This window comes from Nocardia sp. NPDC058519 (assembly GCF_042719755.1).
Lineage (GTDB): Bacteria > Actinomycetota > Actinomycetes > Mycobacteriales > Mycobacteriaceae > Nocardia.
The window spans coordinates 166942-224612 of the sequence record NZ_JBHXNK010000007.1 but is presented as its reverse complement, the minus strand read 5'-3'; the positions used below and the strand labels follow the sequence as shown (position 1 = coordinate 224612).

Genomic DNA, 57671 nt, shown 5'->3' with positions numbered 1-57671 from the left:
TCCAGGTGAAGATCCGCGGCGTCCGGATCGAACTCAGTGAGATCGATTCCGTGTTGACCAGCCACGATGCCGTCGACTTCGCCGTCACCGTCGGCACGCCGACACCGTCGGGCGCGACGATTCTCGTGTCCTATGTGCTGCCGAGCGCGGGCGCCGACATCGATCCCACGTCACTGCAGGCATTCGCCGCGGAAATTCTCCCGCCCACCATGGTGCCTTCGGCGATCACACTCCTCGATGCGATACCCATGAGCCCGACCGGAAAAGTCGACCGGAAGGCTCTCCCGCAGCCCGACCTCACCGCTCCTGCCGGTTCGGGCCGGGCTGCGTCCACGCCGCGCGAGCACACCATCGCCCGGTTGTACGCCGAGCTGCTCGGCGTCGCTACGGTCGGCACGGATGAGAGCTTCTTCGCGCTCGGCGGCGACAGCATCAGCTCGGTGCAACTGGTGGCGCGCGCACGGGCCTTCGGGCTCGAGTTCAGCGCTCAGGATGTCTTCGAACACAAGACCGTGGCCGGGCTGGCTGCTGCCGCCACCGATCTCGGGTCCGCGTTGCCGGCGCTGCCCGGCGACATGGGACTCACCCGCACGCCGATCGCCTACGAGATGCTCGATCGCGCAGGTGGGATCACTCGCGACGCCCAAGCGCTGCTCCTGACGGTCCCGCACGGAGTCGACCGATCGGTCCTCACGGCAGCCCTGCAGGCTGTCCTCGATCGCCACGACATGCTCCGCGCGATACCACGCACGTCAGGGTCGGATTCCGGCCTCGCCGGCGATTGGTTCATCGACATCCGGCCGACAGACGCGGTCCCGGCGGACGACCTGGTCCGGCACGTCACCACACCCCATGAGCCCATGGCCGTGGCCGACCGCGAACTCGACTACGCCCTCGATCGGCTGGACCCGGCCGCCGGGCATCTGGTCCAGACCGTGTGGATCGACCCGACCGACGACGAGCAGACCGGCCTGCTGTGGCTGGTCGTGCACCGGCTCGCGATCGACGCGGCGTCCTGGCCGATCGTCGTGGCCGACCTGGCTGCCGCATGCTCGGCGATCATGATCGGCGAAGCACCGGAACTCGAGGCTCCCGTGACGTCGTTGCCAGCCTGGGTGCGGGCACTGTCGGCCGAAGCGCAGGGCCCTCGCCGACGCGGCGAAGTAGCGATGTGGCAGCAAGTGACAGCCACCCCCGATCCAGCCCTCGCCGCTCGGGCCGAGGAACCGCGGAGCGACCCGGCCGAAACCAGTGACCTGCAGGTCATGGTCCCGGTACCGGTGACGACAGCGCTGCTGGGGACGGTGATCGAACGGTTCCACGCCGATGTCGAGCACGCGCTGCTCGCCGCGCTGGCCATGGCGGTCACCCGCTGGCGTCATGAGCGTGGCGGCGCAGGCGATTCCCTTCGAGTCATGGTGAACGGCAGCGGCCGCAACGCAGTGACGGGTGCCGAACTCGACCGCACGGTGGGCGGTTTCGATGCCGCGTATCCAGCGGGTCTCGATCTCACCGGGATCGATCTCGACGACGCCTTCGCCGGTGGTCCCAGCGCCGGCGGCGTACTCAAGACGGTCAAGGAACAGCTGCGGCAACTCGGCGACGGCGTCGGCTATTCGATGCTGCGCTACCTCGCCGGAGAGCTCACCGAGATCGCCGCACCGCAGCTGAGTTTCACCTATCTGGGCAGTACCGAGGACTGGCAGCACGACGGCTGGCAGCCTGTGACCTTCACACGGGCCCGCGACCCACAGGCACGCTCGCGCCAGGAAATCGCTGTCGACACCAGCGTGCAGCACACTGCGGCGGGGACTCAGTTGGCCGCGAACTGGTCATATCCCACCGCTCTGTTCAGCGAGCAGGAGATCCGCGCACTGGCGGAGCTGTGGCTGTCGGCGCTGCGTGGCTTGGTCGCGGTCACCGGCTCACCGGATGTCGGCGGGCATACGCCGTCGGATTTCGCGCTGGTGTCGACCACACAAACCGAGATCGACCGATGGGAACAGCAGTACCCCACCCTGTCCGATATCTGGCCACTATCGCCGATGCAATCCGGAATCCTTTTCCACGAGGCCTACGCCGCCGACACCGCCGACGAATACATCGACCAATCCGTGCTGACGATCGCCGGACCGCTGGATCGGGACCGGCTGCGCGCCGCCGCGCAAACCCTGCTCGACCGCCACGACAGCCTGCGGGTCGCCTTCCAGCACACCGAGTCCGGGCCGCGGCAGCTCGTCGTCGACGATGTCGAGATCTGCTGGCACGAGCTGGATCTCAGCGAACGGAATGCGCGCGACGACATCGTCGAACGACTACTCGCCGAGGACCGCGCGAGGCGGTTCGACACGGCGGACCCACCGCTGCTGCGGTTTCAGCTGATCCGGACCGATACCGACCGTCACCGACTCGTGGTGACCGGCCACCACATTCTGCTCGATGGCTGGTCGACCCCGCTGTTGGTGCGAGAACTCATCGACCTGTACATGGACGGTGCGCGAACAGCACAGCCCGCGCCCGCCCACACCTACCGTGACTACCTGGCGTGGCTGGCCGAAGGTGATGCGGCCTCGGCCATCGCCGCGTGGCAAGAGACGCTGGCCGACCTCGATTCCGCCACGAGGGTGACGACCACCGAGCACTGGAAATCGGAAACCGCTGCGAGCGTGGTCCGTTCGCAGCTCGGTGCCCGAGCCACGGCGGCGCTCACCACCACGATCCGCAGGCACGGGGTCACGCTGAACACTGCCGTGCAGGCGTGCTGGGCAATGGTCCTGGCCACGCTCACCGGCCGCACAGACGTGGTATTCGGCTGCGTCGTGTCCGGGCGGCCGCCGCAGGTAGCCGACGTGGAGCACATGCTCGGGCTGTTCATCAACACACTGCCGGTACGCATCCGGCTCGACCCGGCCGAAGAATTGTCGCAGTTGCTCACGCGCATCCAACTCGAGCAGAGTCGATTGCTCGACTATCACCATATCGGGCTCCCCGACATTCACCACGCGGTCGACATGTCCGAGTTGTTCGATACCTTGATCGTGGTCGAATCCTATCCGGTCGATCACTCGGTGCTGAGCCACGCGCTCGATGCCGCAGGGCTGAAGGTCCTCGCGGTGGACAGCTCCGACGCGGCACCGTACCCGGTCAACCTGATGGTCGTTCCGGGCGAATCCCTCACGCTCGAGCTGCTGTTCCGTGACGCGGCGATCGACCACGACCAGGCCGGCGAGCTACTGGCGCAGGTCGTGCGTTACCTCGAACAGATCGCCTCCGCCCCCCATTCGCGGGTGGCCACCGTGCAGCCTTGTGACTCCGCTGTTCTCCAGGAGTTGACCACTGTGGCAGGCCGGGAGTCGATCTCGGCTCGAACACTGGCCGAGATCCTGGCCGACGCCGCGGCGCGCGACCCGGACGCGACAGCGTTGCGATACGAGGGAATCTCGGTGACCTACCGCGAGCTGGATGAGCAGTCCAACCGCCTGGCACGGGTACTGATCGACGCGGGTGCCCGACCGGAATCCTGTGTTGCCCTGGCTCTGCACCGCTCGGTCGAATCGATCACCGCGGTGTGGGCGGTGGCGAAGACCGGCGCCGCCTTCCTGCCGATCGACCCGAAGCACCCGGCCGAGCGGATCGAATTCATGCTCACCGACTCCGGCGCCGCGATCGGCGTGACCACCACCGGCATTCGTGACCATCTGCCCGCTGGGCCGCGGTGGCTCGAGATCGACGCGACGGCGACGACGGAGAGCATCGCCGCCGCTTCCGACCGGTTGCTCACCGACGCGGACCGGTTGTCCGAGCTCTGCGTCGACCACCCCGCGTATCTGATCTACACCTCCGGCTCCACCGGAGTCCCCAAGGGCGTCGCCGTCACCCATCGCGGTCTGGCGAATCTGGTCCAGGCCCAACAAGAACGGCTCGGTCTCACGTCCTCGGCACGGGTGCTGCATTGCGCCTCGCCCAGTTTCGACGCCGCGGTGTTCGAGCTGTTGATGGCGTTCGGATCCGCCGCCCGCCTGGTGGTGGCGCCGCCCACCGTGTTCGGCGGCGACGAACTCGCCGACCTGATCGCCGACGACGAGGTCTCGCACATGGTGATCACCCCCACCGCCTTGGCGACCATGGACCCGATCGGCCTGGACAGTGTCCGGGTCCTCGCAGTGGCCGGCGAAGAAGCCGGAGCGGAACTCGTCACCCGATGGTCGGTCGGCCGGGAGCTGATGAACCTGTACGGACCGACCGAGTCCACGATCTGGGCGACCGGCACCGACCCGATCGCCGCCGGCGACTCGGTAGCGATCGGAACAGCGGTGCGCGGCACCACAATTCAGGTTCTCGACAGCTGGCTCCGGCCCGTCCCGCTCGGCGTGACAGGTGAGCTGTACCTGGCCGGTCCCAGCCTCGCCCGCGGATACCACCGACGACCGGTCCTGACCGGCACGCGATTCGTCGCGAATCCGTTCGACAACGGTGCACGGATGTATCGGACCGGTGACCTTGTCCGATGGACGACGGTCGGCGAGCTCGAGTACGTCGGGCGCGCCGATTTCCAGGTCAAGATCCGGGGCTTCCGCGTCGAGTTGGGGGAGATCGATGCCGCACTGATCGCGATCCCCGGGATCGAATTCGCGGTGACGATCGGCTGCGAAGGACCCACCGGCGCAACGGTGTTGGTCTCCTATGTGCAGGCCGCATCGGGTGCGGAGCACAACGCCGATGACCTGATAGCGGCCCTGCGCAGCTCGCTGCCCAGCTATATGGTGCCGGCCGCCGTCGAATTCCTGACATCTGTTCCGCGGACACCGGTGGGCAAACTCGATCGCCGTGCGCTGCCCGTGCCGTCGTTCGACCGGGCGCGGACCCACACACGCGAGCCTGCCACCGAGATAGAGCGGCAGCTGTGTGGGTTCTTCGCCCAGACACTCGGTGTCGAGACGGTGGGCGCGGACGACTCGTTCTTCGGGCTCGGCGGCGACAGCATCATGTCGATCCAGCTGGTTTCGCGCGCGAAAGCCGAGGGGCTGTACCTCTCCCCCCGTGATGTATTCGAGAATCCTACTGCTGCCGCGCTCGCCGAGATCGTCTCCGCTCGCGGCGGCGCCCAGGGCCGCGACCTCGTCGACGAGCTTCCCGGTGGCGGGATCGGCACCGTCGAACTGCCCCCCATCGCACGGTGGCTGATCGAATCCTCGAACGGAGATTTCGACCGGTTCGGTCAGACGATGATGCTCACCCTGCCGGCTGGAATCGACCACCAGACGATCGCGGCGACGCTGCAGGCCGTCTTCGACCATCACGACGCGCTCCGTGCGCGCCTGGTCCACGATTCGACCGGCTGGTCCTTCCACGTGGCTCCGCCCGGGTCGGTCGCCGCATCGGCGCTGGTCCATCGCGTAGTCGTGGACGCCGATACGGACTTCGATGTCGTTGCCGCACAAGAAATGTCGGCAGCGGCGGATCGGCTCTTCCCGGAAGCCGGGCTGATGATGCAGGCTGTCTGGTTCGACCCGACCGCCGACGCGGGCTGCGAGCCGCGCCTGTTGCTGGTCGTGCACCATCTCGTCGTGGACGGTGTCTCCTGGCGCACGCTGGTACCGGATCTCGTTGCGGCATGGGGACAGATCAGTGCCGGAGAACGGCCGACGCTGCCACCGGTCGGCACCTCTTGGCGGCGCTGGACACATGGTTTGGTCGAGGTCGCCGCGACGCGTTCGGGGGAGCTCGACCTGTGGCGCCGCATCCTCGAGGGCCCGGATCCGCTGCTCGGCACCCGCGCGCTGGATCCCGCCGTCGACGTGGCCGGCACGGTCGAGCAGGTGCAGGTGCAGGTGTCGGCGCAGGTCACCGAATCGCTTCTGTCCACCATCCCGGCGACCTATCGCGCCGGCGTCCACGATCCGATGCTGGCCGCGCTGGCGCTCGCGGTGCAGCGCTGGCGCGGCAATCGCACCGATTCGGTACTGATCGGGCTGGAGGGCCACGGCCGTGAGGAGGACGTGGTCGGCGCGGACCTCTCGCGGACCGTCGGCTGGTTCACCAATGTGTTCCCGGTGCGGTTCGACCTGTCCGGTATCGACATCGACGACGCGTTCGCGGCCGGTCCAGCAGCTGGTATCACGATAAAACGAGTCAAGGAACAGTTGCGCGCGATACCCGACCACGGTATCGGATTCGGGCTCCTGCGATACCTCGATCCCGCCACCGCACCGAGCCTGCGCGAGTTCCCGGCCCCGCAGATCAGCTTCAACTATCTGGGCCGCGTCGACGCGGCGGTCCCCCGGGGACCATGGCTTCCGATCGCCGGACCTGACGCGCTGGGCGCCACCCACAACGACGACATGCCCGCCGGTGCCGTGCTCGCCGTCGACGCACGCACCGAGGACAGCCCGGCCGGGCCGCGGCTGACCGCGACCCTGTCGTATCCGACCGGACTGCTCACCAGGGCGGCGGTGCGGGAATTGGCCGAGTACTGGACGCGGGCGATGACCGCCCTCACCACGCACGCGGAGGGGCCCGCCGCCGGTGGACTGACACCGTCGGATCTGGACCTGGTTCGGGCCAGCCAGAAAGACATCGACGCATGGGAGCACCAGTTCCCGACCCTCACCGATGTGTGGTCGCTGACGCCACTGCAAACAGGGCTGCTGTTCCATTCCCGCCTAGCCGCGCACGGCATCGACTTCTACACCGTGCAGATGTCTCTCGACCTGCGCGGACAGGTGCAACCGGATCGAATCCGGCGCGCGGGACAGGCACTGATCGATCGGCATCCGAACCTGCGCACCGCAGTCGTCGAACGTGATGACGATCCCGTCCAGATCGTGCTCGAACACGCGACCCTGCCCTTCGCCGAGGACTTCCTCGACCGATCGGATGGGGCGAGCACGCAGCGCATGGCCGAACTGGCCAGGGCCGACCGCACCACACCGTTCGACATGGGTACGCCGCCCTTGGTCCGCTTTCGATTGATCACCGTCGCCCACGACCACTGCCGCCTGGTGATCACCGCCCACCATTTCGTCCTCGACGGATGGTCGATGCCGCTGCTGATCCGGGAGTTACTGACGCTCTACGCCATCGATGGGGACGGCTCGGCATTGCCCCCGGCGCCGCCCTATCGTGAATTCCTGTCCTGGCTCGCCCGCCGCGACCACGCGGCGGCCCAGCAGGCATGGTCGAAAGCCCTTGCCGGGCTGGAAGAATCGACCCTGATCGCACCGGCTGCCGACGCACACGCACAGTCGCTCACCACACCCCCGACCGTCACCGTGTCGGTCGAGTTGCCTGCGTCTGCCACCGCGGCGATCAACGACCTGTCGCGGGAGCGCGGAATCACGGTGAACACGATCGTGCAATCGGCCTGGGCGATCCTGCTGTCGATATCGACCGGCCGCCGCGATGTCGTCTTCGGGACCACCGTGTCGGGGCGACCCGGCGAGGTGACCGGCGTCGAATCGATGATCGGACTGTTCATCAACACCGTGCCGGTCCGGGTGCAACTCGATCCCGCCGAAACATTGTCCGGGCTGCTCACGCGCGTGCAGGCGCAGCATGCCGCGGTGCTGGATCACCAACATCTCGGTCTTGCCGATATTCAGCAGGCGGCCGACCTCGGCACACTCTTCGACACCATGACGGTCTTCGAGTCCTACCCGATCGAGCAGCGGGAGTTGCTGCACACCACCGACATCGCCGGGATGCGGGTGAGCGACCTGCACGCCACCGACGACACGCATTACCCGTTGATCCTGCTCGCGATCCCCGGAGAACGGCTCCGGCTCGAGGTGAAGGGCCTGACCGCGACCTTCGATCGCCCTGCGCTCGAACGGATCTCCCAACGGCTGGTCCGGGTTCTGGAAGCCTTCGCCGCAACTCCCGACCTACCGAATGCGCGGCTCGATGTGCTGTCCGAGCCGGAGCTGGCCGAGATGACCGCCACGCAGCCGAACCGAGTCGAACCGAGAACATTGGCGTCGCTGCTGGCATCCGCCGCGCAGGTCGATCCCGACCGGATAGCACTGTCCGCGAGCGGGATCGAACTTTCCTACCGCGATCTCGACGAGCGGTCCAATCAGCTGGCCCGGCTGCTGATCCACCACCAGATCGGTCCGGAAGACGTTGTCGCGGTGGGTATCCGGCGTTCACTGCAATCGGTGCTGGCCGTATGGGCCATCGCCAAGGCAGGCGCGGCCTTCGTGCCGACCGATCCGACCTATCCCGCGGATCGGATCGCCCACATGGTGGCCGACTCGGGGGCCGTGGTCGGCCTGACCGTCGGGTCGACGCACGAGACGCTGCCGGATTCGGTGCAGTGGTTGATCCTCGACGACCCGGCATCGGCCGATCGATCGGAGTCGATGTCGGCGGCACCGATCACCGACGAAGAGCGAGTGCGCCCCCTGCGCGTCGACCACCCGGCTTACATGGTCTACACCTCCGGCTCCACCGGACTCCCCAAGGGCGTCGCCGTCACCCACCGTGGTCTGGCGAATCTCGTCCAGGCCCAACAAGAACGGCTCGGCCTCACGTCCTCGGCACGGGTGCTGCATTGCGCCTCACCCAGCTTCGACGCCGCGGTCTTCGAACTCCTGATGGCCTTCGGATCCGGCGCCCAGCTGGTGGTATCGCCACCCACCGTGTTCGGCGGCGACGAACTCGCCGACCTGATCACCGACCATCAGGTCTCGCACATGGTCATCACCCCCACCGCCTTGGCGACCATGGACCCCGTCGGCCTCGAGTGCGTGCAAGTCCTCGCAGTGGCAGGCGAAGCGGTCGGAGCGGAGCTCATCACCCGGTGGTCTGCCGGCCGGAAGATGATGAACCTGTACGGACCGACCGAGTCCACGATCTGGGCGACCGGCACCGACCCGATCAACGCGGGCGACCCGGTATCGATCGGAACAGCGGTGCGCGGCACCACAATTCAGGTTCTCGACAGCTGGCTCCGGCCCGTCCCCATCGGCGTCACCGGTGAGCTGTACCTGGCCGGCCCCAGCCTCGCCCGCGGATACCACCGACGACCGGTCCTGACCGGCACGCGATTCGTCGCGAATCCGTTCGACAACGGTGCGCGGATGTACCGGACCGGCGACCTCGTCCGCTGGACGACGGCCGGCGAACTCGAGTACATCGGACGCGCGGACCTCCAGGTGAAGGTCCGTGGGGTCCGGATCGAACTCGGCGAGGTCGACGCCGCCCTCACCGCGCATACCGGGGTCGAATTCGCGGTGACCATCGGCCACGATGCCCAGCCCGGTACCACCGCGCTGGCCGCCTACGTCGTCCTCGCCGATGGTCACGCCCCCGATATGGGAGAGCTGCGCAAGTTCCTGTCCACCCGGCTGCCCGTCCATATGCTGCCCGCTTCGATCACGGTGCTCGACGCGATTCCACGGACACTCACCGGAAAGCTGGACCGCAAGGCACTGCCCGAACCGATCCTTGTGCCGACACCGTTCCGGGCGCCGATGACACCGATCGAGAGAAGTGTCGCCGACGCGTTCGCCCAGGTCCTGGATACCCCCAAGGTCGGGTTGGACGATGATTTCTACCAACTGGGCGGCAATTCCCTGCTCGCCACCCGCGTCGTGGATCAGCTTCGACGCGAACTCGACACCGACGTGGCGGTGCTGTGGATGTTCACCGAACGCACGGTCGAACAGCTGGCACGGCGGATCGAGACCGCGGCGGCCGTGCCCGGCTCGGTTACGGTCGATTCCGACACGCCACTGGCCGTACAGCTGCCGATCCGCACCGACGGTGACCTGCCACCGCTGTTCTGCGTTCACCCGGCCTCGGGGCTGGCCTGGTCCTATGCCGGTCTTTCCCAGCTCCTGGCGCCCGGCAGACCGATCTACGGCCTGCAGTCCCCCGAGCTGACCGGCGAAGGGGAACCACCCGAGTCGATCGACGCGTACGCCGACCGCTATGTGCGCGAGATCCGTACCCGCCAACCACACGGACCGTACAACGTGCTCGGATGGTCGTTCGGCGGCTTCATCGCCCATGCCGTGGCAGCACGGCTGCAACAGCTGGGTGAACCCGTTGCCCTCCTCGCGGTGCTCGACGCCGATCTCGCGGTGCGTGATGCCGATCCGGACGCGCCACTCACACCCGGCGAGTTCGTCCACGAGTTCGGCGCGACCCTAGGCTTCGAGTCGATCCCGGCACAGATGTCAGCCGCCGAGGCCGCCGCGCTGATCAACAATTCGATCGGTGGACAGCTCGTCGAAGCGATCCACATCGAGCGGCTGACCGACTCCTACAACCGCTCGGCTCGGTTGGTCGCCGGTTATCTACCGCCGGTCTTCGACGGAAACCTGCTGTACTTCACCGCCCTTCGGGATGCCGTCGACCCCGACCGGGGGGTCGAGAACTGGCGGCCCTTCGTCACCGGCTTCCTGCGCAATGTCGTGGTCGATACCGACCACGACGCGATGACCACCCCGCAAGTGCTTCCCGAGATCGCCACGGTGGTCGACAGCTATCTCGCGATCGTGCCCGGGAAATCGTGACTACGACGAATCCCGAACTGTCCACGCTCGGGCAATGGTGGGTACTGACGCGTCGATTGATCGCACCCTCGTGGCGCAACGGCGAGATCGTGTTGTCGATCCTCACGCCGGTGGTGTTCACCATCGGGTTCTATGTCCCGCTGAACTTGGTGATGACGGTCTTCGGGCACGGACTCAGTAGCTACGCGCAATTTCTCATGCCGATGATCGTGTTGCAAGCGATCGCGTTCACGTCGATCGCCGCGGCGTTCCGGGCGGCCTCCGACGCGACGGGGGGGATCAATCGCAGGTTCGCCACCATGCCGATCGGCGTCGCGACGCCACTGGCGGCACGAATGTCTGCCAATATGCTCCGCTGTGGCATCGCGTTGATCTCCGCGATCGCGTGCGGTTATGTGATCGGGTTCCGTTTCGACCGCGGTCCTGTTTCGGCGATCGGTTTCTGTCTGTTCGCGATGCTCGTCGGTGCGGCGCTCTCGCTCGGAGCCGATGTGCTCGGGACGATCTCGAAGAGTCCGGAGGCAACCACGCAGGCGCTCACGCTCCCGCAATTGATTCTCGGCATGCTCTCGGTCGGGTTCGCACCGGCAGAGCAGTTCCCGCAGTGGATTCAGCCGTTCGTGCGAAATCAGCCGATCTCGCAGTTCGCGTCCGCGCTGCGCGTTCTTGCCGGCGATACCACCGCCGGTGTCGCCGCGGTGACGTGGTCGGTGATGGGTCCACCGCTGGCCTGGGCTCTCGGATTGATCGTGGTGTTCGTGCCGCTGGCGATGTTTCTGATAGCGAGAAGGCCGTGATGGCGTCAACGAGTATCGAGTCCGAACCCGCACTGACATCGGCACCGCGATTTCCGCCACCGTCTCCCTCGCGATGGCGGCCGGAGAACTCGATCCGCGCCCTGATGGTGCAGACGCTCGTCCAAACCCGGCAGTTGTTGTTGCGCTGGTCCCGCGATCCGATCATGGTGCTACAGGCGCTGGTCTTCCCCGCTTTGCTACTCGTGATTCTGAATACCGTTCTGGGCCGGCAGATCTCGGCCTTCGCGGGAAACAGTGCCCTCTACGGTTCGGTGCCGATGGTGACACTCGTCGCGGCGATGTCAGGGGCCACCGCCGGTGCTATCTCACTCGGCCGCGATCGTGACCACGGGTGGCTGGCTCGACTCTGGGTCCTGCCGGTGCATCGCGCATCGGGGTTGTCGGCGCGGATCGCCGCGGAAGTCGTGCGGATCACGGTCACCACGCTCGTGATCGCGTGCACAGGTCTCGCGCTCGGGTTCCGTTTCCAGCAAGGTATTCCCGCCGCGGTGGCTTGGCTGCTCGTGCCGGTGTTGTTCGGCACCGCGTTCGCCACCTTCGTTACCGCTATCGCGGTACACACGGCCGAAGCCACCCTGGTGGAGGGTGTGACCCTGATCAGTTCGCTGCTGATGTTCTTCTGCACGGGGTTCGTACCGCTGGCCGCGTATCCACAGTGGGCTCAACCACTGGTCGAGCACCAGCCGATGACCTATGCGATCGAGACGATGCGCGGTTTGGCCCTCGGTGGTGAGGTGCGGGGGCCGCTGACCGGAATCGTCGCGTGGTCGGCGGGTGCGATCGCTGTGTTCGCCATCCCCGCCATCCGTGGCTATCGACGCGCGTCCCGGCGCTGATCAGTGATCACCCCGGAAGGCGACGCGGTCGCCGCAACCTCTCGATCGAGTGTGTTGCGACGACCGCTCGCCCCGAGAGCGCTGGCTCAGTCTTCGTAGGCATCCAGCGGCGGGCACGAGCACACCAGATTCCGGTCACCGAACGCACCGTCGATGCGCCGCACCGACGGCCACACCTTCGGGCGGGCATGGCCGATTCCGCGCGGATACACCGCGGTCTCACGGCTGTAGGGGTGGTCCCACTCGGCGACCAGGCTGGCGGCGGTGTGTGGTGCGCCGCGCAGCGGGTTGTCGGTCACCGGCCATACCCCGGCGGCGACCTGGTCGATCTCGCCACGGATGGCGATCATGGCGGCGATGAACTCGTCGATCTCCTCGAGGTTCTCGCTCTCGGTGGGTTCCACCATCAAGGTGCCCGCGACCGGGAAACTCATCGTCGGAGCGTGGAAACCGTAGTCGGCCAGTCGCTTTGCCACGTCGTCGACGGTGACGCCGGTCTGCTTGGTGATCTCGCGCAGATCCAGGATGCACTCGTGGGCGACCATCCCGTTCTCGCCGGTGTAGAGCACCGGGAAGTAGGCGTCGAGGCGGCGCGCGATGTAGTTGGCCGACGCGATCGCGGTCAGGGTCGCCGCGCGCAGGCCCTCGGCGCCCATCATCCGGATGTAGGCCCAGGTGATCGGCAGGATCGAGGCGGAGCCGTAGTTCGCCGCCGACACCGCGTGCGAACCGGCTTCGAGCGGGTCACCGGGCAGGTACTGCGCCAGGTGCGAGCCCACCGCGACCGGGCCGACGCCGGGACCGCCGCCGCCGTGCGGGATGCAGAAGGTCTTGTGCAGGTTCAGGTGGCTCACATCGCCGCCGAACCGGCCCGGACGGGCAAGGCCGACAAGGGCATTGAGGTTCGCGCCGTCGACGTACACCTGGCCGCCGGCGTCGTGCACGAGCGCGCACAGCTCGGCGACCTCGTGCTCGTAGACGCCGTGGGTGGACGGGTAGGTGATCATGATGCAGGCCAGCCGGTCGGCGTGGTCGGCGATCTTGGCGCGCAGGTCGTCGAGGTCGACGTCACCGTTCGCGCGGCACTTCACCATCTCGACGCGCATGCCGACCATGGCCGCCGAGGCCGCGTTGGTGCCGTGCGCGCTGGAGGGGATCAGGCAGGTGTCGCGGTGGTCGTCGCCGCGATCGAGGTGGTAGCGGCGGATCGCGAGCAGGCCCGCGTACTCGCCCTGGCTACCGGCGTTGGGCTGCAGGCTCACCGCGTCGTAGCCGGTGATCTCGGCCAGCCACTGCTCGAGGTCGGCGATCAGCTTGCGGACACCCGGGGTGTCGTCGGTGGGCGCGAAGGGGTGCAACCGCGCGAAGCCGGGCCAGGTGATCGGCTCCATCTCCGCGGTCGCGTTGAGCTTCATCGTGCACGAACCGAGCGGAATCATGCTGCGGTCCAAGGCGATGTCCTTGTCCGAGAGCGCGCGCAGGTAGCGCAGCATGGCGGTCTCGGTGTGGTGGCGGGTGAACGCCGGGTGGGTCAGATAGTCCGAGGTACGCGTCTCGATCGCGGCGAGCTCGGTGCCCGTGCCCGCGTCGGGAGTCAGTGCGGTGCCGAAGGATTCGACGACGGCGGCGACGTGCGTGTCGGTGGTGGCCTCGTCGCAGGCGATCGCGACGTGGTCCGCGTCGACCAGGCGCAGGTTGATGCCCTTCGACTTCGCCTTGGCGACAACGGCTTCCGCACCGCCGGGCACGTGGGCGAGCACCGTGTCGAAGAAGGCACCGTGCACGAGGGCCCCGCCGAGACCGGTCGCGACGGCGGCGGCGTGCTCGTGCACCCGGCGCGCGATGGCACGCAGCCCGTCGGCACCGTGGTAGCTCGCGTACATCGCGGCGACGATGGCCAGCAGCACCTGGGCGGTACAGATGTTGGAGGTGGCCTTCTCGCGGCGGATGTGCTGCTCACGGGTCTGCAGCGCCAGCCGGTAGGCGGGCGCTCCGTCGGCGTCGACGGAGACACCGACCAGACGGCCGGGCAGCTGACGGGCGAACGCGGTGCGCACGGCGAGGTACCCGGCGTGCGGGCCGCCGAAGCCCATCGGCACACCGAAGCGCTGGGTGGTACCGAAGCAGACATCCGCGCCCTGCTCACCGGGCGGGGTGCTCAGCGTCATCGCGAGCAGATCGGCGCCTGCCGCGACCAGCGCGCCGCGCTCGTGGGCGGCGGCGAACAGCGAGGTCCAGTCGACGATGCGGCCCGACGCGCCCGGGGTCTGCACGATCACGCCGAAGAACTCGCCCTCTGGCAGCGCACCGGTGGACAGGTCGGCCTCGACGATCTCGATGCCGAGCGGCTCGGCCCTGGTGCCGATGATGGTCTTGGTCTGCGGGAACAGGTCGGCGTCGATCAGCAGGCGGTGCGACTTCGACTTGCCCGCGCGGCGCAGCAGCGTCATCGCCTCGGCCGCGGCGGTGGCCTCGTCGAGCATGGAGGCGTTCGCGACGTCCATACCGGTCAGATCCGACACCATGGTCTGGAAGTTGAGCAGCGCCTCGAGCCTGCCCTGGCTGATCTCGGGCTGGTACGGGGTGTAGGCGGTGTACCAGGCGGGGTTCTCGAGCAGATTGCGCACCAGCACCGGCGGGGTGAGGGTGTCGTAGTAGCCCAGGCCGATCATCGAGGTGGCGACGGTGTTCGCGTGCGCCAGCGCGGCCAGCTCTTCGAGCACCTCGTGCTCGGAGGCGGGCGCGGGCAATGCGCCGAGGCCGGACTCGTCGAGGATCGTGGCGGGCAGCGCCGTGGTCGCGAGTGCGTCGATGGACTCGACGCCGATGGTCGCGAGGATCCGGGCGAGTTCGTCGGAATCGGGTCCGATGTGGCGGTCGGCGAACGAACGGGTCACGGGCAGCTCCAGGTCGGGCGGGTCGACCTCGTGGTCGACGGGTACCAGCCCTCCCCCTCTGTCTGTGCGCCTGAGAGATTCGGAAACCCGGCCCCGAAAATCGGTGACCGTGCCCCTTTCCCCGTGGGCGGGCAGCCGGATGCCACCGCTTTCCAGAGGCGTCGAATCACCGTGCGGTCCCTGTTGCCTGAGAGATTGACGGGGAGGTGCTGCTCCTTCGGCGCCCCGGTTCTCGCGAACCGAGGACTCTCCCGCACGGCGGCGACGCCCGTCCAGTCTAATGGCAGACAAACCCCCGCAGCACCACCGCGACCCCGCTCAGGGTGTAGCGCTCGTCACCCACACTCGCTACAGGCTGGTGGGGTCGCCGAACACGGCTCCGCTGTCGTCGACCGCGGGTGTTCTGGTTTGCACATAGGTGTATTGGCGGATGGTGACCGGGCCCGCGCAGTTGTCGACTTTGATGTGGAAGTCGCGGGTCACGATCCGCACGGTCTCGCCCGGGATGAGCGGCTTGCCCTCCCCGATATCGATGTTGGTGATGTCGCCGGGTTCCAGTTCCAACTCCAGGAACAGACCAGGGTCCAACAGGATGGAAGGCAGGATGCCGTTGAACTCCTGCACCTGTGCCGATTCGAGCTCCTGTGACTGCCCGGACTCCTGCGTCTGGGACTGCACCGTCTCGCCGGAACTCGACCGCTGGACGGTCTCCGACTGCGCCTGCTCCGTCGCCTGCCGCTGCGCCTGCTCCGTCGCGTAGTTCTGCTGCGGCCCCTCGAGCCCGAATTCCATGGTGGGATCGATACCAGGGAGCACGGCACCGATCCTGGCCGCACAGCCGACGGAGTAACCGGTCTTGAGCACGCCCTCGGCCTGCCCGTCGAGCCGTCCGTACGCGACAGTGGAGACCAACGCCTCACGGCTGGTGGGGACGTTGTTCAACGGCGCGATTCGATAGATGACTTCATCGTGTGTGCCGACGGTGAAACTGCCCATATCCGACTCGAAAGTCTTCTCGTGCGGTGGCAGATTGACGGTATCGGCGTGTGCGGTCGGCTGCGACAGAATGGCCAGCGCTGAGGCGATGTAACTCACTCTCCAGATGATTCGCAACATGATCCGGACACTAGTGAATCCGACAGCCGTTTCCCCTGCGTCGCGCGGGCGCGTGTCCCGACCGATGCGGCTTCTTATTCCCTCGTTCATCCGGCACCACACCGGTTCGGCAACGTGATGAGGTCAGCGAGGGTCAGCGCTCGTGACTACCCGGTCTTGCGGTTCTCCCGAACTTTGCGGCGGAAGGACAGCTCGTCCTCGGGACGGTCGGTGATCGCGGTGGCCCGCTCGGCGGGGAAATCCGCGATCGCGCCGGTCAGTTCCCGCATCGCGCCACCCACCGCGATGCCGAAGACGCCCTGGCCGCCCTGCAGTAAATCGACGACTTCCTCGGGCGAGGTGCACTCGTACACCGAGGTTCCGTCGGAGAACAGGGTGATCCCGGCGAGATCGCCGACGCCACGGCTACGCAGGTGATCGACGGCGATCCGGATGTTCTGTAAAGAGATGCCCGCGTCCAGCAGCCGCTTCACGATCTTGAGGACAAGGATGTCCTTGAACGAGTACAGCCGCTGACTGCCCGACCCCGCCGCACCGCGAATCGATGGCACGACCAGCCCGGTACGGGCCCAATAATCGAGCTGACGGTAGGTGATTCCGGCGACCTGACAGGCGCTCGGCACCCGGTAGCCGACCAGATCATCCGGAACCGAGTCGTCCGGGAACAAGCCAGGCTGTACGACATCCTGCGTTTGTTCTTCCACTGATCGCTCCTTCTGCCGACGTTCTCGGGTCGGAGTCACGACGGATGTTGCCCGACTTTCGAGGTTACTCCTGCCATTGTCGGACCTGCGGTGCAGTCACACCAAGCACCAAACGCCGCGATTCCCTGGACCTCTACTTAAGGTTTAGAAGATCGTGATCAGCTGTCGGTCGCCTTGAAGTCGTCGGGCGAAACCGACTCGAGGAACTCCTTGAACTTCTCCACCTCGTCCTCCCGCTCGTCGGGCATCACCAATCCCGCCTCGGCGAGGACCGGTTCCTCGGCGTAGATCGGGCACCCCACGCGCAAGGCGATCGCCACCGAGTCCGAGGGTCGCGCCGAGACCCGCAGGTCGCCGTCGAAGACCAGGTCGGCGTAGAAGGTGCCCTCCTGCAGATCCACGATCCGCACTTCCTTGAGTGTGTGTCCCAGCTCCGTGATCAGAATCTTGATCAGATCGTGAGTGAGCGGACGGATCGGCGTGACCCCCTCCTGCTCGAGCACGATCGCCGTCGCCTCGGCCTGCCCGATCCAGATCGGCAGATACCGCTCCCCCGAAGCTTCCCGCAGCAGCAGCACGGGCTGGTTCTGTGGCTGCTCGACACGGATGCCGATAACACGCATCTCGCTCATGAGTAAGTCCTGCCTCCCATACTCGGCCGCCGGCCGGCACGACAGCTGCACAGCTCGCCGTATCACTGAGTCTAGGCGAATTCTGAGGCGCGTAACGGAGACGTTCGAGCCGAAATCGGTGTGTAGCCGGGGCGATACCTGATCACCCGGCCGGGTGTGTCAGCCGCCGAGGGCCGTGCGCACCGCGGCTTTCACCAGTGCGGCGTGCAGGTTCAGCGATAGTGCCGCGAGTTCGCGGACGGTCTCTTCCGCGCGTGCGCGCGCGTCGGCATCGCGGCTCTTCGCGATGGGCGCGGCGATCTGCGCGATCAGCGCTGCCTCGCGGTCGGCGGCCAGTTTGAAGGCGCGCAGATGACGTGCCTCCAGGCCGAATTCGGCCATCGCCTTCGCCGCGTGTGCGAGGGTCACCGCATCGGACTCGAAGAATCCGCCGGCGCCGGGGACGATGAGTCCCGCGCGCAGCAGATCGTCGAGGAAACGGTCGTCGATATCGGCCTTGGCGAGCAGGTCGGTCCTGGTGAGCCGCACGCCGACGTCGACGCGCAGTTCCTCCGGCCTGATCGCGCCGGGAACGATACCGAGGCGGCGCGGCGCGGCGCGGCTCACCGCCTCGTCGTCGGCGTCCGCGGAGCCGGACACACCGTGCCCGGCTTCCGCGGCCCCGTGGTGGGAGTGCGCATGGGCGCGCGCTTCACGCACGCCCATCGTCGCCGCACCACTGTCGATCGCTTCCAACTGCTCCTTGATCACCTTCAACGGCAGGTACTGATCGCGTTGGGCGGTCAGTACGAAGCGCAGCCGTTCGTAGTCGGAAACCGAGAACCGCCGGTATCCCGACGGTGTCCGTTCCGGCCGGATCAGGCCCTCGGATTCGAGGAACCGGATCTTGGAGATGGTGATATCAGGAAAATCTGGTCGCAGCAGGTCGAGTACGGAGCCGATCGACATCCCTCCGCGCGCCCACTGCGCCGCCCCTGTCACAGCACTGTGCCCTTCGCGGGCACCAGTACCGTTGGGGTCATCGCGACCCCGCGCCCGACGCCGACTCGTTCGCCTGCGCGCGCGGACCGGTCAGGAAGACCAGCCGGAACTTGCCGATCTGGACCTCGTCGCCGTTCTGCAGCTCCGAGGAGTCCACCGGCTCCCGGTTGACGTAGGTGCCGTTGAGGCTGCCCACATCGACGACCTGGAACGAGTCGTCGTCCTGACGGAACTCGGCATGCCGACGGCTGACGGTGACGTCGTCGAGAAAGATGTCACTGTCGGGATGGCGGCCGGCCGAAGTGGTCGGCTGATCCAGCAGGAAACGCGAGCCCGCGTTCGGGCCACGCTTGACCACCAGGAGGGCCGCGCCGGCCGGCAGGCCCTCGACGCCCTGAACCGGCTGTTCGCCGGTCGGCTCTGCGGAGCGCGACGCGTCGACCTCGTTGAGGAAGTCCGCGCGGAAGACCGACGTCGTCTCGGCCGCGGTTTCCCCGTAACCCGGGTCCCTGTTCTCGCTCACCGTTTCTCTCCTCCTCGAACCTGATTATCCATGCAAGCAGGTGCTGTATTCGGCGACACGACCGGCGCGATCACATCGCCAGGAAAGTTCCCGGCGTCGATTCCCCGACGTATCCGCTTGGCTTTGACCGTACCCTGCCGGGGCGTGCCCGTGCAGGGAGAACTGTGAAGGCTGCGTCAGCCCCCGATAACTCCTTGGTAACCCGCTGCATCCAGCAGTTCACCGAGGGCGGAATCCAGGGTTGCCTCGTCGTCGAACGCGAGCTCGAACAACCAGCCCTCGTCGTAGGGATCGGTGTTGAGCGTCTCCGGTGACTGCACCAGATCCTCGTTCACCGCAACGACTTTGCCGCTGAGCGGAGCGTAGATGTCGGACACGCTCTTGGTCGACTCGACCTCGGCGATGCTCTCGCCGATGGTCACATCCTTGTCGACGTCGGGCAGTTGGACGAACACGACGTCACCCAGCTGTGACTGGGCGTAATCGGTGATGCCGACACGGACCGCCGTGGGGCTGGTCCGCCGCACCCATTCGTGCTCTTCGGTGTAGCGCAGTTCCTCAGGGGTCCGGGTCACAGGACGTCCTTTCATCGTCGACGTTGCACGCAACAGTATCGACTAGCTCCCGTGGTGCGGCACAGGCGGTATCGATCGCGCGACCGCGACCGCCAGCCCCGCGTAGAGCACCCCGGTCCAGACGTAGAGTGCCGTACCCCAGATCAGCAGTGCCCAGCCGAAGGCCCACCCCAAACTCGCCCCCGCCCAGTCCATCTCCCCGGTCAGGATCCACGGCAGCGCCGACATCAGCGCGAAAGTGGCCGCTTTCCCCAGGTAGATCACCTCCGGTGCGGGCAGGTCGCGCCGCTTGTACACCGAAAGGGTCGCGGTGAGTACCAGATCGCGTGCGATCAAGATCACCGCGAGCCACCAGGGCAGCAGGCCGCGCACCACGAAGGCCACCAGGGTCGTCACCAGGTACAGCCGGTCGACGAGCGGGTCGAGCAACGCGCCCAGACGCGAGGACTGATCGAGCAGCCTGGCGAGCTTGCCGTCGAGGAAATCGGTGAAACCGCTGGCGATCAGCAGCGCGAACGCCCAGCCGTCGGCGTGGCGGACCAGCAGCAGCCACAGGAAAACGGGGATGCCGATCAGCCGCAAGACGCTCAGCGCGTTCGGCACGGTCAGGATGCGGTCGCTGAACACGCCACCGGATTCGGTGTCGTGCGTGCCCGGCGTTCCTGATTCGGTTGCCACGCCCATGCTTACCGCAGCGACCCCTGCTCGCGCCATCCGGCCACGCCGAAACGCCGACAACTGGCGCTGTGTGTCGAGCGTGGCGCTACCCGCCACGCGGCGACCGGCTAACCTGGGCAGTCGTGTCCGACAGTGGTATTGATCTGCGCTCCTACGTCTCCGCCGAGGACGCCCGTGAACGTGGCCGGGCTGCCAGGCAACGGGTGCCTGTCACAGAACGTGACCGTGCCGCGGAGAGCCCAGAGCGGCCGACGGTGCGCGAGTTCATCGATACCAGCAACCATGGCCGGATCGAGCGCCTGATTCCGCTGCGGATCGGCCGGATGATCGCCTCACCGTTCACCTTCTTCCGTGGCGCCGCCGGCCTGATGGCGGCCGACCTCGCCGCCGGACCGGACAGCGGCCTCGCCGCGCAGATCTGTGGCGACGCCCATGCCGCCAACTTCGGCCTCTACGGCACCCAGCGTGGCGAAATCGTGATGGATATCAACGATTTCGACGAGACGGTCATGGGCCCGTGGGAGTGGGATCTGGAACGTCTGGCGGCAAGTCTGGTGCTGGCCGGGCGCGAAGGCGGCGTCGACGCCGACGATTGCCTGCGCGCGGCACGCGATGCCGCCCGCTCCTACCGGCGCACCGTCGATGAATTGGCCGAGATGCCGTTCATGCAGTCGTGGACCGCGCTGCCCGACGAGTCGATCCTCGCCAGCGCCAAGGCCGAAGACCTGCTCGACGACTTCAAGAAGGCCGCGAAGAAGGCCCGCAAGAACACCAGCGCCAAAGTGGTGGCGAAGTGGACCGAGCACCTCGACGATCACGAGACCGATATCCGCAAGCACCGCTTCGTCAGCGACCCGCCCGTGCTGACGCCCGTCGACGCGCCGGTGTCGGAAGCGGTGATCGACGGCCTGGAACGCTACGCGAGCACCATCAGGGAGTCCCGGCGCAATCTGCTGGCCCGTTTCGCGGTCTCCGATGTCGCGTTCCGCATCGTCGGCACCGGCAGCGTCGGCCTCCACAGCTATGTGGCGCTGTTGCACGGCAACGACGGCGAGGCGGTGGTGCTTCAGGTCAAGCAGGCGCGCCCGTCCGCGCTCACCCCGTTCCTGCCTCCGGCCACGCCCCGTCACGAGGGCGAGCGGATCGTGGTCGGCGCGCGGACCGTGCAGTCCGAGACCGACATCCTGCTCGGCTGGACGACCATCGAACTCGACGAGTCGCTGCCGTTCATCGTGCGCCAGTTCCGCAATCTCAAGGGCAGTATCGACCCGGCGACCCTGTCGGCCGACGATCTCGACGACTACGGTCGACTCGCCGGTGCGCTGCTTGCCCGCGCGCACGCCCGCTCGCTGGACCCGCGCGCGCTGGCCGGCTATCTGGAAACCGATGACGACGATGACGACCGGTTCGAGGAGTCGGTGGCCCGCTTCGCGGTGCGCTACGCCGACCGCACCGAGGCCGATCACGCCGAACTCGTCGCCGCCGTGGCCGCGGGCACGTTCGACGCCGAACAGGATTGACCCAGCTACGATGTACGCCAACGGTTCTCGGCCCGGATCGCGTGTGCCGAGCACCGCGCCAACGACCAACGAAGGGCGGTCTCCATGCTCGTGCGCGTGCAGAATGCGGCAGGCAGCGATGCCGAGGCGGCACTGATCGACTGGTTGCGAACATGGAAGGACCCGTCGAGCCCGCACGGTGTCGTCACGATCAACTGCAGCCTGTTCCACCAGGATCGGCTGCACCAGTTCGACGCGGTGGTCTGGACCCCCACCAGTTGCGTGGTCATCGAGGCGGAGACGTTCACCGCGCCGCAGGACGGCGTGCTGGAGATCCCGCTCAACGGCCCGTGGATGGTCTCCGGGGAGCTCGCCCAGTTCGCGGGTTCGGAGAAGTCGACGCCGCTGGAGCGATCACGTGATCACACCTTCGCCCTGCAGGACTATCTCGCCGCCCGCGGGCTCGGCCAGCGCGCGGTGCACGGACTCGGCCTGATCGTGCCGATGCCCGGCGCCCAGATCGACGTGCACCAGGGTTGGAGCGACCCGAGCTTCGATGTGATCGTCACCGACGACCCGCACCGGCTCGAGATGTACTTCGAATTGCTGGCCGAGAAGGAACACAATCTCTGGACGGCCAACGACGTCGCCATCGCGTTCCGCGGCCTCGGCATCCTGCCGTCCCTGCCCGCACCACAGGACCTGCTCAACGAGGGCTTCCTCGGTCCGATCGACGTGACGCTGTGGCACGGCGGGCCCACCCAGGCGGCCGCCGAGGCCTACGCCGAAGATCAGGCCGAGCTCGAACGCCAAGCGCAGTCCCGGGGCATGGTCGCGCCGTGGTACAGCCCGTGGAAGCTGTATCCGCGAGTCGGCGGCGATCTCGATTTCGGCCGGGCGTTCCTGCGGATCACCCTCGCCCTCGGCATGATCGTGGCCATCGTGTGGGTGCTGTGGTTCCTGGTCACGGCGGTGCTCACCTACGGTCCGGCTTGAGCGGGACCGCGCGGATGTCGTCGCGTCCGTGATCGACCGTGTTCGCGGTGCCACCGTTGTCCGGGCGACGGCTATCGGCGCCGGTGCCGCACTGACCGCGGCGATACCGTTGACGTTCCCCGCGCACGGCGGTGCGAGCGAACTCGACGCCATGGTGTCCGAGGACACCGTCTCCCCCGGCCTCGCGCAGGTGCTCGTCGCTCCGAGCAACGCGCCGGTGGTCGTGGCGCTGCTCCTGGCCGCGTGTGCGTGGTTCGCGCTACGGCGGCAGTGGTGGCAGGCAGTGACCATGCTGGTGGTTCCCGAGATCGCGTTGGCGGTCAACACCTGGTTGCTCAAACCGCTGTGGGATCGCCGGCTCGACGACCATCTCGCCTATCCGAGCGGACACACCGTCCATATGGTCGCTGTCGCCACGACTTTCGCGTGCCTGGTGACCGACCGCCGGGCACGGATCGTGGTCGCGGCGCTCACCGTGCTCGCACTGGTCGCGATCACCCCCGGCATGGCCGAATTGGGATACCACCACCCCACCGACATCCTCGGTGGGGCAGCGGCGGCAGCGGCGATGGCGATCGGGCTGTGCTGGCTCTCCGATGCGCTACGGGCCCGAAACCGCGCCTAGCCCTCCGAAGGGGCAAGGCGCGGCGCGCACCTTATCGGCGGTCGAAAACGCTGGCGTCGTGCAGCATCTCGGCGCGCAGCATCGTCTCGGGCACGCCCATCGCCTCCACCAGGGTCAGCGCGTCGGGACGCAGGCGGTCGACGAGTTCGTTCACCCCGCGCCGTACCCCCTTGGCCCGCTCCACCGACATGAACCGGTGCATGATGTACCAGGCCAGGTTCTCCTCCAGCGAGGCGTAAACATAGAGGTCGCAGACTGTTTCAGCGAGGGCTTTCGCGTCCGGGTCCTCGATGGCGGCGATACCGTCGACGAACTCCTCGAGCACGAGGCGGTCGATGTGCGCGGCCCCGGCGGCCAGGATGTGGTCCTGGGCGTTGTTGAACGCCTCGAACGGGCCGGTATCGGCGGCCCTGGCGCGCAGCCGGTGCGCGGCGGTGCGCAGCAGGTAGTCCTCGCGGTCGGCGAACAGCTGCAGCTGGACATCGCGTTTGGACAGGTCGCCCTCGTCGACGCTCTCGTCGTTGCGGTCGCGCAGGGTCTGGATCAGCTGACGCACGCCCGAGCGTTTACGCACCACGTCACCGGCCATGGTGGCGGCGAAACGCACCCAGCCGAGGGCGTCGAGGTCGCGGACCTCGTCGGAATAGGCCGTGAGCAGTTCCTTCGCCACTAGCTGGGTCAAGACGACATTGTCGCCTTCGAAGGTGGTGAACACGTCGGTGTCGGCCTTCAGCGTGACCAGGCGGTTCTCGGTGAGATAGCCCGCGCCGCCACAGGCTTCGCGGCATTCCTGGATAGCCCGGGTGGCGTGGCGGGTCTGGGCGACCTTCAGACCGGCGGCACGCTTCTCCAGCGCCCGCTGTGAGCTCGGTTCCGTGTCCTGCCCGCGCTGGATCAGATCCATCCGGCGTACGAGGTCGTTCTGGGCGAAGGCCAGCGCGAACGACTTCGCCACCAACGGCAACAGCCTGCGCTGATGGCTGCGGTAGTCCAGCAGCAGGGTCTCCTCGCCGGTGTCGGGGTCGGCGAACTGGCGGCGCGCCAGCGCGTAGCGCACGGCGATACTCAGTGCCACCCGCGCGCCCGCGGCGCCCGCGCCACCCACGCTGACCCGGCCACGAACCAGCGTGCCGAGGGTCGTGAAGAAGCGGCGGCTCGGGTTCTCGATCTCGGAGCTGTAGGTGCCGTCCGGGGACACGTCGGCGTAGCGGTTGAGCAGGTTCTCGCGCGGGATCCGCACATGGTCGAAGACGATCCGGCCGTTGTCGACGCCGGGCAGACCGCCCTTGAGTCCGTCGTCGTAGGTGGTCACGCCGGGCAGGTCAGCGCCGCGGTCGTCGCGGATCGGTACCAGCAGACAGTGCACCCCCTGGCTCTCGCCGCCGACGATCAGCTGGGCGAACACCGCCGCCATCCGCGCGTGCACCGCGGCGCCACCGATGTAGTCCTTGCGCGCCGACGGCGTCGGGGTGTTGATCACGAATTCCTGGGTGGCCGGATCGTAGGTGGCCGTGGTCTCCAGATCGGCGACATCGCTGCCGTGCCCCGACTCGGTCATCGCGAAGCAGCCGAGCAGATCGAGCGAGATCAGGCGCTTGATGAAGTCGCGGTGCCGCTCGGTGCCCAAGTTCTCCACCGCGCCGCCGAACAGCCCCCACTGCACACCGGATTTCACCCACAGCGACAGGTCGGTGTAGGCCAGCATCTCCAGCCCGGTGACCGCGCCGCCGGGATCGCCGGTGCCGCCGTTCTCGGACCGGAAGCCACGCTCGGGATAGCCCATGGTCGCGATGACGCGCATCTGGTCGAGCACGCGAGCCCTTGCCGCGTGGATGTCGAGTTCGGGGTCGTCGGTGAATTCCTCGCCGGCGAGCTGCGTGCGTGCCTGTTCCCTGACCGTGCGCCACGGTCCGTCCAGCGCTGCGCGGAGATGTTCTGCCGTCGTCGATGTGCCGGTAGCCATGGCACCGACACTAGCCCGCCGACGAACAGTCACCCAGGCCCGAAACTCGGTTCGGGCCAAAGTCTTGCCAACGGATTGAACATGCGTTTAACATATTGAACATGCGTTCAGCTGATCTCACCACCGCAGCCAGGATCCGCGATTCCGCGATCGAATTGTTCGGTGAGCAGGGCTTCGGTGTCGGGGTTCGGGCGATCGCCGCCGCGGCCGGGGTGTCGCCCGGGCTGGTGAACCATCACTTCGGTTCCAAGGACGGCCTGCGCGCGGTCTGCGACGATCGTGTGCTCGAGATCATCCGCGACGAGAAGTTGCGCGCGATTCAGACACCGGGTCCCGCGGGGATGCTCACCGCGATGGCCGAGATCGAGATGTACGCCCCCCTGGTGGCCTACATGCTGCGCAGCTTCCAAGCCGGCGGCGCGCTCTCGGAGTCATTGCTCGAGCACATGATCACCGACGCGGAGCAGTACATGCAGACCGCCGTCGACGCGGGAATGATCAAACCGAGTCGCGATCACGCTGCGCGCGCCCGCTACATCGTGCTCTGCCACGTCGGCGCCATGAACCTCTACCTGCAGATGCGCATGCAACGCGAAGGAAAACTCGACTACCGCAAGGCGATCCGTGAGCTGTCCGACGACATCACCTTTCCGGCACTCGAGCTCTACACCCAAGGCTTGCTCACCGATTCCACCACGCTCGACACCCTTTTCGAGGAGTAGACGATGCCCAACCCCACCACTGCCCGGGTCATCGATGTCGCGGACCTGCGAAAGACGTTCGGTCGCTTCACCGCGCTCGACGGACTCGACCTACATGTCGGTACCGGCGAAATCCACGGTTTCCTCGGTCCCAACGGAGCGGGCAAGTCCACCACCATCCGGATCCTGCTCGGCGTCCTGCGCGCGACCGGTGGCGAGGCCGCGGTCTTCGGCCGTGACCCGTGGACCGATGCCGTCGACCTGCATCGCCGGATCGCTTACGTACCGGGCGATGTCACACTGTGGCCGTCGCTGTCGGGTGGCGAGACGATCGATCTGCTCGCTCGCATGCGCGGCGGCCTGGACGAGGCACGGCGCGACGAGCTGATCGAACGCTTCGAGCTGGACCCGACCAAGAAGGCGCGTACCTATTCCAAGGGCAACCGGCAGAAAGTCGCACTGGTGTCGGCCTTCTCGGCGAACGCGGACCTGTTGATCCTCGACGAACCGACGTCGGGTCTGGACCCGCTGATGGAACAGGTCTTCCAGGACTGTGTGCGTGATGCCGCGGCTCGCGGTGCGACGGTACTGCTGTCGAGCCACATCCTGTCCGAGGTCGAGCACCTGTGCGACCGGGTGACGATCATCCGGGCCGGCCGCACCGTCGAATCCGGTTCGCTGAACGAACTCCGCCACCTGAGCCGCACCGCCATCACCGCCGACCTGATCGGTGATCCCGGCGATCTCAGCGCGATGCCCGGTGTCGGCGATGTCGAACGAGACGGATCGACGCTGCGCTGCCAGGTCGACGCCGACCATCTCGGCGCCCTGATCCGGGTACTCGGTGACGCGGGCGTCCGCAGCCTGACCAGTGCGCCACCGACGCTCGAGGATCTGTTCCTGCGCCACTACCACGTCGACAACACCGAGACCGCGGAGAAGGTGCGGGCATGACCACTACTGTCGCTCTCCCCCATTTCACCGGAACCTCGCGCACCGCAGGCGAATTCGCGGGCACCGGCCAGATGCTGCGCCTGTACCTGCGCCGCGACCGGGTGGTCGCCCCGCTGTGGTCGCTGCTGATCGGGTTGATGCCCGCGCTGCAGATCGTCTCGATCAAGGACATCTACACCACACCGGAACAGCTCGACCACTTCGCGGCCACCACGGCCGCGAGCCCGGCGCTGATCGCCATGTACGGACCGGTTTTCAGCTCGGCACTCGGCTCCATCGGCACCTGGAAAGCCGGGGCGATGTACGCGATGATCGCGATCGCCGCGGTACTCACCGTCATCCGGCACACCAGGGTCGAGGAGGAGACCGGCCGCGCGGAACTGGTCGGCGCCACCAGCATCGGCCGATTCGCCGGCCTCACCGGCGCACTCCTGCTCACCTACGGCGCGTCCGCGTTCGCCGGAATCGCTTGCACCGCTTCGCTGCTGGCCACCGATCTGCCCGTCTCGGGCTCGGTCGCCTTCGGTGCGGCGCTCGCCGCGTCCGGTGTCGTCTGGGGTGCCGTGGCCGCCGTCGCCGCTCAGGTCAGCACCGGCGCCCGGCTCGCCCGTGGCATCGCGCTCGGCACCTTGGGTGCCGCGTTCGCGGTGCGCGCGGTCGGCGACGCGGGAAATGTTGTGCTGTCCTGGTTCTCGCCGCTGGGGTGGTGCCTGCAGGTCCGCCCGTTCGCCGACGAACGCTGGTGGGCACTCGTGCCGCTGGCCGCCCTCGGCGCCGGCGCGACCCTGCTCGCCTACCGGTTGCTGCGCACCCGCGATATCGGCGCGGGCCTGCTGGCCGAGCGCCCCGGACCGGCGGTCGCCGGCACCGCACTGTCGGGTCCGATCGGTCTGGCCTGGCGACTACAGCGGGGTTCGCTGCTCGCCTGGACGACCGGCTTCGCCCTGTACGGCCTGCTCATCGGCGGTGCGGTGAACAGCATCGGCGGCATGCTCGACGACAGCGGCACCCTGCAGGACGTGGTCACCTCGCTGGGTGGGTCGGCGGATCTGGAGAAGTCGTTCATCGCCTACGCCGTCACCATGCTGGCCGCCGCGGCCGCCGCCTACTCGGTGTCGGCGGTACTGCGGCTGCACGAGGAGGAGAACTCGGGCCGCGCCGAGACCGTGCTGGCCGCCGCGGTGGGGCGCGTGCGTTATGCATCGAGCCACCTGCTGTTCGCGATCGGCGGACCCGCCGTGGCGCTGCTGACCGCCGGTCTCGCCATCGGCATCGTCTGGGGTGCGACAGACGGTGATCTTCCCGGCAAAGTCGGCGATTCCCTGGGCGCGGTCGCGGTGCAGCTGCCCGCGGTCTGGGTGATCACCGCCATCGCGATGCTGTTGTTCGGCGCCCTGCCCAAGTACGCGGCCCTTGCCTGGGGCGTGCTGAGCGCGATGATCGTGATCTTCCTGCTTGGCTCGCTGGGCAGCTTCTCCCAGTGGATCCTCGATCTGGTTCCCTTCGTCCACCCGCCCAAGCTGCCGGGCGCGGCGTTCGACATCGTGCCGATCGCCTACCTGGCCGCGCTCGCCGGAGCGGGAATCCTTCTGGGGCTCATAGCCTTCCGTCGCCGCGACCTGCGCTGACGGCGCGAGGCCCGTGTAGCCGGGGTGGTGAGTCGACTCACCACCCCGGCTTTCAGTACGCGCCGTCGCCGCGGGTGACCACCCCGATGGTGCGCGCGATCAACGCCAGATCCAGCACCATCGACCAGTTCTCGACATAGGACAGGTCCAGCCGCACCGAATCCTCGGGCGACAGATCCGACCGCCCGCTGACCTGCCACAACCCGGTGACGCCCGGCTTCACCAGCAGCCGCCTTCGCATCTCCCCGTCATAGCTGTCGACCTCACGCTGCACCTGCGGGCGCGGCCCGACGACACTCATGTCACCACGCAGCACATTGAAGAACTGGGGCAACTCGTCGAGGCTGTACTTGCGCAGGAACCGGCCGACAGCAGTTACGCGCGGGTCGTCTTTGACCTTGAAGAACAACGGATTCCCGCCGTGCCGGTCGATGAGCGCCTCCACCGCGCTGTCGGCGTCGACGAGCATGCTGCGGAACTTGATCATCCGGAACGGAATTCCGTCACGCCCGATCCGCTCCGAGAGGTAGAACACCGGTCCCGCGCTCGTCACCTTCACGGCGATCGCGATGGCGGCCAGCATCGGCGCGACGAGCACCAAGACCGCTGCGGCAAAACACAAGTCGAACAACGCTTTACGACTCGACTTCGCTCGTCCGTAGCGCGGCGGATCGATGTGCAGCATCGGCATCCCCGCGACGAGCCGATTGGTCAACCGTCCCCCCGCGATGTCGACGACACCGGGCGCCACGATCAGATCGACGCCGAGCGGATCCAATGCCCATGCCATTCGCCGCAATTCGGCGGGGCCGAGATGATCGGTCGCGGCCACGGCCACCGAATCGGCCCCACTGCGGCGTACCGCCTCGAGCACCGAGCGATCGTCCCCGAGCACCGAGGGCCCGTCGGTCGTATCGAACTGCGCGCCGAGCGATCCCGATGGCACGCACACACCGACCACGCGGTAGCCGGAGCCGGGATCGCCGGTGAACGCCGTCGCCATCGCGTGCGCGGCCTCGGGCGAACCGACGACCAGCACCGCGGTGTGGCACCGGCCCTGCGCGCGCCAGCGCCGCAACCGCCACCGCCACGCCACCCGTCCAGCGACCAGCGCGAGCAGCCCGGCGGGCAGCGCGATGGCGAGATAGCCACGCGCGACCTCCACCCGGAACAGCAGCGCCAGTATCGCGAGCACACCGAACAGCCGCAGCGTCGCCGATACCAGCCTGCGGAACTCCTCGCTGCCGGTGCCGACCACCTGCGGCGTACGGCTGCCGTAGCCGTGCAGCAGCGCCAGCCACCCGGCGGCCAAGGCCAGCGACACCACGGAATAACCGACCTCGTAGGGCAACGGCCAAGCCAATGGGGGCGCGGCGGGCCCGCCGAAGCGGATCACCTGCGCGGCACCGACCGCTCCGAACACCGCGATCACATCCGTGACGACCAACCGCTGGACCAACGCGGTCTGCCAACTCTCGCGCTGCGTACGGCGCAGCACCTGAACACCGTTGACAACATCGACGTCGCCACTACCGGTGAGCTCGTAGCTCATGAACCCACACCTCCCCTTCGGGAGACGAATCGTTTCCCGATCCCCGTCGACCGGAAAGCGGCCTTTGCGGCCGTCCTGCTTCCCGTCGATTCGATACCCGCCCGCTGATTGTTACAGACCACGAGCAGGCATTCTTTCCGAAGCCTCACCGCCACAACGGATTCCAGCAGTTAGCCACATCACAGCGCAATCGGACAGCTATCACCGAATCGCTATTGCCTTTCGATATGAATGCAGGACTCCCACTTTCACAAGTGAGCGGCATCACAAAGGAATGAGGAATGGTCGCGCTCGCCAGCAGTTTGCCGGTATCGGATCGACCTGGTCGAACTCCGAAACATACCACGAATCTCTTTCTCCCCCGTACGTTTCGGGGGGTACCCCAGCGGGCCCCCTGTAACGTCTGAGCCCGTCGATCCGACTTCCGGCATGACCGGCATGAGCCGTGACAGCTTGGGTGAATGTGCAAGAAGGTGGGGGTTCCACGTGCAATGTCGACTCTGTGATTCCGAACGGCTCACGAGCGTGCTCGACCTGGGCGCCACCCCACCGTGCGAGAGCTTCCTTGCCGTCGAGGAGCTAGACCTGCCGGAGACGACGTATCCGCTGCACCTGCGGCTGTGCGAGGACTGCCTCCTGCTGCAGATCCCGGCGCTGATCACCCCCGAGGACACCTTCACCGAGTACGCGTACTTCTCCTCGTTCTCCGACAGCTGGGTCCGCCACGCCGAGCAGTTCGTCACCACCACCGCCGAGCGACTCGGTCTCGGCTCCGATTCGTTCGTCGTCGAGGTGGCCAGCAACGACGGCTACCTGCTGCGGCACGCGGTCGCCCGCGGCATCCGCTGCCTCGGCATCGAGCCATCCGTCAATGTCGGCTCGGCGGCCCGCGAGGTCGGCGTGCCGACGGAAACGGCGTTCCTGGAACCGGATTCGGCCGCGCGGATCCGCGCCGAGCACGGTCCGGCCGATCTGGTGGTCGCCAACAACGTCTACGCCCATGTGCCCGACCTGCGCGGGTTCACCCACGCGCTGCGCACGCTGCTCAGCGACGACGGCTGGTGCAGCATCGAAGTGCACCACGCGCTGAACCTGGTCCAGCTCGGCCAGTTCGACACCATCTATCACGAGCATTTCCAGTACTACACCGTCCATTCGGCGCAGCGCGCGCTGGCGATCGCCGGGCTGACCGTCGTCGACGTCGAACTCCTGGAAACGCACGGCGGCTCGATCCGGCTGTGGGCACGCCCCGACGCCGTCGCCGAACCGAGCGCCCGGGTCGCCGAGGTCCTCGACCTCGAGCGGGCGGCGGGCCTGCACGAGCCGGCCGGTTACGCCGCGCTCGGCGCCCGCGCGGAATCGGTCCGCCAGGAGCTGCTGCGTTTCCTGCTCGACTGCCGCGCGGCGGGCAAGCGGGTGGTCGGCTACGGTGCGCCGGGCAAGGGCAACACCCTGCTCAACTACTGCGGTATCCGGCCCGACCTGCTCGAGTACACCGTGGACCGCAACCCCTACAAGCACGGCCGATTCACCCCGGGCACCCGGATCCCGATCCATCCGCCGGAGCGGATCGACTCCGATGAACCCGATGTGGTGCTGGTCCTGCCGTGGAATCTCGAAACCGAGATCACCGCCCAGCTCAGCCATGTCGGTGACTGGGGTGGCGAACTGATCTATCCGCTGCCGGTGCTGCATCGCGGCACCGCGATCGACAAACCGGTGGCAGGCGAACCCGTCGCGGCCGGCGCACACTCCGAATGAAGGTGAACGAACCGATGAAGGTCGTCCTGTTCTGCGGCGGATACGGCATGCGCATGCGCGGCGGATCCGACGACGTCGTCCCCAAGCCGATGCAGCTGGTCGGCCCGCGTCCCCTGCTGTGGCACGTGATGCGCTACTACGCGCATTACGGCCACAAGGAGTTCGTCCTGTGCCTGGGCTACGGCGCCGAACACATCAAGAACTTCTTCCTCACCTACCAGGAGTCGGCGTCCAACGACTTCGTGATCCGCAACGGTGCGGTGGAACTGCTCGGCAGCGACATCAGTGACTGGTCGATCACCTTCGTCGACACCGGCGTCGAATCCGCGATCGGAGAGCGACTGCGCCGCGTGCGCGAGCACCTCGACGGCGACGAGTACTTCCTGGCCAACTACGCCGATGTCCTCACCGACGCACCGCTGGACACCATGATCGAGCGCTTCCACGCCTCGGGTGCGGCCGCGTCGATGATGGTGGTGCCACCACAGTCCTCGTTCCACTGCGTGGACATCTCACCGACGGGCGAGGTGAAGGACATCGTGCCGGTGGCGCAGATGCCCCTGTGGGAGAACGGCGGATACTTCGTACTGAGCCAGGAGATCTTCGATCTCCTGCCGCCGGGCGGGGATCTGGTGGCCGACGCGTGCGGCGCGCTCGCCGGGCAGGGCAGACTTTTCGGGTATCAGCACATGGGCTTCTGGAAGCCGGCCGACACCTTCAAGGAACGCGCCGAACTCGACGACGCCTACCGCAACGGCACCCGGCCGTGGATGGTGTGGGACCAGCCGTGATCGGCTTGTTCACCCGCCCGCCGCGCCGGATCGCGGTGCTCGGCGCGCACTGCGACGACATCGCGATCGGGATGGGGGCAACACTTCTCGCGCTCACCGGTGCCGATCCCGGCGTCGAGGTGCGGGCCCTTGTGCTCTCCGGCGGCGGCACCGCGCGCGAGGACGAGGAACGTGCGGCGCTGACCGCGTTCTGCTCGGGCACCGAACCCGACCTGCTGGTCCTCGATGTGCCCGACGGCCGCGCACCGGCGCACTGGGACCGGATCAAGGACGCACTGGCGGCCTTTCGTCGTGGCGGCGAACCCGAGGTGGTGTTCGCACCGCATCGCGGCGACGCCCACCAGGACCACCGCCTGCTCGCCGAACTGGTGCCGACAGAGTTTCGTGATCACCTGACCCTGGGTTACGAAATCCTCAAATGGGAGACCGACACCCCGGCGCCCACCCTCTACCACCCGTTGAGCCATGAACTCGCACAAGAGAAGTCGCGACTGCTGCACAAACATTATCCGTCGCAGACGGGCCGCGACTGGTTCGACGAACAGGCCTTCCTCGGGCTGGCCCGGCTGCGTGGCGTGCAGTGCCACGCACCGTATGCCGAGGCGTTCGTGCTCGACAAAGCGATCATCAGATGGGAACAGACGTGAACATGCGGGTACTGGTCACCGGGCACCAGGGCTATCTCGGCACCGTGATGGTGCCGGTGCTGCGGGCGGCGGGCCACCAGGTCACCGGTCTGGACATCGGCTACTTCGCCGACTGCCTGCTCGGCGAATTCGCCGGTGACCCCGAAGGTCTGGCGGTGGACCTGCGGGAGGTGACCGTCGAGCAGCTGCGTGGCTTCGACGCGGTGATCCACCTTGCCGCGTTGTCCAACGATCCCCTCGGTGCCCTGGCGCCGGAGATCACCTACGACATCAACCATCACGCGTCGGTGCGCCTGGCCCGCCTCGCCAAAGAGGCCGGGGTCTCCCGGTTCCTCTACGCGTCGACCTGCTCGGTCTACGGTGCCGCCGGTGCCGACCTCGTCACCGAGGACGCCCCGCTGCGCCCGATCACCCCGTATGCCGAGAGCAAGGTGCGCGTCGAAGACGACGTGGCCGCCCTCGCCGACGACGGCTTCGTCCCGGCGTTCCTGCGCAACGCAACGGCTTTCGGCTTCTCGCCACGACTGCGGGCCGATATCGTGCTCAACAATCTGGTCGGCTACGCGGTGCTCACCGGTGAGGTGAAGGTGCTCTCCGACGGCACCCCGTGGCGCCCCCTGGTACACGCCGCCGACATCGCCGCCGCGTTCGCCACCTGCCTCACCGCGCCCGCCGCCGACGTCTCGTGCCGGGCGTTCAATATCGGCACCGAGGTCAACAACCTGACCGTCGCCGAGATCGCCGCCTCGGTGGTCGACGCGGTGCCCGGCTCACGATTGCTGATCACCGGCGAGAGCGGCGCGGACCCACGGTCCTACCGGGTCGACTTCTCTTACGCGCGTGCGGTTCTCGGGTTCGAGGCACAGTGGACGGTGCCCGCGGGTGCGGCCGAGCTGTTCACCGAGTACACCGCGCGTGGGCTCACCTCGGACGCGTTCTTCCGCCGGTTCACCCGGCTGCCGCATCTGCAGGGCCTGTGCGATTCCGGGGTGCTCGACGCACAGCTGCGCCGGATCAGTGCGTCGGCGTCAGCGTAGCCAGCAGCGCGGGCCAGCTCCCGGCTCCCGCGTCTCGCGCGGAGACCGGGCCGACGGGCAGCGGCCAGTCGATGGCCAGCTCGGGGTCGTCGTAGGCGACCCCGAGGTCCTCGGCGGGATCGTGCGGACGGTCGATGCGGTAGCAGACATCGGCGATCTCGGTGAGCGCCTGGAATCCGTGCAGGAACCCCGGCGGCACGTACAGGTGATGGAACTGCTCGTCGTCGAGCCGAAATGCTTGGCGCGCACCGAAAGTCGGCGAGCCGGGGCGGATGTCGACGAGGACGTCGTGGACGGCGCCGTGCGCGCAGCGCACCAGCTTGGCCTCGCCTCGCCCGCCGCGTCCGTGCATGCCGCGGATCACCCCGCGCACCGACCGCGACTGCGAATCCTGCACGAAGGCCGCCGCCGCGCCCGGCACCCCGAGATGGGCGTCGAACTCGTTCGCGTCGAAGGTGCGGGTGAACAACCCGCGATCGTCGCGGAACGGTTCGGGAACGAGAACCACCACGTCAGCCAATTCGGTCCGCTCGATACGCACGAGGACATCCTGCCATGACCCGCCGATGCCGCGGCTGCGCGAAGACCGCGCTCACTCCCCTTCTCGACCTGGGCTCGGTCCCGGCGGCGGACCACTTTCCGCCACGTGACATTCCGGTCGCCGACACCGAATGCGGCCATCCGTTGCGGATGGACCAGTGCGCGGCATGCGGGCTTGCCCAACTCGCCGACGACGACACCGTCACAGCCGAACCCCGCGGCATCGAACCGCTGGCCCTGCGCGAGCAGGCCGCCGCGGCGGTGCGTCTGGTGCACGCCGCCGGACTGCTGCGCGGTTCGACGGTGACCGAATTCGGCAGCCCGCACGGCGGCACCTGGCTGCCCCTGCTCGCCGCGCACGGCTTCACCGAAACCACCGGCGGACCGGCCGATGTGGTGCTCGACTGCTTCGGCATCATGCACGAACCCGATCAGCGGGCGGCTTTCGCGGCACGGGCCGCCGCGACGGCTCCCGACGGTGTCCTGCTCGTGCAGTACCACTCCCTGGCCGCCATCGTCGCGCAGGGGCAGTGGAATGCGTTGCGGCACGGGCACTTCGCGTACTACTCGATGTCGACCCTGCGCACTCTGCTCGGGGCGGCGGGAATGAGCGTGGTCACCGCTTGGGAGTTCGATCTCTACGGTGGCACCGTGCTCCTCGCGGTTCGCCACGGCGACCACGCTCCGGACGCCCTGGTCGAAGAACTTCTCGCGAGGGAAGCCGAGGCGCTGAGCTCGGCGGCCGAGCTACAGCAGACGGTCGACCGCCATGTCCGCGCCCTGCGTGGCTGGCTGGAAGAGGCTGCCGCACAACGACATCGGGTCTTCGCCTACGGCGCCGCGTCGCGGGCGGTAGCCCTGCTGAGCATGGCAGGCGCGCACCGCGGCCTGCTCGCCGGTGTCGCCGACGCCTCGCCCGGCAAACAGGGCCGCCGGATGCCGGGCACCGATGTACCCATCATCTCCCCCGCCGAACTGGTCGCCGCCGAGCCCGACCTCGTGCTGTTGACGCTGCCGGACCTGCTCGCCGAAGTGAGCGCCGGACTGCCCGAACTCGAGGGCCGGTGGATGATCGACGACCCGGCGGGCCCACGCCGGCGATAGTCGCCTGCCGAGGCTGTGGCATAGCCGACCATATGTCGATCAGCACATGATCGGATCGCGTGGGATACTCGGATCACCCAGCGCCGCACCATGATCGAGCTCCGGTCACTGCTGGACCTTCGCAGTGTCGCGGTGGCCGGTGCCCGGATCGCAGGGGGAAGTGGCGTCGAACGCACGTTCGGCGGGCGAACATCCAGGGGAGAAATCTGATGAGGGGAATCACCGTGCTCGCACCGCGTGCGCTCCGGATCGCGGCGATGGCGTCGGCCATCGCTGTCGGTCTCGCGATGGGGGCAGGCTCCGCCGCTGCCGGAATCGACAGCAGCAGTATCGTTCTCGACGGCAAGAACCGCACCGTCGAGGCAATCCAGTCCGACACCCGGATCGACTTCGTCGCACCGCTCGACGGCAATCCGCTCACCCGTGAGTGGTTCCACAGCGGCGCGGCCTCCTACCTGGTCACCGGCCCCGAGGCCGAAGCCTGGTCCGGCCGCATCACGATCGGCTACCAGGTCGGCTACCCCGCCACCCTGGACGGCAGAATCAAGTTCGAGTGGTCGACCCCGGGCTTGAGCGTCGAGATCGGCTCCGACCCGAGCGCCACGCTCGACGGCCTCATCCCGCGCGCGGGCATCGAACTCGCCGTCGGCTTCGGCCCCGGCATCCAGGAGGTCGAGGTCGCCGGTGGGGAGATCTCTGGAGCCGAAGGCGTACTTCGCCTTTCGGGTTTCCACGGCACCGTCACGGGGGTGCTCGGCCGGACCAATGTCCGCCCGTTCGTGAAGATCGTCGGTTCCGGCGGCGACACCGTCGTCACCTACGGCAAGACCTTCTCCATCTGATCCTCGTCGCCCCGGCGGGCACGCACTCGCCGGGGCCATGGGCCACCGAAGGTCTCGGTGCTACCTCACTCGCCCGGGCGCACCGCGCCCACCGCACCCAGCGTCCGCACCCTGACCCGCTCCATGATCTGGCCGACCAGGCGCAGGTCACCGGTGAGAACATCCGCGCGCGTCACCAATTCGGGGTGGTCGACGACGAGCCGATGGTGGAAGCGGTACATGTCGGTGAGCTTCGACCTGGTGGTGGTGCGACTGCACAGGTTGAACGAGGAATTGCGCCAGGCGGCCACGATTCGTTCCATCCCGACGAAGTGACCGCCGGTGGCGACGCGTGCGAAGAGGTCGACATCCATCGGGAACACCAGGTCGGGACGCAGGCCGCCGACGCGCCGGTAGTCGGCCAGCCGGAACATCGCCGCGGCCGTCGGCCCGAACTCGGCCGGACCGCGACGCACGATGACCTTGGCCAGTTCCCGTGGCGTGCGGCGGCCGAGCAGGCCGGGCAGACCGAGATCGGTCTCGAGCAAACCGCCCTGCTCGTCGATCACATCGAAACGTCCCGCGCAGATCGCGACCGACGAGTCGGCCATCAACGCCCACTGCTCGGTCAGCGCGCCGGGGCGCAGGATGTCGTCGGCGCACACCACTTTCACCAGATCACCGGACGCGGCACGGATCACCCGATCCCAGTTGGCCCCGATCGGCAGCACCGACTCGTTGCGCAGCACCCGCACCCGGGGATCGCCGGTGGAGCGGGCGATCTCGCCGGTGCGGTCGGCGCTGGCGTTGTCGAGGACGAGCAGCTCGAAGTCGGCGTCCTCGGCGAGCACCGACTCCAGGGTCACCGCGAGCGTCCGCTCGGCGTCGTAGGCAGGCACACACACCGTCAACGCGGAAACCATCGTCGTACTCCCTGTCATCGGGGTATGCCCTGTTGCACCCCCGCCATCCCCGTGACGAATCTACCCCACCCCCGTACCGCCTGCCGCCCGGTAGGCCCGAACGTGGTTGCTCCCCTAGACTGTGGGCTGATAGCGAATTCGCCGGTCGGGATGCACTTCGCGGGACACATGATGAAGGGTGCGGAGGTTGACGACTGCGACCGCAATGGTTGGTGTGCACATGACCGGATCGGAATGGTTCGGTGCCACGCCGGGCGGACTCAACCGCTATTTCACCGATCTGTATCGAGCACTCGCGCGGCAGCCGGAGATGGTGGTGACCGCGTCGGCGTTCGGCGACGCCGACGACGCGGGCGCCCGATCGTGGGGGCCGACGGGCGGTTCGACACTGCACCGCACCCGCACCGCGCTGCTCGCACGCGCCGAGCTGACCCCCGGCACCGTCCTTGACCGGCACTTCTGCCTGTACGGCCCGCTCGCCCGGACCGCGACGGCGAAGCTGCCGCTGGTGGTTCACTTCCACGGGCCGTGGGCACAGGAGAGCGCGATGGCGGGCGAATCGGCCCGTGCCGTGCGGGCCAAATACCTGTTCGAACGACTGCGCTACCGCGGCGCCGACCGATTCATCGTGCTGTCGGGCCATTTCCGTGACGTGCTCGAACGCGACTATCACGTGCCCGCCGACCGGATCTCGATCATTCCGCCCGGTGTCGACCTCGACCGATTCCGCGCGGCGCCGCTCGACACCACCGCCACGACGCGGACCGTGCTGTGCGTGCGCAGGCTCGAGCGGCGCATGGGCATCGATGTGCTGCTGCGGGCCTGGCCGCGGGTATCGGCCGCGCATCCCGACGCTCGGCTCGTCGTCGTCGGCACCGGTACCGCCGAAGCGGATCTGCGCGCCGAGGCTGCGCGGCTCGCGGGCAGCGTCGAGTTCATCGGCCGGGTCAGCGACGACCGGCTCAGCGAGCTCTACGCCGAAGCCACTGTCTCTGTTGTTCCGACGGTCGCGCTGGAGGGCTTCGGCCTGATCGCCCTCGAGTCCCTGGCCGCGGGCCGGGCGCCGATCGTCACCGACTGTGGCGGATTGCCCGACGCCGTGCGGGGCCTCGACCCCACCCTCGTCGTCCCCGCGGGCGAGCCGGACGCGCTCGCCGCCCGGCTCGTCGCCGCCCTCGACGGCACGGTCCCCGACCCGGCCGCCTGCCGCGCGCACGCGGAGACCTTCACCTGGGACATCGCCGCGGACCGGCACGCTGCCCTGTATCGGGCACTGTGATGACCCGGGCTGTCTTCCTCGCGCATACCGCGGCACCGTCCGGCGCCGAGCTCGCCACCCTGCGGCTGCTCGACGCCTTGCGCGCCACCGGCCGCTATCAGGTCACCATGATCTACACCGAGGACGGACCGATGGTGGCCCGGATGCGGGCACGCGACATCGAAACCCGGGTGGTATCGGGACAATTCGACTCCCGCGCCATGCGCATCGGTACCGGGGTGCTCGGACTGATCACCGGCTTCATCGCCCTGCTGCGGTTGGGCTGGGCCGTCGGTGCGGCCGTCGGCGAGACCCGCGCCGATGTGGTCGTCGCCGAAAGCACCAAGGCACTGGTCCTCGGCGCTGTCGCTGCCCGCCGCGCGCGCGTTCCCCTGGTGTGGCAGGTCCACGACCGCGTCTCCCCCGACTACTTCGGCAAGCTTCCCGCCCTGGCGATCCGCGTGCTTGCCCGGCTCGTGTGCCGCGGACAGCTCGCCAACAGCCGCGCGACCGCTGCCACCCTGCCCACCGGACCGGCTACCACGATCGCCTATCCGGGTGTCGAACTGCCTGCGATACAAGCGGATCCGCGTACCCGCCCGGCCACGGAGGCCGTTGTCGTCGTAGTCGGCAGGCTCAGTCCGTGGAAAGGCCATGACGTCTTCCTGCGCGCGATCGCCGCGCTGCGGGTGCGGCCCGGGAGGGTGATCCTGGTGGGCGGCACGTTCTTCGGCGAGGAACCGTATCGCGCACAGCTGGAAAAGCTCGCGGCCGAGCTGGGTGTGGCCGCCGAATTCACCGGCCATGTCGACGACCCCGCCGAATATCTCACCGCCGCGGACATTCTCGTGCACTGCTCGGTCCTGCCGGAGCCCTTCGGGCAGGTCGTCGTCGAGGGCATGGCCGCGGGCTGCGCGGTGGTCGCCGCGACACCGGGCGGACCCGCCGAGATCATCCACACCGGAGTCGACGGCCTGCTCGTACCCGGTGGCGACGTCGCCGCCCTCACCGCCGCGCTGGAAACCCTGCTCCACGACCCCGCCGCCCGTGCCCGCCTCGCCATCGCGGGCCGCGACCGCGCGCGCGACTTCGACATCCACACGAGTGCCCGTACGGTCGCCGACTTCCTCGACACCATGGTGACCCGCGGTGACTGAGCACGATCGCTACCTGGCCACCGTCACCACCGACGTCTTCCCGCACGTACAGGCGGTCCCCCGCGAAACCGGCCCGCATCGACGACCCGACGACGAACACGGATCCGGCGCCGGCAAGCACATCAAGTCCAGCCCGCTGGCCGTCCTGCGCGACATCGGGTTCGTCAGCTTCGGCAAGTACGGGCAGTATCTCGTCACCTTCATCACGGTGCCGCTGATCGCCCGGGTACTCGGCGCGCACGGTCTCGGGCTGCTCGCGATGGCGATGTCGGCCTATTTCATCGGCTCGCTGATCGTCGATCTCGGCATCACCTCGTTCATGGCCGCGCGCGTGCCCGACGCCGAGGACGACCACGGCGCCGGGACACGGTTCGCGGCCATCAACCAGTTGCGCGGCGACTACCTCGCCGTGCGGCTGAGCCTGCTGCTGATACTCGGGCTGGCACTCGGTGCCGGCCTGGTGTTCGGTGTACCCGAACCGGTGCAGATGATCCTGCTCGGCCTGTTCGCGGGCGGGTTCTGGTCGATGTCGGAGGACTGGCTGCTGATCGGCCAGGGCCGTTTCGGCGCGTCCACGGTCTATCAGGGCATCGGGCGGCTGGGCTACCTCGCCCTGCTGGTCGGCGTCCTGCCGCGCATGCCGAGTGCGCAGGTCGCGGTGCTGTGCCTGCTGGTGTCGTCGGTACCGACGGTCGTGGCCACCTGGATCGATACGTCCCGGCGCTACGGCAGGCCGTCGCGGCCGCGCGATGTCGGCGAACTGCTGCGCACGGGCGCGCCGGTTTTCGCCTCCCGCTTGCTGATCACCACCTACGGCCAGGGCGCCGCCGCGATCTATTCGGTGGTGCTGAACGCGGCCGCCCTGGGCCTGTACTCCGCGGGCGATCGCCTCGTTCGCGCCCTGCAATCGCTGCTCGACCCCATCGGTTTCGCCCTGCTGCCGCGCATGGCGCGACGCAGCACCGACGGCAACTTCTGGCGTGACAGCGTGCGGGTGCTCGCGGCCTGTGTCGCGCTGGCCGCGCTGGTGAGTGCCCTGGTGTGGGTAACGGCCCCGTTCCTGATCGAGGTGATCTTCGGCACCGAATTCCTCGGCGCGACATCACTGCTGCGGATCGAGATCCTGATCCTGCCCGCCACCACCGTCACCTCGTTCGTCACCACCGCGATCCTGCCGGTCCGCCAGGACACCTTCGGTGTGCTCGCCGGCGCCGTGATCGGCACGGTGATCGCGGCCTGCGCGCTCGGGCTGACCTTCCGCACCCACTCGGTACACACCCTCGTCTACGGCAGCGTGCTGGTCGAATACACCGTCGCTGCCTGGTATCTCGCGCGGGTCAGGATGCTCGTCCTGCGCGACCGGCGTAACAAGGACCACTCCGCATGAAAATCCTCTTCGTCGGCGACGACTGGATCGGCAGCAATGCCCGCTCGCTGGCCGACGGTTTCCGCCAGGCGGGCCACGATGTGCTCGTCGTCGACTCGACCGCGATCACCCTGCCGACCCGTTTGTCGCCGCCCTGGATCTACGCCAAAGCACGCGCGGAGCGGGCGCCGTGGCAGGTGCGCGCATTACACGAGCGAATCGAACGTAGCGCTGAGGCCTTCGATCCCGATATGGTGTTCGTGTTCAAGGGAATCCATCTCGACCAGCGCAGATTGCTCGATCTGCCTGCCGCGCTGCATGTGCATTACAGCGCCGACGATGTGGCGAACCCGGAAAATCTCACCTCCTCCTACCTCGCGCACGAGGCCGAGTGGGATCTCGTGGTCACCACCAAGCGTCACAATGTGCCCGAGTTGCGGGCGCGCGGTGCCCGGGCCGTCGGTTTCGTTCGCAGCGCCTACGATCCGGCCTGGCATCACCCCACCGCCCGCCGCGACGGACGTGACTATCTGGTCGGCTTCATCGGTGTGTGCCGTCCCGACCGCCGTGCCGCGATGGTCGAACTGGCCGGGCGCTACGGCGAGCGCATGCTGGTGCGTGGGCCGGGCTGGCGCCGGGTTCCCGAACTGCGCGCCACCGGTGCCCATGTGGGCGGGGCTGTCTACGGCGCCCGGTACTCGGCCGCGGTGGCCCAGGTCGGCGCGAACCTGGTGCTGCTGAACTCCGACAACCGCGACACCCACACGTGCCGCACGTTCGAAGTGCCCGCTGCCGGTGGACTTTTCGTCGGTGAACGCACCGACGAGCACGCCGAACTGCTCGACGACACCACCGAGTGCTTCCTGTTCTCCGACACCGGCGAACTCCACGACATCCTCGACCGGTGCGCGGCCGAACCCGACAAGGTCGCCGCGGTGGCCGCCGCCGGGCACCGCCGCGTCGTGGCCGACGGGCACCGCTATGTGGATCGGGCGCGCGAGATCGTCGCGCTGGCGCAGGAGGTCAGGTCCTGACCGGTTCTGCCACTGTCGCCGCCGTCGCGGCCGCGCTGCTCGTCATCGCGGTCGCTGCCCTGTGGGTGCCCGGCGTCGCCCGGGTCTTCCTCATCGCGCAGGCCGTGTTCTGGTCGCTGTCGTATGTGGCGCGACCGCTGGTGCTGCTCGCGGTGCGGCCCGAACCGCACTTCGGTGACAACGTGCCCGATCCGCGTCTGGCCGATCTCGGCTACGACCGCGGGATCGCGCTGGCGTTGCAGCATGTCGTGTTCGGGCTGTGGGTGTACGCGGCGCTGGTTGTCGCCTATGCGATCTGGGCGCACCGCAGGCCGCTGCGCCGCGCCGCCGCCCTCGACGATCCGGATTTCGTGCCCGCGCTGGTCGCGCTGTACGTGCTCGGCATGCTCGGGCGCGCGGCGGGCACCGCGTCCGGTTCGGCGGGCACCGCGGGTGAGGTCGACAGCGCCAACCCGCTGCTGGCGTTCCTCGCCGTACCGGCCTCGATCGCCGCGATCGGCCTGATCATCTTCCTGCGACCACCCGACCCGCGCCGCACCGCCGTCATCCTCGGCGGTCTGCTGGCCGGTGAGCTGTGGTGGTCGTCGGTGGTGCAGTCCAAGACCCCGATCCTGGGCGCCGCGCTGGCACTGGCCATCCGGTTCTCGATGATGGGCTGGAATCGGCGTACCGCCCTCGGTGTCGCGGGCATCGGTGTGATCGGGGTGATCGGCTTCGGCTGGTTGCAGTCGTTCAAGTCCACCGGCACCGCGGCCCGCGATGCGGCCTCGGTCGATGCGATCTACCCGGAGACCGTGCAACCGTTCTTGAGCATCCTGCGCCGGTTCGATCTGCTCGAAGCCGCCACCGACGCACTGTTCTACGGTCCCGGCGGCTGGCTGACACCGACCGAGGTGGCCCAGCACGCGAGCCTGAGCCTCATCCCGGCGCCGCTGCTCGGGCTGGAGAAGTTCCAGTCCGGGACGGCGTGGGCGAACGAGGTGCGCGGCGCCTCGGTGGATATGAGCACCGTGACGGTCTCGCTCGCCGAGGGAAATTTCAACGAGGGCTATGTGCTCGGCGGTTACACCGGGGTCGTCGTGTGCGCGGTGTTCACCTTCGCGCTCCTGCTGGCGTGGTCGTTTTCGCTGTATTCGCGGTGGTTTCCGGTGATCGTGCTCGGCTTGGCGATCACCGGCGCCTCGACACTGTTCGAGCGCGGGATTCTCGGCAGCATGGAGAATCTCGGCAAATTCGTGCAGACCGCCGTGCTGGCGTGGCTGGTGTATCTGGTCGTCGAGGAGTTCCGGCGCACCGAATCATGTGTGGTATCAGGGGAAATGGAGTCCCAGCGATGGGTTTGATCGATATCTGGCGCATCGTACGACAGCGATGGCTGTTGATCGTGGGTGTCGTGCTGGTGTGCACGGCCGCCGCGTGGGCTTACGCGCAAACACTGCCGAGCACCTATGCGGCGTCGAGTTCGATGTATGTGTCGATGGCGACAGGCACCTCGGTCAACGACTCGTATCAGGGTGGCCTGGCCGCGCAGCAGCGCGTGCGGTCCTATCTCGATCTTGCCGCCTCGACGACGGTCGCGGCCCGTGTGGTCGACGAGCGTGGATTGAAGGTCACGCCGGAGGAGATGCGCGCGCGGATCACTGCCAGTTCCCCGCCCGCCACCTCGGTGATCGTGATCTCGGTGCAGGATTCGACGCCGACCGGCGCCCGCGATCTCACCGATGCCGCGGTGGCCCAGTTCCGCAAGCTCGTCGACGAGCTCGAGTCCATCCAGCGCGACGCGGCACCGGCCGCCCGGGTCGCCGTGGTCGACCGGGCGCAGGTGCCGAGCACCCCGCTGGAACCGCCGCCGAGCCGGATCGTGCTGCTGGGTCTGATCGCCGGTCTCGCCCTCGGTGGCGGCGCGGCGCTGCTGCGCGAGCGCACCGACCGTTCGCTGCGCACCCCGGATGCCGTGGCGTCCGCGCTGCCCGTTCCGGTGCTCGGTGTGATCGAGGCGGGCAAGCCCGGTGCCGCGGGTGAGACGCGGCGGTTGCGCAGCCGGTTGCTGCAGCACGACCCCGCCAAGTCCGTGCAGCTGACAAGTCTGTCGCCGCGGTCGGAGCCGGATGTGGCGATGGCACTCGCGCGTTCGCTGTCCGACAGCGGACAGCACGTGGTGCTCGTCGACGCCGACACCAGTGGCGGCGGCAGCACCGAGTTCATCACCAGCGACAGCCCGGGGCTTGCCGCCGTGCTGCGCGCCACCCTGCCCATCGCCAAGGCGCTGACGCCGTGGTCGGAGACCGGGATCGCGTTCCTGCCGCTCGGTGCGGCCGATCAGCAGACCCCTGACCTGCTCGTGTCGGCGCGGTTCGCCGACCTGCTCACCGACCTGACGTCGCGATTCGACCATGTCATCGTGGAGACCGCACCGGTGACCGTCGCCGCGGACGCGATCGGCGTGGCACCGCTGTGCGACGCGACCGTCGGCATCGTCGAACTCGGTGCGCTGTCCGGGCCCGGCTTGCGCGGCGCGCTCGCGACTCTCGGCGCCGCGAAACTCACCGGAGCGGTGGTGTACAGCAGACCGTCTGCTCCTCTGGCCCGTTTCCTGGAACGGCTGCCACTGTGAACGAGGAATCAGTGGGGCGGCGGCGGCTACTCGCGGCCACCTTCGGCGCGGCGGCGGTGCTGCCATTGGCCGCGGCGTGTGCCGCCGACCCGGAACCGAGCGCCGAGTTCCGGTCACCGCACGTCAGCGATACGCCCGCGGCCCGCAACGTCCGCGATTTCGGGGCGGTCGGCGACGGCAAGGCCGACGATACGGCTGCCATCGCGGCGGCCGCGGCCGCCAGGGACCGACCGGTGGTGCTGTATTTCCCGGCGGGCACCTATCGCGTCCGGTCGTGGCCTGAAATGCCGGACTACGCAACGGTTCTCGGTGACGGCGGGGACTCCAGCGTCGTGTTCTGCGAGGAAGATGTCACGCTGATCCGCTTGGAGAAGCGCAGCCGGGTGCGGTTCTCCCGCATCGGTTTCTATCTCACGGGGCCGCGCGCCACCGGTTTCGTGCTGTCGGAATGCTTCCGCTGTTCGTTCGACGGTGTCGTGATCCGGGGAAATCACCTCAGCGACAACCATCCTCGCTTCCTCGCCCAGCGTGGCGTCGTGCTGGATCGCAATACCGGTGGCACCGCGTTCATCAACTGCGATATCAACAATTTCGGGGTCGGGCTGGAAACGCAGTGCATCCAGAACTACGTCACCTCGTCGAAATTCACGAGCAATTACGTCGGCGTGCTCGGCACCGGCAACGACCACAATGCCGGCTTGGCGCTGACCAACGTGGAATTCGTCTCCGATCGCGATCCGCGCACCACCGATCGCCACCTCATGGTCGACGGCGCGGCCAACGACTGGTGGCTCACCAATATCTGGTTCGAGGGCGCCGATATCGCGGTCTCGGTCGGGACACGCGGTAAGGGCGGACCCGCCCAGTTCGGCATGGTCAATTGCAAGGTGGCGGCCCGCTCGGTCGGGATCGATCTCGCGTATTGCAGGCAGCCGTATCTGGCGAATGTGGTCTTCGATCAGGAATCCGATCGCCCCGCCGTCGAATTGCGCATCGACCCCACCGACTGCGCCGAGGGCACCGCGATCAACCTCATCTCCGGCACCGCCGACGACCTGCGGGCCGGAGTGTTCCCCGACGGGTGGCAGGTGATCGGGCGCAGCGGGATGCGCACCTCGCGGTTCACCGGCACCGTCATCACCCGCGCCGGGCACGGTGACGCCGATCTGTTCCAGGCGCAGGGCAACGACGGCGCGGTCCGCTCGGCCGTATTGTCCAGCGGCGCTTGGCTATCCGACCACGCCGAGGCGGGACTCGTGCTCAAGGATCCCGCGGGTGGCTACTGGCGGCTGGCCGTCGGTACCGACGGCGCGTTGCGCACCGTGGCCATGGGCACGCAACGGCCGCGACGATGACGTCGTCCTATGCCTCGGTGACGCTGGGACCGGTGCGCCTGCACGGGGTCACGGTTCGGCTGCGCCCACCGGCATTCGGCGATTTCGCCGAGTGGCAGCGGATTCGTCTGCGGGATCGCGACTGTCTCGAACCGTTCTGGTTTCGTTCCCCGTTGACCTGGGAGCAGCGGCACACCGCGACCCGCTGGGTGCGTGAATGCCTCACTGCCCGAGCCGAAGCCAGGGCGGGTCGACGGGTGAGCACCGTGCTCGAGATCGACGGCAGGTTCGCCGGGCAGCTCGAGCTGGTCGGTATCGACTCCGGTGCCGCCGAGCTCAGTGTGTGGGTCGACGCCGAGGTCGCCCGTCGCGGTGCGGGCGGGCTCGCCGGGTCGCTGCTGCTGGACTTCGGGTTCGGCACCGTCGGCCTGGAGCGGATCACCGCGCCGATCGCCGTCACCAATGCCGGTGCACGGCGCGCGGTCCGGCAGCGCTGGACGATGGAAGCGGTCATGGCCGGGTACTTCGACGTCGGGAGCGGCCGCGTCGACCATGAACTGTGGTCGGTCACCAGCGATCGGATACCCGAGGGCGGGTTCGCCGCGGACTGGCTGGACGGCTATCTCGCGGCGCACCCCACGGCCGAGAGCCCGCCCGACCATCCCGACTCGGCGACCGGCGCCACGATATCGAGGCACACGATTCTGCGGGCCCGGACACGCTACTGCCTCGGCAGGATGCGACACATCGCCGACCCGTTATGCGCCGCTACCGCAGGCACGGCCCCGGCCAAGCACGGTTCGATGACGTTACGACACTGGCGCGCAGGCGATTTCAGGCACCGCCGCGCCGCGCGGATCCGCGCCAGGCCGCTGCTCGCGCCGACGGCGCGGCCCGAGGACTGGACCCGGCTGCACACTCGGCGGGAGTGGTGGCGGGCCAGGGCATCGTCTCGAATGGGGATTCGCGGCAAGCACGGCGCCGTCTTCGTCATCGAGGAAGCCGGCCGGTACGTCGGCGAGTGCCGACTCTTCGACCTGGACATGTTCGATCGCAATGTCCGTGCGGCCGTGTGGGTTTCACCGGAGGCTCCCCCGGAGATCGCGGTCAGCGCGTTGCGTCTGCTGATCACGCATGCCGGCGAGCGGCTGGGCATCTGGCGAGTGGCACTGGCCGTACCGTCCGCCGACCACGCGGGTGCGGCGATCGCTCTCGATGCCGGTCTGCGCCACGAGGGCACCATGCACTACTTACGCGGTGCCGACGGCGAACTCACCGATCACGAGCTGTGGGCATTCAGCACCGCCCGCACCACCGCGGCGTGCGTATCCGGCACCGGAGGGGAACACCCATGACAGCCCACCACGGCTTCGACCGCAGCAACGCGCTGCAAGCGCGCTTGCACGACCTCGTTCCCGGCGGCGCGCACACCTATGCCCGCGGCGCCGACCAGTACCCCGAGTCGATGGCGCCGATCCTGGTGCGCGGCAACGGCGCTCACGTCTGGGATGCCGACGGCAATCGCTACGTCGAGTACGGGATGGGCCTGCGCGCGGTAACTCTCGGCCACGGCTACGCCCCCGTGCTCGCCGCGGTGTCGGCGGCCATCGCCGACGGTGTCGGCTTCAGCAGGCCCACCGAGCTGGAACTGCTTGCCGCACAGGACTTCCTCTCGCTCGTGCCCGGTGCCGACATGGTGAAATTCGCCAAGAACGGCTCCGATGCCACCACCGCCGCGGTCCGCCTGGCCAGGGCGGTGACCGCCCGCACCACCATCGCTGTCTGCGATCAGCCGTTCTTCTCCGTCGACGACTGGTTCATCGGCACCACCGAGATGGCGGGCGGCATCCCCGCCGTCGACACCGTGAAGTTCGCGTACAACGATCTCGACGCCCTCGCGGCGACACTGGCCGACGGCTCGGTGGCGGCGGTCTTCATGGAGGCCGCGACCGCCATGGCAGAGCCACTGCCCGGCTACCTGGAAGGCGTTCGCGCACTGTGTGATCGGTACGGCACGCTGCTCGTGTTCGACGAGATGATCACCGGCTTCCGCTGGTCGGCGGGCGGTGCCCAAGCCGTCTACGGCGTGACACCCGATCTGTCGTGCTGGGGCAAGGCGATGGGCAACGGCTTCCCGATCTCCGCGCTCGCGGGCAAGCGCGAGTACATGGAGCGGGGCGGGCTGCGCACCGATCAGGAGCGGGTATTCCTGCTCTCGACCACGCACGGCCCGGAAACGTCCGCGCTGGCCGCGTTCCGGGCGGTGGTGCGCGCCTACCGCACCGAGGACCCGGTCGGGCGAATGGAACAGGCGGGCCGCACACTCGCCGACGGTGTGAACACGATCGCCGCCGACCTCGGCATCGCCGATTTCCTCCAGGTACGCGGGCGGCCGTCCTGCCTCGTCTACCGGACCATGGACGCCGAAGGCGTACCCTCGCAGGCATTTCGAACGTTGTTCCTCCAGGAACTGCTGGTCCGTGGCGTACTCGGCCAGTCGTTCGTCACCTCCGCCGCCCACGACCCGGACACGATCACCGCGACGATCGCCGCGTGCGCCGAGGCCGCCGAGATCTATCGCCGCGCGATCGAGCGCGGCACCGTGGACGGACTGCTGCGCGGCCGTCCCGTCGCCCCCGCACTGCGTCGCACCGCGGCGCCCCGACAGATCGAAGCGAGCACCCTGCGATGACCCGTGTCGCCATCGTCCACGAACGCTTCACCGAGTTCGGCGGCTCCGAGGCCGTCGTCGGCGAATTCGTCGAAACCTGGCCCGATGCCGAGGTTTTCGCGCCGATCGTCGCGCCCGGCGGCTTGCGCGAACCCGTGCGCACCGTGCACGACACCTGGCTCAGCAAGGCGCACACCTACACCGGCGGCAGGCACGCCCCGTTGCTCCCGCTGGTCCCCCGCGCGCTGCGTCGACTGCCGTTGCGCGACTTCGATGTCGTCGTGGTCAGCCATCACGCCTTCGCCACCCAGGCCGCCCTGGCCACCGACGCGCCTGTCGTCGCCTACGTGCACTCCCCCGCCCGCTGGGCCTGGGATCGCGAGTTCCGTGCGCAGGAGGCCGGTGGCCGCGTCGGTCAACTCGCGCTCGGCGCGCTGGGCACCCTGGCCCGACGCGGCGAACTGCGCGCCGCGCCGCGGCTGACGCACGTCATCGCCAACTCGCACGCGGTCGCCGAGCGGGTCACCGACTGGTGGGGTCTGCCCGCCTCGGTCGTCAACCCGCCCGTGCAGGTCAGCCGTTTCACCCCCGACCCGACGGTGGAGCGCGAGGACTTCTTCCTGTGCGCGGGCAGGCTGGTGCCGTACAAGCGCGCCGACCTCGCCATTCGCGCCGCGCAACGGGCGGGCGTTCGCCTGGTCGTCCTCGGCGACGGCCGGTTCCGCGCCCAGCTCGACGAGATCGCCGGATCGGAGACGACCTTCCTCGGCGCCACCTCGGGCGAGCTGCTGCAGGACATGTACCGGCGCTGCCAGGCCCTGCTGATGCCGGGTATCGAGGATTTCGGCATCGTCCCGGTGGAGGCGATGGCCTGCGGCACCCCGGTGCTCGCGGTCGGTACCGGCGGTGCCCTCGACACGGTGCGCCCCGGTGTCACCGGCGAGTACGTCCCGGCCGGATCCGATGACGACGTCGTCGCGGCGCTGGCCGACCGCATGCGCGAGTTTCAGTCGGCGGCCTACGATCCCGCGAAGATCCGCGAACACGCCAACACCTTCGCTCCCGAGGTGTTCCGCGCCAGGATCGCGAGCACCGTCCGCGACGTCCTGGCGGACCAGCCTCGGCGGTAGCGACAAGTTGCCTGAAACTTCCGGTTACTGAAAGTATCTGTCACACATACCCTTTGACCTGCGATGACAGGTGACAATTCCCACACGGTGATGCCACGCCATTCGCTTGCCCGCCTAGGTTACTGGCGAGTACGGTAGGCGTAGCCGAGACGACGATGTGCCCGGTTTCTCTCCAGCACTCAGCTGCTGGACCTCAACCGTTGATTTCGCATCCACCGCCGCATGCCGATCACTGTTGCATGACACTGTGTTTCGAGATTTTCAGGAGGGGCGATGGTTTCCTACATCGTGACTGGCGGTACCGGATTTCTGGGTCGGCGTGTGGTGCGGGGGCTGCTCGCAGCCGACCCCACCGCGATCGTGCACGTGCTGGTGCGCGCCGAGTCGCTGACCAAGTTCACCGCGCACAATGCGCAACATCCCGACAGCGACCGCGTGTTCGCGCTGGTCGGCGACCTGACCGCCGAGGGCCTCGGTCTCGGCGACGGTGCGCCGCGCGCCGATCACGTCCTGCACCTCGGCGCGGTCTACGACATGACCGCCGACGAGGAGACCGCCCACGCGGCCAATGTCGCGGGCACTCGCTCGGTGATCGAGCTGGCCCGCGGCCTCGATGCCACCCTGCACCATGTGTCGTCGGTGGCCGTGGCGGGCGATCACCGCGGCAAGTTCTTCGAGGAGGACTTCGACCTCGGCCAGAACCTGACCTCGCCGTATCACCGCACCAAGTTCGCGGCGGAGAAGCTCGTTCGCGAGGCGACCGACGTGCGCTGGCGGGTCTATCGCCCGGCGATCGTGGTCGGTGATTCACGCACCGGCGCGATGGACAAGATCGACGGCCCCTACTACTTCTTCTCCGCCATCTCGACGCTGGCCACCCTGCCGTCCGAGCTGCCGTTGCCGCTGCCCGATCTGGGCGCGACCAATGTGGTGCCGGTCGATTACGTCTCCGAGGCGATGGTCCGGCTGGTCCGGCGCGATGGACTCGACGGGCGCACGTTCCACCTGGTCAACCCGCGACCGCAGCCGTTCGGGGAGATCTACCGTGCGCTGGCCACCGCCGCGGGCGGTCCCGTCGGCATCGGCACCGTGCCCGGCAGCGCACGTGCGCTGAACGGGCTCGGCCACGTTCCCGGCGCCAACGCGGTGCGCGATTTCCTGTTCGAGCAGGCGGGCATCCCGGCCGAGGTCGCGCCGCATGTCGGTTTCACCGCCGAGTTCGTCTCCGATTCCACCCAGGCGCAACTGCCCGGGCTCACCGTGCCCGCGTTCGACACCTACGCGGACCGCCTCTGGGATTTCTGGCGCACCGACCTGGACCCGCACCGCGGCCGTATCGCCGCCGACGCGCAGCCGCTCTCGGGGCGCACGGTGCTGATCACCGGGGCTTCCTCTGGCATCGGCCTGGCCACCGCGCACACCGTCGCCCGCCGGGGCGCGATCGTGCTGATGATCGCCCGTGGCGTCGAAGACCTCACGGCCGCAGTGGAATCGGTGCGTGCGGAGGGCGGCACCGCCTTCGCCTACCCCTGCGACATCACCGACGCGGAGGCCGTCGACCTCCTGGTGAAGACCGTGCTGACCGAACACCACCATGTCGACTACCTGATCAACAACGCGGGCCGCTCCATCCGCCGCTCGGTCGCCAATTCCGTGGATCGTATGCACGACTTCGAACGCACCATGGCGGTCAACTACTTCGGTGCCGTGCGCCTCATCCTGGGGTTGCTCCCGTCGATGCGCGAACGCCACTTCGGCCATATCGTCAACATCTCGTCCATCGCCGTGCAGACCAAGGTCCCCCGCTTCGCCGCCTACGCGGCGAGCAAGTCCGCACTGGACAACTTCAGCGATATCGCCGCGGTCGAAAACCGAGGCGACGGAGTAACTTTCACGTCCATCCGAATGCCGCTGGTCCGTACGCCGATGATCGCTCCGACCGAGCTCTACCGATCGCTGCCGCTGCCCGACCCTGAACGCGCAGCCGACATCGTGGTCCGTGCACTGCTGGAACGCCCCGACCGCATCGACACCCCCGTGGGCACCTTCGCCCAGGCGGTCGAGATGTTCCTGCCGTCACTCAAGCGCACAATCCTGCACACCGGCTTCCGCTTCTTCGGTGAATCCACTGCGGCACAAGGCAAGTCGGTGAAGCAGGTGACAGCTGAACCTGCCGAGCCGACACGCAACGCCCTCACTGTGCTCGGCCCGGTCCTCGCACCGCTGATGGTGATGCCCAATTCGGCGGCCCGCATGAGCCGGGTGCTTCCCGGCGTGCACTGGTGACCTAACGCTGACACCCGGCCGGTCGCGACGCTCGTTGTCGCGGCCGGCCGGTTCTGCTCACCGCAGGTAGGTGCTCGCCCACGCCGCGAGGGTTGTCGGCGTAGTGGTGAGCACCGTCCGTGGGTCCTCGGCGACGAAACCGGAACTCAATCCCGCTGACATACCGGCGATGCCATCGATTTGCCCCTGCCCCAGGCCTGCCGATCGCAGCGCTTCCCGAAACTCGTTGTCGGCGAGATGGATCGGGGTGACCTCATGCCCCAACTGCCCACCGACGATCTCGGCAACCTCGGTGAATGTCAGATCCTGCGGCCCGTGCACAGCCTGCACGACACGCCCCGACCACGCGTCCGACAGGAGCCGGGCCGCGGCCACCTCACCGATGTCGCGCGGGTCCACCCACGCCATCGCATGGTCCAGCGGCCACGGTGTGGACAGTGTGCCTGCCCGGATCTCGTCGAGCTGGGTCAGCAGGTTGGTGAAGAAGTAGCCGCACCGCAGGTGCAACACATTCGCTCCGGTGTCGTCGAGTAACTCCTCGGTCCGCGCCAACCCGTCGATCTCCCCTGCCCCACCCCGCTTCTCGGCACCTCCACTACTGACGAACACCGTCGCCTCGATCCCGTTCTCCACCACGGCACGCGCCGCCGATGCTCCCATCCGCGCGTACCCCGCCACCGGATCACCATCCACCAGCGCAGGCGGATCGACCCAGAACAACCGATCGGCCCCCGCCGTAGCCCGCACCACCGCATCCGAATCTGCCTGATCAACCTGCACGACATCGACGAACCCACGCATCGCAGTATCGAGCCGCCCGGGATCGCGCATCAGCACCGTCGGCCGCACACCCGCCTGCACCAACAACTGCACCACCCGAGCCCCCACATGCCCAACCGGCGTAGTGACAACAACCCGCTTCGCGCCCTCTCGAAGTTCCATAACCCCACGCTAGAACCCATCGCGGCCAATTACTGACCGCGATGGGCGACGAGTTTCGGTGACTACTCCACCTACTTCAGCGCGATCGAACGAGGTCGAGGGAAGCAGCCGGTGACCACCGCTCCCCCGCGGCGATGAGGGTTCGGGTCGCGCGGAGCTCTCTCGGTCTTGCCATGGTGACGGCGCCGACGGGGCGGCCGTCGTGCAGGGCGATCGCGAGGAAGTCCCTGGAATCCAGGTCGCCGTCGACGACCAGTTCGTCGTGAGGGTGGATCCAGCCTGCGAACTGCATCGAGAGGCCGTGTTGGTCGGTCCAGCCCCAGGGGATTTCGGCGGGGGTGGCGGGGTGGCCGAGGATGGCTTTCGCGGCCGCGGCGCCGTCGGACATCGCCGTGTTCCAGTGCTGGCCGCGTTCGAATTCGCCACGGCGGGGGTTGAATCCGGTGGTGGCGTCGCCCGCGGCGAAGACGGCGGGGGCCGAGGTGCGGTAGTGCTGGTCGATGACGATGCCGTCGTTCACCGCGATGCCCGCGGCTTCGGCCACGGCGGTGTCGGGGACCGAACCGATGGCGACCAGGGCGGCTGCCGCGGTGAAGGTGCGGCCGTCGGCGGTCGTGGCGGTGACACCATCGCGGGTGTCCACGAGCTGCGTTGTGGTGACGCTGTTTTCGACCACGACGCCGTTCTCGACATGGATGTCGCGAACCAGGTCCGACACGGTCTGCGGCACTATTCGATCGAGCAGTGCCGGGCCCGCGTTCAGCAGGGTCACGTCAGCACCGAGACCTCGGGCAGTCGCGGCGACTTCGCAGCCGATCAGTCCGCCGCCGATGATGAGCAGCGAGCCGCCCGCGTCGATCGCGCCTTGCAACGCGGCGACGTCGGACCATCTCCGCAGCGTGTGCACGCGAGTGGACGCGGTATCGATGGTGCGCGCGCCGGCTCCGGTGGCCAGCAGCAAACTGTCGTAACCGAGTACCTCGCCGGTACTCAATCGCACTGTCGCGCTGTCGGTATCGACCGCACGCACCAGGGTGGCCGGGCGCAGATCGATCGCGTTGTCGGCCCAGAACGTCGACGGCTTCAGTACCACGCGCTGGAACGGTGTGGTACCCGCGAGCAGTTCCTTGGAGACCGCGGGCCGACGATACGGCAGGTCGGGTTCCGCACCGACCAGCACGATCTCCCCGCCGTAGCCCTCCCGGCGCAGGGTCTGGGCGGCGGTGGCACCGGCGACGCCTGCGCCGACGATGACGATCCGCGCGCTCATCCGCGGCTCACCTCCCGCATGTCGAAATCGGCCTTGGCGGCGCCGCAGTCGGGGCAGGACCAGTCGTCGGGGATGTCGTCCCAGCGGGTGCCGGGTTCGATGCCGTCCTCGGGCCAGCCCAGCGCCTCGTCGTACTCGAAGCCGCACTGGACGCACTGGAACAATCGGTAGTCGTTCATCGGGACACGCCTTCCTTCGGTTCGAAATCGAGCTTCTCGCGCACGCCACAGTCGGGACAGCACCAGTCGTCGGGGATCTCCGTCCAGGCGGTGCCGGGCGCGAAACCCTCACGGGGAGCACCGAATCGCTCGTCGTAGACGTAGTCGCACACGGGGCAGAGGTAAGCCATCAGTTCACTCCGTACTTCGCCAGTACCTTCGCCCGCTTGCTGGGCTGGATGTTCACCCGGGTGATGTCGCCGTTGTAGTGGGCGAGGACGCGATGGTCCATCACCTTGCGCCACAACGGAGTCAGGTACGCCAGGCCGATCAGGCTCGCGTAGCCGCTCGGCAGCTCGGGCGCGCCGTCCATGTGCCGCAGGATCTGGTAGCGGCGGGTGGGGTTGGCGTGATGGTCGCTGTGCCGTTGCAGGTGGTACAGGAAGATGTTGGTGACGATGTGGTCGGAGTTCCAGCTGTGTTCGGGCGTGCAGCGCTCGTAGCGGCCCGATGCGGTCTTCTGCCGGAGCAGACCGTAGTGCTCGAGGTAGTTCACCGTCTCCAGCAGCGAGAAGCCGTAGATCGCCTGGATCACCAGGAACGGCAGGATCGACGGACCGAACACCGCGACCAGCACCACCCACAGCGCGACCGACATGAGCCAGGCGTTGAGCACGTCGTTCTGCAGGGAGAAGGTGCTCTTGCCCAGCCGCTGCATGCGGGTGCGCTCCAGCTCCCACGAGGACGTCAAGCTGCCCCACACGCTGCGCGGCAGGAAGGTCCAGAACGATTCGGCGAATCGTGCGCTGGCCGGATCCTCCGGCGTCGCGACGCGCACGTGGTGGCCACGGTTGTGCTCGATGTAGAAGTGCCCGTAGAACGTCTGCGCGAGGGTGATCTTCGACAGCCAGCGCTCGAGTTCGTCCTTCTTGTGGCCGAGTTCGTGCGCGGTGTTGATGCCGACCCCGCCCATCGTGCCGATGGAGAAGGCAAGGCCGATCTCGGAGATCAGGCCGAGACCACCGTCGATGCCGAGCCAGGACAGATTGTCCGCGGTCCACAGATAGCAGGCGAACACGAGGCTGAACAGCTGCAGTGGAATGTAGGCGTAGATGCAGTAGCGGTAGTACTTGTCGTTCTCCAGCTGCTCCATCACCTCCTCGGGCGGGTTCTTGCCGTCGGGCCCGAAGAACCGGTCGAGGGTGGGCAACAAGACGTACAACAGGATCGGCCCGATCCACCACCACACGGGCGCGACGACCTGCCAGCCGAGCTGGTTGAAGATCCACACGAATCCGGCGGCCAGCATCGTCGCGCTGGGGGCGACGAGGCCGAACAGCCACAGGTAGCGCTTGGGATCTCGCCAGTGCGGCGGGGTGGTCGATGCTTCGTTGTCGATGCTTCGAGATGTCGTCATTGCCATTCTCCTGATCACCGAGACTCCGAACACATACCCGCCCGAAGTCGCCTTCGTTTACACATTAGCGCGTGTTGTTCAGAATAGATACACAAGTGAGCAGATTGTCAGCAATCGAGCATATCGACCGGCACATGTAGGATGATCACGTGGCCGAACCACCGAACTTTCAGGCAGAAATGCGCCAACTGCTGCGCGACCGGATGATCGACGCCGCGCGCACGATGGTCGTCACCGAGGGCTGGGGCGCGGTCAACATGTCGCGGGTGGCCAAGGAGGTCGGCATCAGCAGGCCGGTCCTCTACAAGGAGATCGGCACCAAGCAGGCGCTCGCGGATGCCCTCATCGAGCGTGAGACCGGCATCTACCTGGCCGGCATCGCCGAGACGCTGGCCGAACACCCGGCCGACCCGCGCGCTGGCATGACCGCCGCCGCCGAATACACGCTGCGCACCGCGGGCGACAACACCCTGATCAAGGCCGTGCTGTCAGCTCGCCAGGATGCCGACACGGCCTTGCTGCCCGCCCTGGTGAGCGACCCGGAACCGGTACTCGGACGGGCCGTCGCCGCGCTCACCGCCACCGCACGCGAGCGGTACGAATTCGCCGACCTGACCGACGACGAGCTGACCTCGATCGTCGAGATCATGGTCCGGCTGACATTGAGTCACTTGTTCCAGCCGACAGGCAGCGTCGATCGCGCGGTGGCGCAGATCGGCGCTGTGATGTCGGGGGTCATGCCCGCCGCTTGAGCGGGTTCACAATCGCGTGCCCACCTGTCCGGCTGCGGCCGCGAACGCCCACTCGTAGCTGCCGTGCGCGGCCGGGAAGATCCCGCCCGCGCACACCGGATCGCCTGCGGCGCAATAGTTCGCGGTGCGGTCGGCGTACCACGGTGGGACCGTGCCGCCGATGAGTCGCAATGGATCACCGAACAGCAGCACCGCGACAACGCGCGAGGACAGCTCCGGCGGCAGTACCCACATGCCGGGCAGCGGCGCCGAGCCGAGCACACCGTGGGCCACCACCGCGCCCTGGGAGTAGCCGACGAGAACGAAGCGCTGGTCGGGGCAGGCGGCGGCCTGGTTGACCAGGTGGCTGGTCATGGCCCGGGTGCCGTCGCTGATCGAGCTCGGCACCAGTAGGTCGGCTGGGTACTCGACCCGGTGGGCGGTGGTGTCCACCGGTAGTTGCGCGCTCAGTACCGCGTAG

The 57671-nt window shown here is 67.9% G+C and carries 45 protein-coding genes and 1 riboswitch (2 of these 46 only partly in view); of the genes, 27 read left to right on the top strand and 18 right to left on the bottom strand.

From position 1 onward, the window contains the following. The 3 genes in view from ACFWPK_RS11510 to ACFWPK_RS11500 are tightly spaced (each overlapping or abutting the next) and all read left to right on the top strand, a layout consistent with a single transcriptional unit that may run on beyond the window. Positions 1–10520, top strand: partial view of an amino acid adenylation domain-containing protein gene (locus ACFWPK_RS11510; RefSeq protein ID WP_378914525.1) — the 3' portion only. The gene continues 2626 nt to the left of window position 1, outside the view; 10520 of the gene's 13146 nt are visible here — the last part of the coding sequence; its start codon lies beyond the left edge, outside the window; its stop codon occupies positions 10518–10520. Next, entirely contained in the window at positions 10517–11317 is an 801-nt protein-coding gene (locus ACFWPK_RS11505; protein ID WP_378914524.1) for an ABC transporter permease, read from the top strand. The genes ACFWPK_RS11510 and ACFWPK_RS11505 overlap by 4 nt, the downstream gene beginning before the upstream one ends. Then, a complete protein-coding gene (locus ACFWPK_RS11500; RefSeq protein WP_378914523.1) occupies positions 11314–12174 on the top strand; it encodes an ABC transporter permease in 861 nt (286 codons plus the stop codon). Before ACFWPK_RS11505 ends, ACFWPK_RS11500 begins: the two co-directional genes overlap by 4 nt. 86 nt (positions 12175–12260) lie before the next feature. Here the strand turns inward: ACFWPK_RS11500 and gcvP are convergent, their stop codons facing one another. From gcvP to ACFWPK_RS11460, 8 genes are all read right to left on the bottom strand, one after another. Then, positions 12261–15071, bottom strand: a complete 2811-nt coding sequence (gene gcvP, locus ACFWPK_RS11495; RefSeq protein ID WP_378914522.1) for an aminomethyl-transferring glycine dehydrogenase — start codon at positions 15069–15071, stop codon at positions 12261–12263. A gap of 164 nt (positions 15072–15235) precedes the next feature. Beyond that, positions 15236–15335, bottom strand: a riboswitch (glycine riboswitch). 84 nt (positions 15336–15419) lie between these two features. After that, positions 15420–16166, bottom strand: a complete 747-nt coding sequence (locus ACFWPK_RS11490) for an MspA family porin (RefSeq protein ID WP_378914521.1) — start codon at positions 16164–16166, stop codon at positions 15420–15422. A gap of 167 nt (positions 16167–16333) precedes the next feature. Next, positions 16334–16891 (bottom strand): MerR family transcriptional regulator, encoded by a 558-nt coding sequence (locus ACFWPK_RS11485; protein WP_131816826.1) that lies wholly within the window; start codon positions 16889–16891, stop codon positions 16334–16336. Positions 16892–17049: 158 nt separating this feature from the next. Further along, positions 17050–17523 carry a bifunctional nuclease family protein gene (locus ACFWPK_RS11480; protein WP_067446263.1) on the bottom strand — a complete coding sequence of 158 codons (474 nt, stop codon included), beginning with the start codon at positions 17521–17523 and terminating at the stop codon, positions 17050–17052. A 159-nt stretch (positions 17524–17682) separates the two neighbouring features. Next, complete coding sequence (locus ACFWPK_RS11475) at positions 17683–18471, bottom strand: MerR family transcriptional regulator (RefSeq protein ID WP_378914520.1); 789 nt, start codon at positions 18469–18471, stop codon at positions 17683–17685. 70 nt (positions 18472–18541) lie between these two features. Continuing rightward, a complete protein-coding gene (locus ACFWPK_RS11470) occupies positions 18542–19027 on the bottom strand; it encodes an FHA domain-containing protein (RefSeq protein ID WP_056817657.1) in 486 nt (161 codons plus the stop codon). Between the two features lie 176 nt (positions 19028–19203). After that, positions 19204–19617: a glycine cleavage system protein GcvH gene (gene gcvH, locus ACFWPK_RS11465; protein ID WP_378914519.1), complete on the bottom strand. Its 414-nt coding sequence runs from the start codon at positions 19615–19617 to the stop codon at positions 19204–19206. A gap of 27 nt (positions 19618–19644) precedes the next feature. Then, positions 19645–20286: a CDP-alcohol phosphatidyltransferase family protein gene (locus ACFWPK_RS11460; protein WP_378914518.1), complete on the bottom strand. Its 642-nt coding sequence runs from the start codon at positions 20284–20286 to the stop codon at positions 19645–19647. 116 nt (positions 20287–20402) lie between these two features. Here ACFWPK_RS11460 and ACFWPK_RS11455 point away from each other — a divergent pair, with 116 nt between their 5' ends. From ACFWPK_RS11455 to ACFWPK_RS11445, 3 genes are all read left to right on the top strand, one after another. Continuing rightward, the gene (locus tag ACFWPK_RS11455) at positions 20403–21800 is read left to right on the top strand and encodes a DUF2252 domain-containing protein (RefSeq protein ID WP_378914517.1); all 1398 of its coding nucleotides are present in this window, start codon (positions 20403–20405) and stop codon (positions 21798–21800) included. Between the two features lie 96 nt (positions 21801–21896). After that, the gene (locus ACFWPK_RS11450; protein ID WP_378914516.1) at positions 21897–22775 is read left to right on the top strand and encodes a nuclease-related domain-containing protein; all 879 of its coding nucleotides are present in this window, start codon (positions 21897–21899) and stop codon (positions 22773–22775) included. 28 nt (positions 22776–22803) lie between these two features. Continuing rightward, a complete protein-coding gene (locus ACFWPK_RS11445) occupies positions 22804–23400 on the top strand; it encodes a phosphatase PAP2 family protein (RefSeq protein ID WP_378914515.1) in 597 nt (198 codons plus the stop codon). A 31-nt stretch (positions 23401–23431) separates the two neighbouring features. Here the strand turns inward: ACFWPK_RS11445 and ACFWPK_RS11440 are convergent, their stop codons facing one another. Beyond that, complete coding sequence (locus tag ACFWPK_RS11440; RefSeq protein WP_378914514.1) at positions 23432–25363, bottom strand: acyl-CoA dehydrogenase; 1932 nt, start codon at positions 25361–25363, stop codon at positions 23432–23434. Positions 25364–25464: 101 nt separating this feature from the next. Here ACFWPK_RS11440 and ACFWPK_RS11435 point away from each other — a divergent pair, with 101 nt between their 5' ends. From ACFWPK_RS11435 to ACFWPK_RS11425, 3 genes are read left to right on the top strand one after another with little or no spacing between them, the layout of a single operon-like run. Then, positions 25465–26085 (top strand): TetR family transcriptional regulator, encoded by a 621-nt coding sequence (locus tag ACFWPK_RS11435; RefSeq protein WP_378914513.1) that lies wholly within the window; start codon positions 25465–25467, stop codon positions 26083–26085. A 3-nt stretch (positions 26086–26088) separates the two neighbouring features. Next, on the top strand, positions 26089–27018 hold the full coding sequence (locus ACFWPK_RS11430; protein WP_378914512.1) for an ATP-binding cassette domain-containing protein: 930 nt from the start codon (positions 26089–26091) through the stop codon (positions 27016–27018). Beyond that, on the top strand, positions 27015–28646 hold the full coding sequence (locus ACFWPK_RS11425; RefSeq protein WP_378914511.1) for an ABC transporter permease: 1632 nt from the start codon (positions 27015–27017) through the stop codon (positions 28644–28646). The genes ACFWPK_RS11430 and ACFWPK_RS11425 overlap by 4 nt, the downstream gene beginning before the upstream one ends. Positions 28647–28698: 52 nt before the next feature. Here the strand turns inward: ACFWPK_RS11425 and ACFWPK_RS11420 are convergent, their stop codons facing one another. Continuing rightward, a complete protein-coding gene (locus ACFWPK_RS11420; RefSeq protein WP_378914510.1) occupies positions 28699–30198 on the bottom strand; it encodes a sugar transferase in 1500 nt (499 codons plus the stop codon). Positions 30199–30684: 486 nt separating this feature from the next. On the opposite strand from ACFWPK_RS11420, the gene ACFWPK_RS11415 reads away from it, so the two are divergent. From ACFWPK_RS11415 to ACFWPK_RS11400, 4 genes are read left to right on the top strand one after another with little or no spacing between them, the layout of a single operon-like run. Continuing rightward, on the top strand, positions 30685–31959 hold the full coding sequence (locus ACFWPK_RS11415) for a methyltransferase domain-containing protein (RefSeq protein WP_378914509.1): 1275 nt from the start codon (positions 30685–30687) through the stop codon (positions 31957–31959). 14 nt (positions 31960–31973) lie between these two features. After that, complete coding sequence (locus ACFWPK_RS11410) at positions 31974–32750, top strand: glucose-1-phosphate cytidylyltransferase (protein WP_378914508.1); 777 nt, start codon at positions 31974–31976, stop codon at positions 32748–32750. Continuing rightward, the gene (locus ACFWPK_RS11405; RefSeq protein ID WP_378914507.1) at positions 32735–33397 is read left to right on the top strand and encodes a PIG-L deacetylase family protein; all 663 of its coding nucleotides are present in this window, start codon (positions 32735–32737) and stop codon (positions 33395–33397) included. Before ACFWPK_RS11410 ends, ACFWPK_RS11405 begins: the two co-directional genes overlap by 16 nt. Before the next feature lie 2 nt (positions 33398–33399). Then, positions 33400–34434 (top strand): NAD-dependent epimerase/dehydratase family protein, encoded by a 1035-nt coding sequence (locus ACFWPK_RS11400; protein WP_378914551.1) that lies wholly within the window; start codon positions 33400–33402, stop codon positions 34432–34434. On the opposite strand, the gene rfbC is transcribed toward ACFWPK_RS11400, so the two are convergent. Then, a complete protein-coding gene (gene rfbC / locus ACFWPK_RS11395; RefSeq protein ID WP_378914506.1) occupies positions 34412–34975 on the bottom strand; it encodes a dTDP-4-dehydrorhamnose 3,5-epimerase in 564 nt (187 codons plus the stop codon). The two genes, ACFWPK_RS11400 and rfbC, sit on opposite strands and share 23 nt — an antisense overlap. Positions 34976–34989: 14 nt before the next feature. Here rfbC and ACFWPK_RS11390 point away from each other — a divergent pair, with 14 nt between their 5' ends. Together ACFWPK_RS11390 and ACFWPK_RS11385 are read left to right on the top strand one after the other, a co-directional pair. Beyond that, entirely contained in the window at positions 34990–36078 is a 1089-nt protein-coding gene (locus ACFWPK_RS11390; protein WP_378914505.1) for a class I SAM-dependent methyltransferase, read from the top strand. A gap of 209 nt (positions 36079–36287) precedes the next feature. Next, on the top strand, positions 36288–36920 hold the full coding sequence (locus ACFWPK_RS11385; RefSeq protein ID WP_378914504.1) for an MspA family porin: 633 nt from the start codon (positions 36288–36290) through the stop codon (positions 36918–36920). 65 nt (positions 36921–36985) lie between these two features. Here ACFWPK_RS11385 and ACFWPK_RS11380 read toward each other — a convergent pair whose 3' ends face one another. Then, positions 36986–37822: a glycosyltransferase family 2 protein gene (locus ACFWPK_RS11380; protein ID WP_378914503.1), complete on the bottom strand. Its 837-nt coding sequence runs from the start codon at positions 37820–37822 to the stop codon at positions 36986–36988. 220 nt (positions 37823–38042) lie between these two features. On the opposite strand from ACFWPK_RS11380, the gene ACFWPK_RS11375 reads away from it, so the two are divergent. The 11 genes from ACFWPK_RS11375 to ACFWPK_RS11325 all read left to right on the top strand — a co-directional run bounded on the left by ACFWPK_RS11375 (position 38043) and on the right by ACFWPK_RS11325 (position 52672). After that, entirely contained in the window at positions 38043–39101 is a 1059-nt protein-coding gene (locus tag ACFWPK_RS11375; protein ID WP_378914502.1) for a glycosyltransferase family 4 protein, read from the top strand. Next, positions 39101–40237 (top strand): glycosyltransferase family 4 protein, encoded by a 1137-nt coding sequence (locus ACFWPK_RS11370; RefSeq protein ID WP_378914501.1) that lies wholly within the window; start codon positions 39101–39103, stop codon positions 40235–40237. Before ACFWPK_RS11375 ends, ACFWPK_RS11370 begins: the two co-directional genes overlap by 1 nt. A 121-nt stretch (positions 40238–40358) precedes the next feature. Beyond that, positions 40359–41624: a lipopolysaccharide biosynthesis protein gene (locus ACFWPK_RS11365; RefSeq protein ID WP_378914550.1), complete on the top strand. Its 1266-nt coding sequence runs from the start codon at positions 40359–40361 to the stop codon at positions 41622–41624. Then, positions 41621–42637, top strand: coding sequence for a glycosyltransferase (locus tag ACFWPK_RS11360; protein WP_378914500.1), 1017 nt, complete (start codon positions 41621–41623; stop codon positions 42635–42637). Before ACFWPK_RS11365 ends, ACFWPK_RS11360 begins: the two co-directional genes overlap by 4 nt. 65 nt (positions 42638–42702) lie before the next feature. Further along, positions 42703–43980, top strand: a complete 1278-nt coding sequence (locus ACFWPK_RS11355) for a hypothetical protein (RefSeq protein ID WP_378914499.1) — start codon at positions 42703–42705, stop codon at positions 43978–43980. Further along, on the top strand, positions 43971–45251 hold the full coding sequence (locus tag ACFWPK_RS11350) for a GNVR domain-containing protein (RefSeq protein WP_378914498.1): 1281 nt from the start codon (positions 43971–43973) through the stop codon (positions 45249–45251). The genes ACFWPK_RS11355 and ACFWPK_RS11350 overlap by 10 nt, the downstream gene beginning before the upstream one ends. After that, positions 45248–46606, top strand: a complete 1359-nt coding sequence (locus ACFWPK_RS11345; RefSeq protein ID WP_378914497.1) for a glycosyl hydrolase family 28-related protein — start codon at positions 45248–45250, stop codon at positions 46604–46606. Before ACFWPK_RS11350 ends, ACFWPK_RS11345 begins: the two co-directional genes overlap by 4 nt. After that, entirely contained in the window at positions 46603–47940 is a 1338-nt protein-coding gene (locus ACFWPK_RS11340; RefSeq protein WP_378914496.1) for a GNAT family N-acetyltransferase, read from the top strand. Before ACFWPK_RS11345 ends, ACFWPK_RS11340 begins: the two co-directional genes overlap by 4 nt. After that, positions 47937–49277, top strand: a complete 1341-nt coding sequence (locus ACFWPK_RS11335; RefSeq protein WP_378914495.1) for a glutamate-1-semialdehyde 2,1-aminomutase — start codon at positions 47937–47939, stop codon at positions 49275–49277. The genes ACFWPK_RS11340 and ACFWPK_RS11335 overlap by 4 nt, the downstream gene beginning before the upstream one ends. After that, complete coding sequence (locus ACFWPK_RS11330; protein ID WP_378914494.1) at positions 49274–50386, top strand: glycosyltransferase; 1113 nt, start codon at positions 49274–49276, stop codon at positions 50384–50386. The genes ACFWPK_RS11335 and ACFWPK_RS11330 overlap by 4 nt, the downstream gene beginning before the upstream one ends. A gap of 273 nt (positions 50387–50659) precedes the next feature. Beyond that, positions 50660–52672, top strand: a complete 2013-nt coding sequence (locus tag ACFWPK_RS11325) for an SDR family oxidoreductase (protein ID WP_378914493.1) — start codon at positions 50660–50662, stop codon at positions 52670–52672. Between the two features lie 57 nt (positions 52673–52729). Here ACFWPK_RS11325 and ACFWPK_RS11320 read toward each other — a convergent pair whose 3' ends face one another. The 5 genes from ACFWPK_RS11320 to ACFWPK_RS11300 form a co-directional block, all read right to left on the bottom strand. After that, on the bottom strand, positions 52730–53614 hold the full coding sequence (locus tag ACFWPK_RS11320; RefSeq protein WP_378914492.1) for an NAD(P)H-binding protein: 885 nt from the start codon (positions 53612–53614) through the stop codon (positions 52730–52732). 76 nt (positions 53615–53690) lie between these two features. Further along, positions 53691–54884, bottom strand: a complete 1194-nt coding sequence (locus tag ACFWPK_RS11315; RefSeq protein ID WP_378914491.1) for an NAD(P)/FAD-dependent oxidoreductase — start codon at positions 54882–54884, stop codon at positions 53691–53693. Then, complete coding sequence (locus ACFWPK_RS11310; protein ID WP_378914490.1) at positions 54881–55063, bottom strand: rubredoxin; 183 nt, start codon at positions 55061–55063, stop codon at positions 54881–54883. The genes ACFWPK_RS11315 and ACFWPK_RS11310 overlap by 4 nt, the downstream gene beginning before the upstream one ends. Next, a complete protein-coding gene (locus ACFWPK_RS11305; RefSeq protein ID WP_378914549.1) occupies positions 55060–55236 on the bottom strand; it encodes a rubredoxin in 177 nt (58 codons plus the stop codon). The genes ACFWPK_RS11310 and ACFWPK_RS11305 overlap by 4 nt, the downstream gene beginning before the upstream one ends. Next, a complete protein-coding gene (locus tag ACFWPK_RS11300) occupies positions 55233–56459 on the bottom strand; it encodes an alkane 1-monooxygenase (RefSeq protein ID WP_378914489.1) in 1227 nt (408 codons plus the stop codon). Before ACFWPK_RS11300 ends, ACFWPK_RS11305 begins: the two co-directional genes overlap by 4 nt. 149 nt (positions 56460–56608) lie before the next feature. Here ACFWPK_RS11300 and ACFWPK_RS11295 point away from each other — a divergent pair, with 149 nt between their 5' ends. After that, on the top strand, positions 56609–57211 hold the full coding sequence (locus ACFWPK_RS11295; RefSeq protein ID WP_378914488.1) for a TetR family transcriptional regulator: 603 nt from the start codon (positions 56609–56611) through the stop codon (positions 57209–57211). A 6-nt stretch (positions 57212–57217) separates the two neighbouring features. Here ACFWPK_RS11295 and ACFWPK_RS11290 read toward each other — a convergent pair whose 3' ends face one another. Next, a protein-coding gene (locus ACFWPK_RS11290) for a cutinase family protein (protein WP_378914487.1) crosses the window boundary here: on the bottom strand, positions 57218–57671 show its 3' portion. The gene runs 200 nt beyond the window's last position; only the last 454 of its 654 coding nucleotides appear in the window; its start codon lies off the right edge, out of view; it ends in the stop codon at positions 57218–57220.

Coding starts and splice junctions, on each gene's coding strand:
- ACFWPK_RS11480 (WP_067446263.1), bottom strand. CDS start 17,523: ATGAGCGAGATGCGTGTTATCGGCATCCGTGTCGAGCAGCCACAGAAC.
- ACFWPK_RS11475 (WP_378914520.1), bottom strand. CDS start 18,471: ATGTCGATCGGCTCCGTACTCGACCTGCTGCGACCAGATTTTCCTGAT.
- gcvH (WP_378914519.1), bottom strand. CDS start 19,617: ATGAAAGGACGTCCTGTGACCCGGACCCCTGAGGAACTGCGCTACACC.
- ACFWPK_RS11460 (WP_378914518.1), bottom strand. CDS start 20,286: ATGGGCGTGGCAACCGAATCAGGAACGCCGGGCACGCACGACACCGAA.
- ACFWPK_RS11440 (WP_378914514.1), bottom strand. CDS start 25,363: ATGGCTACCGGCACATCGACGACGGCAGAACATCTCCGCGCAGCGCTG.
- ACFWPK_RS11435 (WP_378914513.1), top strand. CDS start 25,465: ATGCGTTCAGCTGATCTCACCACCGCAGCCAGGATCCGCGATTCCGCG.
- ACFWPK_RS11430 (WP_378914512.1), top strand. CDS start 26,089: ATGCCCAACCCCACCACTGCCCGGGTCATCGATGTCGCGGACCTGCGA.
- ACFWPK_RS11425 (WP_378914511.1), top strand. CDS start 27,015: ATGACCACTACTGTCGCTCTCCCCCATTTCACCGGAACCTCGCGCACC.
- ACFWPK_RS11420 (WP_378914510.1), bottom strand. CDS start 30,198: ATGAGCTACGAGCTCACCGGTAGTGGCGACGTCGATGTTGTCAACGGT.
- ACFWPK_RS11410 (WP_378914508.1), top strand. CDS start 31,974: ATGAAGGTCGTCCTGTTCTGCGGCGGATACGGCATGCGCATGCGCGGC.
- ACFWPK_RS11400 (WP_378914551.1), top strand. CDS start 33,400: ATGCGGGTACTGGTCACCGGGCACCAGGGCTATCTCGGCACCGTGATG.
- ACFWPK_RS11390 (WP_378914505.1), top strand. CDS start 34,990: ATGACCCGCCGATGCCGCGGCTGCGCGAAGACCGCGCTCACTCCCCTT.
- ACFWPK_RS11385 (WP_378914504.1), top strand. CDS start 36,288: ATGAGGGGAATCACCGTGCTCGCACCGCGTGCGCTCCGGATCGCGGCG.
- ACFWPK_RS11380 (WP_378914503.1), bottom strand. CDS start 37,822: ATGGTTTCCGCGTTGACGGTGTGTGTGCCTGCCTACGACGCCGAGCGG.
- ACFWPK_RS11375 (WP_378914502.1), top strand. CDS start 38,043: ATGACCGGATCGGAATGGTTCGGTGCCACGCCGGGCGGACTCAACCGC.
- ACFWPK_RS11370 (WP_378914501.1), top strand. CDS start 39,101: ATGACCCGGGCTGTCTTCCTCGCGCATACCGCGGCACCGTCCGGCGCC.
- ACFWPK_RS11360 (WP_378914500.1), top strand. CDS start 41,621: ATGAAAATCCTCTTCGTCGGCGACGACTGGATCGGCAGCAATGCCCGC.
- ACFWPK_RS11350 (WP_378914498.1), top strand. CDS start 43,971: ATGGGTTTGATCGATATCTGGCGCATCGTACGACAGCGATGGCTGTTG.
- ACFWPK_RS11340 (WP_378914496.1), top strand. CDS start 46,603: ATGACGTCGTCCTATGCCTCGGTGACGCTGGGACCGGTGCGCCTGCAC.
- ACFWPK_RS11335 (WP_378914495.1), top strand. CDS start 47,937: ATGACAGCCCACCACGGCTTCGACCGCAGCAACGCGCTGCAAGCGCGC.
- ACFWPK_RS11330 (WP_378914494.1), top strand. CDS start 49,274: ATGACCCGTGTCGCCATCGTCCACGAACGCTTCACCGAGTTCGGCGGC.
- ACFWPK_RS11325 (WP_378914493.1), top strand. CDS start 50,660: ATGGTTTCCTACATCGTGACTGGCGGTACCGGATTTCTGGGTCGGCGT.
- ACFWPK_RS11320 (WP_378914492.1), bottom strand. CDS start 53,614: ATGGAACTTCGAGAGGGCGCGAAGCGGGTTGTTGTCACTACGCCGGTT.
- ACFWPK_RS11315 (WP_378914491.1), bottom strand. CDS start 54,884: ATGAGCGCGCGGATCGTCATCGTCGGCGCAGGCGTCGCCGGTGCCACC.
- ACFWPK_RS11310 (WP_378914490.1), bottom strand. CDS start 55,063: ATGAACGACTACCGATTGTTCCAGTGCGTCCAGTGCGGCTTCGAGTAC.
- ACFWPK_RS11300 (WP_378914489.1), bottom strand. CDS start 56,459: ATGACGACATCTCGAAGCATCGACAACGAAGCATCGACCACCCCGCCG.